The sequence below is a fragment of the Duganella hordei genome (assembly GCF_040369125.1).
In the GTDB taxonomy this organism is placed as follows: Bacteria; Pseudomonadota; Gammaproteobacteria; order Burkholderiales; family Burkholderiaceae_D; genus Rugamonas; species Rugamonas hordei.
Genome location: NZ_BPWI01000004.1, coordinates 1 through 57,671 on the forward strand (window position 1 = coordinate 1; position 57,671 = coordinate 57,671).

The window sequence follows — 57,671 nt, forward strand, 5'->3', positions numbered from 1 at the left end:
CTGGTCGGTGGTCAGCGCGGCGGTCTGCGCGGTGCTCAGCGCGGCGATGGCCGAGGTCTTCAACGCGCCGAGGTCGGCCGTTTCAATCGCGGCGATGGCGTCGGTGCCCAGCGCGGCGACCTGGCCGCTGGTCAGTGCGCCGACCTGGCTGCTGCTCAGGGCGACGATCTGGTCGGTGGTCAGGGCCTTGGTCTGGCTGCTGGTCAGCGCGGTGATGACGCCGGTTTTCAGTGCGGCCAGGTCGGCCGTTTCAATGGCGGCGATGTCGTTGGTGCTGAAGGCGCTCACCTGGGCCGAGCTCAGGGCGCCGAACTGGTTGGACGTCAGCGCGACAACCTGGTCGGTGCTCAGCGCCGCGATGTTGGCGGTGGTGATGGCGGCGACCTGGTTGGTGGTCAGGTTCGACAGTTGATCGGTGGTCAGCGCCGCCAGCTGCGCGGTCTTCAGCGAGGCGATGATCGCGGTTTTCAGGCCGACGATGTTGGCGGTGGAGATGGCGGCCACGTCGCCGGTCGTCAGTGCGCCGAATTGCGCGGTGCTCAGCACGCCCAGCTGGTTCGAGGTCAGGGCCACCATCTGGTCGGTGGTCAGGGCGGCAACGTTGGCAGTGGTGATGGCCGCCACTTGCGCGGTACCCAGTGCGCCGATCTGGTCGGTGGTCAGCGCGGCGGTCTGCGCGGTGCTCAGCGCGGCGATGGCGGCGCTCTTCAGCGAACCGATGTCGGCCGTTTCAATCGCGGCGATGGAGGCGGTACCCAGCGCGGCCACCTGGCCGGTGCTCAGCGCGCCGACCTGGCCGGCGCTCAGCGCCACTATCTGGTCGGTGGTCAGGGCCTTGGCCTGGGCGGTCGACAGGCCGGCGATGACGGCGGTCTTCAGCGCGGCCAGATCGGCCGTTTCAATCGCGGCGATGGCGTTGGTCGACAGCGCGCCGATTTGCTGCGACGTCAGCGCGGCAGCCTGGTTGGACGTCAGCGCGACGACCTGGTCGGTGCTCAGCGCGGTCATGCTGGCGGTGGTCAGCGCGGAAATCTGGGTGGTGGTCAGGTTCGACAGCTGGTCGGTGGTCAGGGCTGCCAGCTGCGACGACTTGATCGATGCGATCAGGCTGGTTTTCAGGGCGACCAGGTCGGCCGTTTCAATCGCGGCCACGGCACTGGTGCCCAGCGCGCCGAACTGGGCGGTGCTCAGCGTGCCCAACTGGTTGGAATTCATGGCGACGATCTGGTCGGTGGTCAGGCCCGACGCCAGGTTGGCGGTGCTCAGCGACGCGACTTGCGCGGTCGACAGGCTGGCTACCTGGTCGGTGGTCAGCGCGGCCATCTGGCTGGTGCTGAGGCTGGCGATGACGACGGTTTTCAGCGCCAGCACATCGGCCGTTTCCATGGCCACGATGTCGTTGGTGCTCAAGCCTGCGACCTGGGCGCTGCTCAGCGCGTTGGCCTGGCTGGTGGTCAGCGCGACGACCTGGTCGGTGGTCAGCGCGGCCAGCTGGCCGGTCGACAGGCCGGCGATCGAACCCGATTTCAGTGCGGCGAAGTCGGCCGTTTCGAGGGCGGCAATGTAGGCGGTCGCCATGGCGTTGACCTGAGCCGAGCTCAGCACACCTACCTGATTGGAACTCAGCGCGACGATCTGGTCGGTCGTCAAGCCGTTCGACATTTGCTTGGTGGTCAGTGCGGCGATCTGGGTGGTGGTCAGCGCCACCGCCTGATCGGTCGTCAATGCCCGAGTCTGGTCTGAATTGAGCGCTACGATATCGCTGGTAGCGAGGGCAGCAATGGTTTGGGTCGACAGAGCTGCGATCTGGTCGGTACTCATGCTTGTTACGAGGCTCATTTCCATTCTCCTTGGGGCACTGCACAGTTCTATACAGACAGATGATGGAGCCGACAGGTCTCGCCCGCGGCTCCATCTGAATTGGGTGCTACTGGAATTTCTTTGCGTTTTACATGCGCGTGATCACGAAATCGCGCACTTTAGTTCTTAACGTCAATATCGAAGGCAACTTTAGGATACGCCAGCCATGATTTTGCCTCCGGTTAACATTTTAATAGCGAGGGAACAGCGCATAGTTTCATTCAATCACGGCCCAAAAACCGGCGGGCCACCGCCCTGAACGTACAAAGCGACCCTTTTTTGCGCTGCATTAAGCTTTTTTGTTTACTCAGTGCAATGCAAAAACCGGGCCATGATTTCTCAAAAACAACTTTTTTGGGACAAACGGCAGGGCCTGAGCCCTGCCGCGTGGCACTACATCCGGCTTGCGCCGGGGTACTACTTTACTTGCCGGGCGCCGCCAGGAAGCCGTGGCCGCCCTGCGACTGCAACGCTTTCAGACGCAGCGCGCTGTCGGTGGCCGCCTGGCTCTCGGCGCCGAGGACCGGCTTGCCGTTGGCGTCGAACTGCTTGAGCGCGTCGGCCAGCTGGGCCAGGCTGCCGCCCACGCCGTTGCCCTGGACATCCAGCTTCGGCGCCGCGGCCGCCGGCGTGCTGCAGCCGGCGAAGGCCGACATCGCCTGCGCCAGGTTGCTGACGCTGCCGCTCAGGTTGCTGGCCGGCGTGGTGGCGAACCACACGTCGGCCGCCGCATGGGTGGCGCCGTCGGCCGTCTCGAAGGTCGAGGTCAGACCCAGGATGTTGCCGTTGTTGACTGCCCCGCCCACCTTGACGTCCAGGTTGAGCTTGGTGATGCCCAGGTCGGCCAGCGACTTCAGCTCGTCGGCCTGGCTGACGCCATCGGTGTTGCCGTCGACCCAGACACGCAGGTCGGCGAAGGCGCTGTCCTTGGCGTCGATGGTGCCGTCGCCGTTGGTGTCGAGTTCCGCCATCGCTTGGTAGCCGGTGGCCGCTTTCTGGCCGTTGGCCAGCGTGGTGCCGGAGCCGAACAGTTCGCTACCGTCGTTGATCACGCCGTCATGGTTGCGGTCCAGGGCCAGCAGGCCGTCGCCGCCGGCGGTCCAGCCGGTGTTGACTTTGTTGCCGTTGGCCAGCAGGTCGAACTGCACGCCCTTGCCCAGCGCCGTGGTTTGCACGCCGTCGCCGTTCAAGTCCAGCGCGATCGGGGTCAGGAACGACAGCGCCTGGGTCTGCGTGGTGGTCAGCGCATGGACCTGGTCGGTGGTCATCGCATGCAGTTGCGCCGAGGTCATCGCGTGCACCTGGTTGGTGGTGAGCGAGGCGATTTCAGCGGTGCGCAGCGTGACGAACTGCCTGGTGCTCAGCGCGGCGATCGCGGCGGTGCTCAGCGCGACCAGGTCGGCGGTGTCGAGCGCGGCCAGCGCCGCGGTCGACAGGCCGGCAGCCTGGGCGGTGGTCAGCGCGGCGACCTGGGTCGAGGTCAGCGCCACGCCCTGGCTGGAATTCAGCGCGCCCAGCTGGTTGGCGGTCAGCGCGCCGATTTCCTGGGTGGTGAAGGCCGCCAGCGCGGCGGTGGCCAGCGCGGCAAGATTGTTGGTCGACAGCGCGGCAACCTGGCTCACGCTCAGCGATGCGGCCTGGGCGGTGGTCAAGGCGGAGATCTGTGCAGTGCTCAGACCGCTGGCGAAGGCCGAGGTGGCCAGCGCGGCGACCTGGCCGGTCGACAGCGCTGCAACCTGGGCGGTGGCCAGACCGGCCAGCTGCGCGGTGCGCAGCGCGGCGACGTCGATCGTGCTCAGGCCCACCAGGTCGGCCGTCTCGATCGCGCCGATGCTGTTGGAGCTCAGGGCCACCACTTGTGCGGTGCCCAGCGAAGACAGTTGCGCCGAGGTCAGCGCGACGATCTGGCTGGTGGTCAGCGCGGCGATGCCGGCGGTGCTCAGCGCGGCCAGCGAGGCGGTGGCCAGCGTGTTGACCTGGGTGGTGGTCAGCGCGGCGACCTGCGCGGAACTCAAGACGGCGATGGCGGCCGTCTTGATGGCCGACAGATCGGCCGTTTCCAGCGCGGCTATCGAGTTGCTCGACAGTGCGGACACTTGCGCGGTGCTCAGCGCGGCCGCTTCGGAGGTGCTCAGGGCCACGACCTGGCTGGTGGTCAGCGCCTTGACCTGATTGGCGCTCAGCGCGGCAACCGCGTTGGTCGACAGCGCGGCAAGGTCGGCGGTTTCCAGCGCGGCGATGGCGTTGGTGCTCAGCGCGGCAACCTGCGCGGTGCCCAAGGTGCTCGCTTGCGCGGTGGTCAGCGCAACGATCTGGTTGGTGCTCAGACCGGAGACAGCGGCGGTGCTCAGCGCGGCGACCTGGTTGGTCGACAGCGCGGCGACCTGAGCCGTGGCCAGGCCCACCAGTTGCGCACTGCGCAGCGCGGCGACGTTGGCGGTGGTCAGGCCGACGATGTCGGCGGTTTCAATCGCGCCGATGGCGTTGCTCGACAGCGCGGCAACCTGCGCCGAGCTCATGCTGCTCAACTGAGCCGAGGTCAGTGCGACGACCTGGTCGGTGGTCAGCGCGGCGATGCCGGCGGTGCTCAGCGCGGCCAGCGAAGCGGTGGCCAAGGTGTTGACTTGCGTCGTGCCCAGCGCGGCAACCTGAGCGGAACTCAGGGCGGCGATGGCGGCCGTCTTGATGGCCGACAGATCGGCCGTTTCCAACGCGGCAACCGAGGCGGTGCTCAGCGCGGCAACTTGCGCGGTGCTCAGCGCGGCCGCTTCGGCCGTGGTCAGTGCAACGATCTGGCTGGTCGTCAGCGCTTTGACCTGATTGGCGCTCAGCGCGGCGATCGCGTCCGACTTCAGTGCTGCGAAGTCGGCCGTTTCCAGCGCGGCGATGGCGTTGGTGCTCAGGCCGGCCACTTGTGCGGTGCTCAGCGAGCTCGCTTGCGCGGTGGTCAGCGCCACGATCTGGTTGGTGGTCAAGCCGGACACGGCGGCGGTGCTCAGCGCGGCGATCTGGTTGGTCGACAGCGCGGCAACCTGTGCGGTCGCCAAGCCAGCCAGCTGCGCGCTGCGCAGCACGGCCACGTTGGCGGTGGTCAGGCCGACCAGATCGGCGGTTTCGATCGCGCCGATGGCGTTGCTGGTCAGAGCGTTGACTTGCACCGAACCCATGCTGCTCAGCTGAGCCGAGGTCAGCGCGACGACCTGGTTGGTGGTCAGCGCGGCGATGCCGACGGTGCTCAGCGCGGCCAGTGAGGCGGTGGCCAGGTTGTTGATCTGCGTGGTGGTCAGCGCGGCAACCTGGGCGGAGCTCAGGGCACCGATGGCGGCGGTCTTGATGGCCGACAGGTCGGCCGTTTCCAGCGCGGCGACGGCGTCGCTCGACAGCGCGGCCACTTGCGCGGTGCTCAGCGCGGCCGCTTCGGCCGTGGTCAGCGCAACCACTTGATTCGTGGTCAGCGCCTTGACCTGATTGGCGCTCAGGGCGGCAATCGCATCGGACTTCAGTGCTGCGAAGTCGGCCGTTTCCAGCGCGGCGATGGCGTTGGTGCTCAGGCCGGCCACTTGTGCGGTGCTCAGCGAGCTCGCTTGCGCGGTGGTCAGTGCGACGATCTGGTTGGTGGTCAGGCCGAATACAGCAGCGGTGCTCAGCGCGGCGACCTGGTTGGTTGACAGCGCGGCGACCTGCGCCGTGGCCAGGCCAACCAGTTGCGCGCTGCGCAGCGCGGCCACGTTGGCGGTGGTCAGGCCGACCAGATCGGCGGTTTCAATCGCGCCGATGGCGTTGCTCGACAGCGCGGCGACTTGTGCCGAGCTCATGCTACTCAGCTGGGCCGAGGTCAGCGCGACAACCTGGTTGGTGGTCAGCGCGGCGATGCCGGCGGTGCTCAGCGCGGCCAGCGAAGCGGTTACCAGGTTGTTGACCTGCGCGGTGGTCAGCGCAGCAACCTGGGCGGAGCTCAGGGCGGCGATGGCGGCCGTCTTGATGGCCGACAGATCGGCCGTTTCCAGTGCGGCGACGGCGTCGCTCGACAGGGCCGCCACTTGCGCGGTGCTCAGCGCGGCCGCTTCGGCCGTGGTCAGTGCAACCACCTGATTCGTGGTCAGCGCCTTGACCTGATTGACGCTCAGGGCGGCGATCGCGTCCGATTTCAGTGCTGCGAAGTCGGCCGTTTCCAGCGCGGCGATGGCGTTGGTGCTCAGGCCGGCCACTTGCGCGGTGCTCAGCGAGTTTGCTTGCGCGGTGGTCAGCGCAACGATCTGGTTGGTGGTCAGGCCGGACACGGCGGCGGTGCTCAGCGCGGCGATCTGATTGGTCGACAGCGCGGCGACCTGCGCGGTCGCCAGACCCACCAGCTGCGCACTGCGCAGCGCGGCGACGTTGGCGGTGGTCAGGCCGACGATGTCGGCGGTTTCAATCGCGCCGATGGCGTTGCTCGACAGCGCGGCGACCTGCGCCGAGCTCATGCTGCTCAGCTGGGCCGAGGTCAGCGCGACGACCTGGTCGGTGGTCAGCGCGGCGATGCCGGCGGTGCTCAGCGCGGCCAGCGAAGCGGTGGCCAAGGTGTTGACTTGCGTCGTGCCCAGCGCGGCAACCTGGGCGGAACTCAGGGCGGCGATGGCGGCCGTCTTGATGGCCGACAGATCGGCCGTTTCCAGCGCGGCAACCGAGGCGGTGCTCAGCGCGGCCACTTGCGCGGTGCTCAGCGCGGCCGCTTCGGCCGTGGTCAGTGCAACGATCTGGCTGGTCGTCAGCGCTTTGACCTGATTGGCGCTCAGCGCGGCGATCGCATCGGACTTCAGTGCTGCGAAGTCGGCCGTTTCCAGCGCGGCGATGGCGTTGGTGCTCAGGCCGGCCACTTGTGCGGTGCTCAGCGAGCTCGCTTGCGCGGTGGTCAGCGCGACGATCTGGTTGGTGGTCAGGCCGAACACAGCGGCGGTGCTCAGCGCGGCGATCTGGTTGGTCGACAGCGCGGCAACCTGCGCCGTGGCCAGGCCCACCAGCTGCGCGCTGCGCAGCGCGGCGACGTTGGCGGTGGTCAGGCCGACGATGTCGGCGGTTTCAATCGCGCCGATGGCGTTGCTCGACAGCGCGGCGACCTGTGCCGAGCTCATGCTGCTCAGTTGGGCCGAAGTCAGCGCGACGACCTGGTCGGTGGTCAGCGCGGCGATGCCGGCGGTGCTCAGCGCGGCCAGCGAGGCGGTGGCCAGCGTGTTGACCTGCGTGGTGGTCAGCGCGGCGACCTGGGCGGAGCTCAGGGCGGCGATGGCGGCCGTCTTGATGGCCGACAAGTCGGCCGTTTCCAGTGCGGCAACCGAGGCGGTGCTCAGCGCGGCAACTTGCGCGGTGCTCAGCGCGGCCGCTTCGGTCGTGGTCAGTGCAACCACTTGATTCGTGGTCAGCGCCTTGACCTGATTGGCGCTCAGGGCGGCGATCGCGTCCGACTTCAGTGCTGCGAAGTCGGCGGTTTCCAGCGCGGCGATGGCGTTGGTGCTCAGGCCGGCCACTTGCGCGGTGCTCAGCGAGCTCGCTTGGGCGGTGGTCAGCGCCACGATCTGGTTGGTGGTCAAGCCGGACACGGCGGCGGTGCTCAGCGCGGCGATCTGGTTGGTCGACAGCGCGGCGACCTGTGCGGTCGCCAGGCCCACCAGCTGCGCGCTGCGCAGCGCGGCGACGTTGGCGGTGGTCAGGCCGACGATGTCGGCGGTTTCAATCGCGCCGATGGCGTTGCTGGAGAAGGCGCCGATTTGCGCGGAACCCATGCTGCTCAGTTGAGCCGAGGTCAGTGCGACAACCTGGTCGGTGGTCAGCGCGGCGATGCCGGCGGTGCTCAGCGCGGCCAGCGAAGCGGTGGCCAAGGTGTTGACTTGCGTCGTGCCCAGCGCGGCAACCTGGGCGGAACTCAGGGCGGCGATGGCGGCCGTCTTGATGGCCGACAGATCGGCCGTTTCCAACGCGGCAACCGAGGCGGTGCTCAGCGCGGCAACTTGCGCGGTGCTCAGCGCGGCCGCTTCGGCCGTGGTCAGTGCAACGATCTGGCTGGTCGTCAGCGCTTTGACCTGATTGGCGCTCAGCGCGGCGATCGCGTCCGACTTCAGTGCTGCGAAGTCGGCCGTTTCCAGCGCGGCGATGGCGTTGGTGCTCAGGCCGGCCACTTGTGCGGTGCTCAGCGAGCTCGCTTGCGCGGTGGTCAGCGCCACGATCTGGTTGGTGGTCAGGCCGAACACGGCGGCGGTGCTCAGCGCGGCGATCTGGTTGGTCGACAGCGCGGCGACCTGCGCCGTGGCCAGGCCCACCAGCTGCGCGCTGCGCAGCGCGGCGACGTTGGCGGTGGTCAGGCCGACGATGTCGGCGGTTTCAATCGCGCCGATGGCGTTGCTCGACAGCGCGGCGACCTGTGCCGAGCTCATGCTGCTCAGTTGGGCCGAAGTCAGCGCGACGACCTGGTCGGTGGTCAGCGCGGCGATGCCGGCGGTGCTCAGCGCGGCCAGCGAGGCGGTGGCCAGCGTGTTGACTTGTTTGGTCGTCAGCGCGGCGACCTGGGCGGAGCTCAGGGCGGCGATGGCGGCTGTCTTGATGGCGGACAGGTCGGCCGTTTCCAGCGCGGCGATGGCATTGGACGACAGCGCCGCCACCTGCGCGGTGCTCAGCGCGGCGGCCTCAGTCGTGGTCAGCGCGACGACTTGATCGGTCGTCAGCGCCTTGACCTGATTGGCGCTCAGGACGGCGATCGCGTCGGACTTCAGTGCTGCGAAGTCCGCCGTTTCCAGCGCGGCGATGGCGTTGGTGCTCAGGCCGGCCACTTGTGCGGTGCTCAGCGAGCTCGCTTGCGCGGTGGTCAGCGCGACGATCTGGTTGGTGGTCAGGCCGAACACAGCAGCGGTGCTCAGCGCGGCGATCTGGTTGGTCGACAACGCGGCGACCTGCGCCGTGGCCAGGCCCACCAGCTGCGCGCTGCGCAGCGCGGCGACGTTGGCAGTGGTCAGACCGACGATGTCGGCGGTTTCAATCGCACCGATGGCGTTGCTCGACAGCGCGGCGACCTGCGCCGAGCTCATGCTGCTCAGTTGGGCCGAGGTCAGCGCGACGACCTGGTCGGTGGTCAGCGCGGCGATGCCGGCGGTGCTCAGCGCGGCCAGCGAGGCGGTGGCCAGCGTGTTGACTTGTTTGGTCGTCAGCGCGGCGACCTGGGCGGAGCTCAGGGCGGCGATGGCGGCTGTCTTGATGGCGGACAGGTCGGCCGTTTCCAGCGCGGCGATGGCATTGGACGACAGCGCCGCCACCTGCGCGGTGCTCAGCGCGGCGGCCTCAGTCGTGGTCAGCGCGACCACTTGATCGGTCGTCAGCGCCTTGACCTGATTGGCGCTCAGCGCGGCGATCGCATCGGACTTCAATGCTGCGAAGTCGGCCGTTTCCAGCGCGGCGATGGCGTTGGTGCTCAGGCCGGCCACTTGCGCGGTGCTCAGCGAGCTCGCTTGCGCGGTGGTCAGCGCGACGATCTGGTTGGTGGTCAGGCCGAACACGGCGGCGGTGCTCAGCGCGGCGATCTGGTTGGTCGACAGCGCGGCAACCTGTGCGGTTGCCAGACCCACCAGTTGCGCACTGCGCAGCGCGGCGACGTTGGCAGTGGTCAGGCCGACGATGTCGGCGGTTTCAATCGCGCCGATGGCGTTGCTCGACAGCGCGGCCACTTGGGCCGAGCTCATGCTGCTCAGTTGGGCCGAGGTCAGTGCGACAACCTGGTCGGTGGTCAGCGCGGCGATGCCGGCGGTGCTCAGCGCGGCCAGCGAAGCGGTGGCCAGCGTGTTGACTTGTTTGGTCGTCAGCGCGGCAATTTGAGCGGAACTCAGGACGGCGATGGCGGCGGTCTTGATGGCCGACAGGTCAGCCGTTTCCAGCGCGGCGATGGCGTTGCTCGACAACGCGGCCACTTGCGCGGTGCTCAGCGCGGCGGCCTCGGACGTGGTCAGCGCGACCACTTGATCGGTGGTCAGGGCCTTGACCTGCGCGGCGCTCAGCGCGGCAATGGCGTCGGATTTCAAGGCCGCGAAATCGGCCGTCTCCAGCGCGGCGATGGCCTTGGTGCTCAGGCCGGCCACTTGCGCGGTGCTCAGCGAGCTCGCTTGCGCGGTGGTCAGCGCGACGATCTGGTCGGTGGTCAGGCCGAACACGGCGGCGGTGCTCAGCGCGGCGATCTGGTTGGTCGACAGCGCGGCGACCTGCGCCGTGGCCAGGCCCACCAGCTGCGCGCTGCGCAGCGCGGCGACGTTGGCGGTGGTCAGGCCGACGATGTCGGCGGTTTCAATCGCGCCGATGGCGTTGCTCGACAGCGCGGCAACCTGTGCCGAGCTCATGCTGCTCAGCTGGGCCGAGGTCAGGGCAACGACCTGGTTGGTGGTCAGCGCGGCGATGCCGGCGGTGCTCAGCGCGGCCAATGAAGCGGTGGCCAGCGTGTTGACTTGGGCGGTGGTCAGCGCGGCGACCTGGGCGCTGCTCAGGGCGGCGATGGCGGCCGTCTTGATGGCCGACAGGTCGGCCGTTTCCAGCGCGGCGACGGCGTCGCTCGACAGCGCGGCCACTTGCGCGGTGCTCAGCGCGGCGGCTTCGGCCGTGGTCAGCGCGACCACTTGATTCGTGGTCAGCGCCTTGACTTGCGCGGCGCTCAGCGCGGCAATCGCGTCGGATTTCAATGCCGCGAAGTCGGCCGTTTCCAGCGCGGCGATGGCCTTGGTGCTCAGGCCGGCCACTTGCGCGGTGCTCAGCGAGCTCGCTTGGGCGGTGGTCAGCGCGACCACCTGGTCGGTGCTCAGGCCGGCAATGGCGGCGGCGCTCAACGCTGCAATCTGGTTGGTCGACAGCGCGGCAACTTGCGCGGTGGCCAGGCCGACCAGCTGCGAGGTACGCAGGGCGGCGATGTCGTTGGTGCTCAGGCCGGCGAGGTCGGCGGTTTCAATCGCGCCGAGGGCCTTGCTCGACAGCGCGACCACTTGCGTGGTGCTCATGGCGGCGATTTCCGCCGAGGTCAGCGCGACGGCCTGGTCGCTGCTCAGCGCGGCGATGCCGGCGGTGCTCAGCGCGGCCACCGAAGCGGTGCCCATCGTATTGACTTGCGCCGTGGTCAGCGCGGCCACCTGGGCGCTGGTCAGCACGGCGATGGAGGCGGTCTTGATCGCGGCCAGGTCGGCGGTTTCCAGGGCGCCGATGGCGTTGGTGCTCAGCGCAGCGACCTGGGTCGAACTCAGTTGCGCGGCCTGGTTGCTGGTCAGGGCGACCACTTGGTCGGTCGTCAGCGCCTTGACCTGGTTGGCGGTGATGCCGCCGATAGTGGCCGTGGCCAGCGCGGCGACGTCGTTGGTGGTCAGCGCGGCGATGGCGGCGGTTTGCAGCGCGGCGATCTGGGTCGAGGTCAGCGCGTTGGCCTGCTTGGTCGTCAGGAAGGCGATCTGGGTGGAGTTCAGGCCTCCGGCAATCTGGGCAGTCGTGAAGGCGGGGATTTGCGCAGTAGTGAACGCGGCCAGCTGGTCAGAATTAAACGCTGCAATGTCGGCAGTTGCCAGCGTGATGATCTGGGCTGTGCTGAAACTGGCAATCTGCTCAGTGGTAAAACTGGTCGCGAAACTCATACTATTTCTCCTGGAGGTACTTCTCTGGCTGCTCAGAAAGCAACTCGAGCGATCAGCTTTTGTCTGATGCTCGAGCCCTGTAGTGGATTTGTTACTTTTTTAACAAAATTTTTATGGTGCTGTCGGAAAAAACTACTCCGTACTGTATATAACGACGGAATTTGGACTTTCATTAAGTAAACTTTTCTTTTGGCCATTAAGTTGCGGGCCAACCAAGCTCGAACCAGATGAACGCCTCTTCCAGCAGGATTCCAAGGGCCGATTATATCTGAGTAGATTTCCCAAAAGAATTTATTTCAACCGCTGTCTCTCTCTCGCAACCTGCTATAGGAGAATGTTTATTTATTAAAAAAGTTACCTAAAAAAACAGTTCACCAGGAAACTTTCATGTCGATAGTGCCATTTTCCCAGCAGAAAAATATATCCATACGGACATTTTGCCCTTGCCGTGTGACAAGCAGATGACTGAACAGAGGGGTTAAGCAATGTCAATTTGATATATCCGGTGCATAATCCGGATCTCGCCTGCACAGCTAAGGCGGGGAAAACCGGTTCACCCACCTACGGAGACTTTCAAAATGAAACTGTTGCCTAGAAGCCGCACCCTTGGATTACTTTGCCTGAGCAGCACCATGGCCCTGTTACTGGCCGCCGGCCACGCCGGTGCCGCCGGCCAAGCGCCGCTGGCCGCCGCCGCCGTGGCCGATGCCGGCCGCCCGGACGCCGACAAGGCGCGCGACGCCGACCGCAAGCCGGCCGAGATGCTGGCCTTCGCCAAGGTCCAGCCGGGCCAGGTCGTGGTCGATTACTTTGCCGGCCGCGGCTACTTCACCCGCCTGTTCAGCACGGCGGTCGGCCCGAAGGGTTCGGTGTACGCGATCGCGCCGCAGGTGCTGGTGGACCGCCTGAAGGGCAAGCCGCTGCCGCCGCCCGTGTCGGCCGAACCGGGCCGCGCCAACGTGCATGAAGCGATCAGCGCCGCCTCGCTCAACGTGCCGGTCAAGGCCGACCTGGTGTGGACCTCGCAGAACTATCACGACATCCACATCTGGAGCGGCGCCGCCGGCACGGCCGAGCTGAACAAGGCCGTGTTCGAGGCGCTGAAACCGGGCGGCTACTATATAGTGCTGGACCATTCGGCCCAGCCCGGCCTGGACGACGCCGGCATGGCCAAGCTGCACCGCATCGACGAGGCGCTGGTCAAGAAGGAAGTGCTGGCCGCCGGCTTCGTGCTGGACGCCGAATCGCAGGTGCTGCGCAACCCGGCCGACGACCGCTCGGCCCAGGTGTTTGAAACCGGCATCCGCGCCCACACCGACCAGTTCATCCTGCGCTTCCGCAAGCCGAACTGATGATGGCCCCCATCCTGCAACGCATGCTGGGGGCCGGCATGTTGCTGGCCGCCGCCCAGGCCCACGCAGATTGCCGCTTTACCGAACTGGCCGCGCTCGACCTGAATATCTACGAGGCGGCCGGCACGCCCTTCATCGATGGCCAGATCAACGGCAAGACGGTGCACATGCTGATCGACACCGGCGCCCACAAAACGCAGCTGACGCGCGCCGAGATGGACCGCCAGCAGCAGCCGCTGACCCGCACGCTGAACCGCGTGCGCGGCATCGGCGGCGACACGGCGCAGTTCGCGGCGCAGCCGGAGGAAGTGATCATCGGCCCGGCGCGCGTGGCCAAGACCTGGTTCCCGGTGGTCGATGGCCTCGACTACCCCGGCTACGGCGGTCTGGTCGGCGCCGACTACCTGCTGCAGGCCGACCTGGAAATCGCGCTGGCCGGCAAGCAGCTCAAGTTCTTCCGCAACGACGGCTGCGGCGGCGACAGGTCGCTGGCCTACTGGGACACGCAGGCGCTGGACGTGCCGCTGGAGCTGGCCGACAAGCACTCCGCCGCCTATGTGCAGGTCCAACTCAACGGCCGCAAGATCCGCGCGCTGATCGACACCGGCGCCGCCCATTCGCTGGTCGACCTGCAGACGGCGGACAAACTGGGCATCAAGCCGGGCGGCGCCGGCGTGAGCGAAGGCGGCGCGGTAACCGGCATCAGCGGCAAGGACACGCCCAAGTGGAACGCCACCTTCGACAGCTTCGCGATCGGCGAAGAAAACATCGGCAAGCCGCGCCTGGCCATCGCCGACGTCAACAACCTGCAGCAGTTCGGCGTCAAGAACATCGAAATGATACTGGGTCGCGATTTCCTGCGCGCCCACCGCGTGCTGATCTCGACCAGCCAGGAACGCTTCTACTACAGCTACCTGGGCGGTCAGGTCTTCTCGACGACTTCCCGGTAGCGCCACACCAGCACGGCGGCGGTGGCCGCCAGCAGCGCCAAGGCCACCATGTTGACGATGAACACGCCGCCGTGGAAGCGCATCACCAGGCCGATGCTGACGCCGGCCTTGACCGCGAAGTGCCAGCCGCCGTCGAAGGGATAGTAGCTGAACAGCTGCAGCGCGTAATACGCCACGCCGGCCCACAGGCCCAGCTTCCAGCGCTTGAGCGACAGCACGGCCCCGAGGAAGCCCAGCATCGCCGCGCTGTACAGCAGCGGCAGCGCCGACGCCTCCTGCGACTCGCCCAGCAGGCCGAGGCTGACACCGAGCGCCAGCGCGCTGTTGAGCAGCAGCACGCGCGCCACCCATTTTTCAAATTCCCGCATTCGATCTTCCCGATTCAGCCAAAGCGCGCCTGGTATTCGCTGGGCACCACGCCCAGCTGCGCGGCAAACGCGCGCCGCAGATTGTACTCGCTGCCGAAGCCGCTCTGGCTGGCCGCGCGCTTGACCGTCATGCCGGGCCGCTCCAGCAAGCCGCACGCCGCCTCCATGCGCAAGCGCAGCAGCAGCTGCGCCGGCGAGACGCCAGCCTCGCGCTGCAGCCGGCGGTGCAGCGTGCGCACCGACAGCGCGAACGCCGCCGCCATCTGCTCGACGTCGACCTGCCGCTTCAGGCGCGGACGCAGCCAGCCGGTCAGCTGGCCATGCAAGCCTTGCGGATCGGCCTGCGCCAGCAGCTCGGAGCTGAACTGGCGCTGGCCGCCGGGCCGCTTGTAGAACACCACCAGCCGCTTGGCCGTGCCCAGCGCGGCGGCGCGGCCGCAGTCCTCCTCCACCAGGCTCAGCGCCAGGTCCATGCCGGCGGCGATGCCGGCCGACGTGTAGACCGGCCCGTCCTTGATGTAGATGGCGTCGTCCTGCACCTCGATGGCCGGGTATTGCGCCTGCAGCCGGGCCGCGTCGAGCCAATGGGTGACGGCGCGGCGGCCGTCCAGCAGGCCGGCCCGCGCCAGCACGAAGGCACCGGTGCACACCGAGCAGCAGCGCGCGACCTCGCCGGCGGCGCGCCGCACCCAGCTTATCGCGGCCGACGCCAGCACGGCGCCGTCGCCATCGAGGCCGCGGCCGCCGGCGACGATCAGGGTGGCGCCGGCCAGGCTGCGGCGCGGCAACGGCTCTGCCAGCACGCTGACGCCGGAAGACGACGCCACCGGCCCGCCGCCCGGCGCGGTCATGCGGATGCGATAGGGCTCCGGCTGACCGGCGTCGCGCGCCTCGTCGTTCGCGGTGGAGAACACTTGCGCGGGGCCGGTGGCGTCCAGCAGCAGAAAGCCGGGGAACACCAGCAGCCAGATGTCGATAGGCTTGGTCATGTGGCAGATATTCCACCATCGATGTCATTTATGTCAATGCGTTTGGCGGCAAGATGGTCTCATCGACAAAGGAGATCCACATGACACGCACCATAGGCATTTATGTCTTCAACGACGTTGAAGTACTCGATTTCGCCGGACCGTACGAAGTGTTCACCTGTGCCACGCGCGTGGCCGCCAAGCTGGCGCCGGGCACCCAGGCGCCGTTCCGCGTGCGCACCATCGGCCAGCGCTCCGCCATGCTGCGCGCGCGCGCCGGCCTCGCCGTGCAGCCCGAATCTGATTTCGACAGCGCCGGCAGGATCGACGTGCTGATCGTCCCCGGCGGCGTGGTGACGGCGGAGCAGGCCAAGCCCGAAGTCATCGCATGGATCGCCGGCATGGCGCACAACTGCGAACTGGTGGCCTCGGTCTGCACCGGCGCTTTCCTGCTGGCGCAGGCGGGGCTGCTGGACGGCCAGCAAGCCACCACACATTGGGAAGATATCGACGAGCTGCGCGCCGCCTTCCCGCGCGTGGAAATCCCGGCCGGCCGCCGCTGGATAGACAACGGCCGCATCGTCACCTCCGGCGGCATCTCGGCCGGCATGGACATGTCGCTGCACCTGGTCGAACGGCTGGCCGGCCGCGAACTGGCCGCGCGCACCGCGCTGCAGATGGAATACGACTGGAACGAAGCCTGAACTAGCCCAGCTTCTTCAACTGCTCCCTGACGTAGGCGGCGCTCGGGTGATTCGGCGCCAGTTCGAGGAAGCTGGCGTAGGCCTTCCTGGCCTTCTCGCCGTCGCCCATGCGCACGCGGGCGTCGCCGAGGTTGAGGTAGGCGATGGCGCGCGAGGTGTCGATCTGCAGCGTGTTCTCGAACCAGCGCGCAGCCTCGGCGTACTTTTCCTGCTTGTAGTAGACGAAGCCCAGGTTGTTGGCGGCCAGGCCGAAATCGGGCCGGTACTTGAGCGCCTCGGTGAACGCCGCTTCCGCCTGCGCGTACTGCTTTTCCTTGAACAGCTGCATGCCCTTGTCGTTGGCGCGCTGCGCCAGCTGGCGGCTGGAGGCGTCGACCGGCTTCGGCGCGGCGATCTTCTGTTCCTCGCCCTGCAGATTCTTCACCACCACGGTATTGCCGTCGGCCTTCTCGTCGCGGCCCTTATCCAGCTTGCTGTTGAGCGCAATCGCATCCGGCGCCAGCTGCGCCGACTGCGCGCTGAGGAATTCCGCCTCGGCCGGCAGCTGGAACACGAACTCGCCGCCCTCCGATCCCGGCAGGCTGCCGAAGGCCGGCGTCTGCTGCGACACGCTGGCCACCGCCGGCGCCACATAGGCCGCCAGTTCGGTCGCGGTGATCAGGCCGTCGCCGTTCAAATCCGCCTTGCCGTTCAAGGCCTGCAGCAGGGTCCACGTGAACACCGAGTGGCCGTTCGGACCGCCGTCGGCCACCATCTGGTCGGCGCCGCCGGCCGTCAGCATCTGCCGGCCCATGCGGCGAGCGTTATCGCGCAGGAAGGCAGTGCTGCCGCCGCCGCGCGTCAAACCGAGGCCGCTGTAGCAGGCGTCCATGACGAACAGCACGTGCTTGGCGTTCAGGCTCTCGGCGATGTTCTGCAGATCCGTCATCGGGATCGCGTCGAAGCTGACCTGCTGCGGATCCGAATCGACCGGGATGATGTAGCCGAGATTGCGGCCGGAACTGAGCTGGCGCGTGGCGCCGTGACCGGCGAAGAACACGAAGATGCGGTCGTCCTTCTTCAGCTGCGCGTCGGCCAGCTTGTCGTGGAACAGCGCCAGGATGTTGTTGCGCGTGGCCTCGCCGTTGGTCAGCGTGAACACCCGCTCGCCGGCAAAGCCGAAGCGGTTGACCAGCGTGTCGCGGATCGCCTTGGCATCCTGCACCGCGTACTGCAGCTTGGGCCACTTCTGATAGTCGTTAATGCCGATGACCACCGCATAGCTGTTGGCGTAGCCGGTGCTGACGGCGATCTTCTCCGGCTCCGGCCTGCCTCCCTTGGCCACCTTGAACTCGTGGCCGTCCCAGGCGGCAAAGCTGTAGCCGTCGGCGATCAGCTTGTCGAGCACCATCGGCAGCGCCTTGACGCTGCGCTCGTGGATGTCATGGAACAGGATGATGCCGCGCTGCTCCTTGCCCAGGGTGGTCAGCACGCGGTTGGCGATGGAGCTTGGCACCGGATCGGCCCAGTCCATCGAATCGATATTCCACATCACCGAGCGCAGTCCCAGCTTGGACAGGATCGCCAGGCCTTCGGCGTTGTGCGCGCCGTACGGGAAGCGGAACAGCTCCGAGCGGCGCGGATCGGCCGCCTTCAGCATCAGGTCGGCGTTGGCGATCTCGCCATACAACTGGTCGCCCTTTTCCTTGGACAGCAGCGCGTGGCTGAAGCTGTGGTTGCCGACCGTATGACCGGCGTCGATCAGGCGGCGGCTCTCCTCGGCGTTCTTGCCCAGGCTTTGCTTGCCCTGCGCATCCAGTTTGCCGAGGTTCTGCCCGACCTGGAAGAACACGCCCGGCACATTGTACTGCTTGAGGATCGCGGCCACTTCCTCGGTGTAGCTCTTGTGCGGACCGTCGTCGAAGGTCAGCACCACGGTCTTGGGCGGCAGCGTGTTGCCGAAGATTTCCTTGGCCTGCACCTCTTGCTCTACCGTCTTAGGCGGTTCAGGATACGGCACGATGACGCCGTAGTCCTTCATGATCTGTTCGCGGCCATACAGCTTGCGCAGGCGGGCGACGTAATCGTCCCAGCGCTCGCGCTTGGGCGTGATGGCGCGCGTGTCGAAGCGCGAGAAGATGTCGCTCAGTTCCTTGTCGTACTGCTTTTCGATATCCTCCAGCGCGGCCAGGTCCTCGCTGACGCGCTTGTGCAGCTTGATCGCCGGCAGCGTCTGATCCGCGGCCGCCAGCTTTTGCAGCGACAACAGCACTTCGCGGAAGGCCAGCCGGTCGGCGTCGAACAGGTCGCCGGCCGATTCGATATAGGACAGCAGCGTATCGTCGGCCGCGTCGCGCTGCTGCGGCGGCAACGCCTGGGTTTGCGCCAGCATGGCCTGCACCTTGGCCAGCCGTTCCAGGTTTTCATGGAACAGCGACTGGCCGACCTGGCCGGCGGCCTTGCGGTCGCTGTCGGACAGCGTTTTCTCGTCGGCCAGCAGTACGATGATCTTGCGGTAGGCGGCCAGCATATTGCGCAACTCCGGCATGATCTCCGGCGTGGGACCGGCCACCACCGGCGCGGCGGCAGGCGCCGCCGGCTGCTTGCCGCGCAGCGCCACGAAGGCCCCCGCGCCGGCAACGGCCACCACCACGGCCGCGACGGCCAACTGCTTCGAGTATTTCATGTGCGCCTATATCCTGTGAGCAACTGAGGCTTACATTCTATGACACATTTGCTAATTTTTCACTGCGGTTTGTAGCCGTCGGTCAGCGTTTTGAGGAAAACCACCACGTCGGCGATCTCCTGGTCGGTCAGCGCCGGCTTGCTGCCGGGCTTGCCGCCGAACGGGGCTTCGACGTTGACGTTGTCGTCCATGCCGCGCGGCTGGTCGTCGAACTTGTGGATGCTGCCGTCCGGATTGCGCGGATACCACTTCTGCGGCACCGTGTCGCGCTGCACGTAGAAGCGCACCACCTGCTCCAGGCTGTCGAAGCTGCCGTTGTGGAAGTAGACCTTGCGCAGGGCCACGTTGCGCAGCGACGGCGTCTTGAAGCGGCCGCAGTATTCGGGATGGTCGCGCAGGTCGGTGCGGTCCGGGCCGCACAGGCCGAGGTCGAAATACTTCGGATCGGCGTTGACCGCCAGCTTGCCGTTGCGCGGCACGCCGAGGTTGACCAGCCCGTAATCGGTGAACTGCGGGAAGGCGCCGCCCTGCGAGATGCGGCTGATGTGGCAGGATGCGCAATTGCCCTTGGCTTCATCGTTGAACAAGGCCAGCCCGCGCGCTTCCTGCGGCGTCAGCGTGACCTGCTTGCGCAGGAAGGCGTCGTACTTGCTGGTGTACGGATAGAAATCGGCCGGGCTTTCCTGGAACACTTCCAGCGCCATCAAGGCCGCGCGCATCGCCGCGTCGTCGTGGTCGAAGATGTCGTCGCCGAAGGTCTTGCGGAACTGCGCCGCCAGCGGACCGTTGCGCAGTTTGGCCACCACCGCCGCATCGTCCTTGTTGCCCATCTCGCGCGGCGACAGCAGCGGACCACGCGCCTGCTCGTGTGCCGATCCGGCGCGGCCATCCCAATCGTAGCCGCCGGTAGGACCTGCGTCGGTGCTGTCGTCGCCATCGTCGTCGTGATAGTGCTCGGTGAAAGGCGGCACCGTCTGCAGGTACTTCAGCGACGGCGCGGCGCGCGTGCCCTGCGTGGCGCCATCGCCGCCGCCCAGCTGCGCCGACAGCCGGTTGGCCGGGCTGTAGCCGTTGTCCGGGTTGTGGCAGCTGGCGCAGCTGATGCGGCCGGATGCCGACAGCGTCGGTTCGTGGAACATCGCACGGCCCATCGCCGTCAACTCCGGCACCGGTGGCTGGCGTTTCATCGGCGCGTAGGCGGCGGCCGGCTTGGCGGCCGGTTTGGCGACAGGAGCGGAGGCGGATGCGGGCGGCGTCTCGCCATGGCAGGCGCTGAGCAGCGCGGCGATCAGGGCAATATAAATCTGTTTCATGCCGCAAGCCTAGCAACATGAAATGACCGCTGAATGACACAAAGCCAAAGATACAAAACGATACACACCATTTCATCGTCCTGAAATATTTGATGCCTAGCATGACCCGCTTTGACACCCCACCCACAAGGCAAGAAGATGAAACTCAATCCGATGCGGCCCCTTCCCCTCATGCTCATGTCGATCGGCCTGGGCGCCGGCCTGATCGCCTGCGGCAGCTCGTCCGACAGCGTCCCGACGCTGAGCGGCCAGGTGGTCGGCAGCTACTATGAAAACGCCGTGGTCTGCCTGGAAAGCACCAGCGCCAAGCTGACCTGCGACAGCGGCTCCTCGTCCGTGCGCACCGGCGCCGACGGCAAGTTCGCCATCACCGGCGCCAGCACCGGCGCGCTGCTGGTCACCGTCGGCACCGACGCCATCCGCCACGACGCCGTCGGCGACGCCGGCACCAAGGTCACGCAGAAACTGGTGTTCCGCGCGCCGAACGGCCACACCGGCTTTGTCGACGCCATCACCACCGAACTGGTCGCCATGATGGACGCCAACGGCGGCGACTTCGCCGCCGCCAGCAGCAAGCTGGCCGCCAAGCTGGGCGTGTCCGAAGCGAACCTGGTGGCCGATATCAACGCCGTCAGCGGCGACGACCAGGCCAAGCTGAAGGCCGAGAACGCCAGCGTCACCAACGTCATCGCCGCCGCCAGCACGCTGAGCGCGCCGGCCGACATCGCCGCCACGCTGACCTCCGGCCTGGCGCTGAACAACATCAAGAACATCGTCGTCATCTACGCCGAGAACCGCGGCTTCGACAACCTGTACGGCCTGTTCCCTGGCGCCAACGGCGTGCCGGGCGTGAACCCGACCTCGACCAGCGCCTACGTGGCGCAGAAGGACTTCGACGGCAGCGCGCTGCCGGTGCTGCCGCCGACCTGGGGCGGCATGGCCGCCGCCGGCCAGAGCGTCGTGCTCACCCAGGCGCAATCGGCCAACCTGCCGAACAAGCCGTTCCAGATCGACGACGCCAACAGCCCACTGTACATGGCGCAATCGGTCATCACGCGCGACCTGGTGCACCGCTTCTACAACAACCAGATGCAGATCAACGGCGGCGCCAACGACAAGTTCGCGGCCTACTCCGACGCCGGCGGCCTCACCATGGGCTACTACGACGGCAGCAAGATGAAGATGTGGGACATCGCCAAGCAATACGCGCTGGCCGACAACATGTTCATCGGCGCCTTCGGCGGCTCCTTCCTGACCCACCAGTACCTGATCTGCGCCTGCGCGCCGCAATACCCGAACGCCGACACCTCGGTGGCCAAGGGATCGATCGCCAAGATCGACGTCGACTCCAACGGCAACTTCGTGCGCCTGACGCCGGCCGCCAACGCCCCGGCCAGCGTGTTGAACGGCGCACCGGCCTACGCCAACGACGGCGCCATCACGCCGGCCGACTCGACCGGCATGTTCTACGCGGTCAATACCATGCAGCCGCCGTACCAGCCAAGCAGCAACAGCTTCGCCGCCGACGACAGCACCCACCTGTACGCGGACACCAGCAAGTCCAACACGCTGCCGCCGCAGACGCAGAAGAACATCGGCGACCTGTTGACCGGAAAGAACGTCGACTGGGCCTGGTACGCCGGCGCCTGGAAGGACACGACGGCCGCCACCACCGGCACCACGCGCGGCGCGATCACCAATCCGCCCAACTTCCAATTCCACCACCAGCCGTTCAACTACTTCGCCAACATGGATCCGGTGAAGAACGCTGCCTACCGCGCGGCGCACCTGAAGGATTACGACACCCAGTTCGTGGCGGATGTGACCAACGGCACCTTGCCGCCGGTGGCGTTCTACAAGCCGCAGGGTAACCTGAACCAGCACGCCGGCTACGCTTCGGTGGCCGACGGCGATGCCCACATCGCCGACGTCATCGCCAAGCTGAAAAAGAGCCCGCAGTGGAAGAACATGCTGGTGATCGTCACCTACGACGAGAACGGCGGCTTCTACGACCACGCCAGTCCACCGAAGGGCGACAAGTGGGGCCCGGGCACCCGCGTGCCGACGATCATCGTGTCGCCGTACGTGAAGAAGGGCGTCGACCATACGCAATATGACTCGGCCTCGATCCTGCGCGCCATCACCCGCCGCTTCGGCCTGCCGGTACTGGACGGCCTGGTCACGCGTGACAAGGCGCTGGCCGCCAACGGCGCCAAGCCGATGGGCGACTTCAGCGCCGCCCTGGCGCTGACTCCGCAAGAGTAAAACCCGGGGTCAGATCTGACATTCGGACACGAGCTCTGCCGTAACGGCCTTTACGGCAGAGCTCGTGTCCGAATGTCAGATCTGACCCCGGATTTCGAAGTCGACGGTGACGGTGAGTCCTTTGCCGTCATCGCCGGCGGCGAGCGTGATGGTGCCTTCGTTGCGCTCCGCCGCCCGCTCGGCGATCGCCAGTCCAAGGCCGCTGCCGGATTGCTCCTGTCCCGGCACGCGGTAGAAACGTTCAAACACTTTCCGATGCAGGGCCTGCGCAATGCCTGGCCCCTGGTCGGCGATGGTCAGGCGGTAGCCCTGCTCCAGCGCCGCCAGCCGCACATGGATCTTGCCCGACTCCGGCGAATATTTGATCGCGTTGCTGATCAAATTGTCCAGCAGCGCCGCCATGCTCTCGACATGCATCGCCATGGCGCACGACGCTTCCGACTGAAACTCGATATCGATGCCGCGCTGCACAGCCAGCGGCGCCGCCGACGCCAGCCGGCTGCGCACGAAGCCGCACAAATCCGTCTGCGGCAGGGGCTCGGCGCCCGGCTCGGCGCGCGCCCGTTCGAACGCGAGCAACTGGTGCACCATGTGCGTGGCCCGCGCCACGCCGTCGCGCAAGCCCTGGCCCGCCTCGGCGCTGCGCTCCGGGCTCTCGGCCGCGCTGCGGCTCAGCAGCAGATGGGCGTTGATCTGGATCGCCGCCAGCGGCGTCTTCAACTCGTGCGCGGCGTCGGTCAGGAATTCGTGTTCGCGCTCGATGCGCTGGCTCAGCCGCGTCATCAGCCGGTTGATCGCCATCACCAGCGGCGACAGCTCGCGGTAGTCGGAATCCGGCAGCGCCGTCAGGTCCGACACCGAACGCGCCTCGATCTCGTCGGCGATCGAGCGCAAGGGCCTCAGTCCAATGCCGACGATCAGCCATGCCGGCAGCAGCAGCAAGGGCAGGCTGAAGATCGTCGACGACAGCAGGAAGCTGACGCCGGAAAAACTCAGCATCCATTCATCGTCCACCTCATGGCTGCGCTCGACCACCAGCCCATGCGTCGCATCGCGCTCGACCGCGCTGACCCAGGCGTTGGCGTGGCGGGCAGCGGCACTGCCTGGCGCCGGCAGCACCTCAGGCAGATCCGGCAGCGAGTTGTAGAGCAGTGCGCCGTCCTTCCACACCTTCAGCCGCACGCGCGAGTGGTAATCCAGCTCGCGGAACATCTCCTTGCGCACCGACTCCAGCATGGCCGCCGCGCGCCGCATGCGCTCCGGCTGGTCGGCGATCTCCATCAGATGCAGCAGCAGCTCGCGCGTGTGCGCGGCGTTCTCGCTGGCGGTGCGGTTGCGCTGCGTGGCCTTGGCCTCGAACGCCACATAGGTGAACCCGGCCAGCGCCACCAGCGCGATCACGCCGGAAAAACCCAGCATCAATCGCCGGAACAGCGACGACTGCTTATCCACGCTGCACCATGTAGCCGACGCCGCGCACCGTGCGGATCACGCGGTCGCCGACCTTCTTGCGCAGATTGGAGATGTGCACATCCAGCGTCTGCCCCACGCTGTACGGCAAGCCCTGTTCCAGCTCGGCGCGCGTCAAAACGCGGCCGGACTGCTTCATCAAGGTCAGCAGCAGCGCGAACTCGGTGCGTGACAACGACACCGCCGCGCCGGCGCACGTGACCAGCATGCGGCTCTCGTCGAGCACCAACTCGCCCAAGGTCCACAGCGATTCGCCGCCGTCGACGTTGCCGTTCGCGCGGCGCACGATGGCGCGCAACCGTACCAGCAGCTCGGGAATCTCGAACGGTTTGATCAGGTAATCGTCGGCGCCGGTGTTGAAGCCGTTGAGCCGGTCCTCCAGGCTGTCGCGCGCCGTCATGATCAGCACCGGCAGCGACAGGCCCTGCGCCCGCATGTCGCGCAGCAGCGCGTTGCCGTCGCCGTCGGGCAGGCCGAGGTCGAGCAGCACGGCGTCGAACGGCTCGGACTGCAGCCGGGCGATCGCGCCCTCCGCCATCCGCACCCAGATTACCGCGTGTCCCTCGTCCTGGAACACCGACAGCAGCGCCCGGCCTATGGCCAGGTCGTCTTCGATCATTAATATTTTCATGCTGAAAGTGTAGCGTGCTTTGTAGCTAAATTACGTGCAGCGTAGACAAAACACCACATCAGGCCCCGACAAGGCAATGCGCGACAAATCAGGCACTTGGCGGCCAATCTTCAGGCTTCCTTTATTTTCCGGACAGCGCGTGATTGACCCTATTTTCCTTCCGCTACAACATCCGTCCTGCAACCACAATAATTTTTAGGGACACTTTTATGACCACCAAAACAGTACAGGGGCGCTTCCGGCTGCACCCGATGGCGGCGGCCTGCGCCTTGATGATGTTCGGCCTGGCCCATGCGCAGCAGGCCGACACCACCTCCGACGACGCCAAGGCCAAGGCGGAAGCGAAGAAGAAGACCGACGCCGAGATGACCGTCGTCACCGTGGCCGGCATCCGCCGCGGCATCGAGGAAGCGATCTCGATCAAGAAAAACTCCAGCTCCATCGTCGAGGCGATTTCCGCCGAGGACATCGGCAAGCTGCCCGATAACACCGTGGCCGAGTCGATCTCGCGCCTGAGCGGCGTGACCACGCAGCGCAACAAGGTCAATGGCAAGGCCACCGACGTCAGCGTGCGCGGCCTGTCGCCAAGCTTCAACGGCTCGCTGCTGAACGGCCGCGAGCAGGCGTCCACCAGCGATGCCCGCAGCCCGGAATTCGACCTGTTCCCGTCCGAGCTGACCGGCTCCGTGCTGGTGTACAAGACCCCGGACGCCAGCCTGATGGGCCAGGGCCTGGCCTCGACCATCGACCTGCGCACCCTGCGTCCGCTGGACTTCGGCAAGCGCGTGCTGGCCGCCAGCGCGAAAAAGGAACGCATCGGCGTCGATTCCGGCTCGGACCTGGGCTCGGGCCACCGCGCCACCCTCACCTATGTCGACCAGTTCGCCAACCGCACCATCGGCCTGTCGCTGGGCCTGACCAAGTTCAAGGAAGACAACGGCGGCGAACTGAAATTCGACAGCTGGGGCGGCTGGGCGCCGACATTGGACTACAACGGCGCGCAGGTGGCGGTGCCGGGCGGCTTCCTGGCCGAGACCTCGCGCCGCAAGAGCGACCGCGACGGCGCCTCGCTGACCTTGCAGTACAAACCTAACCAGAACTTCAAATCCACCGTCGACGTGTTTTATTCGCGCGGCGACGAAAGCACCAAGAAGACCGGCATCGAAGGCGCGGTGGCATTCGGCACCGGTCCCTACGATCCGAACGGCGTGCTGACCAACGCCGTGGTCTCGAACGGCATCGCCAGCAGCGGCACCATCAGCAACTACAAGGCCGACGTCCGCAACCACCTGTATTCGAACGAGGACAGGCTGGCGTCCTTCGGCTGGAACAATGAGCTGAAGCTGGACGACAAGTGGCGCGTAGAGACCGATCTGTCGCACTCGCACGGCGTGAAGAACATCTCGAACTACGAAACCACGGCCGGCCAGCCGGGCAACACGCCGGCCAGCCAGCTCGGTTCGATCTCGTTCAGCGGCTTCAACGGCACCAACTTCGCCGACGTCAAATACAAGACCAGCCTCGATTACTCGGACCGCAAGGTCGCGCTTCTGACCGACGTGGACGGCTGGGGCGGCGGACCGAACTCGCCGCAGGCCGGCTACGTCAGCCTGCCGAACATCGACGACACCGTCAACAGCGTGCGCCTGACCGCGCACCGCGAGCTGGAATGGGGTCCGCTGGCGTCGGCCACCTTCGGCATCAACTACACCAAGCGCGACAAGTCGCGCACCGGCCAGGAAGGCCGCCTGTCGATCAAGGGCGGCGACGGCTACGCCAGCGCAGCCATGCCGGGCACCGATGTGGCGCCGGCCGGCGCCTCGGGCCTGATGGTCGCGTCCTTCGACCCGACCGGCACGCTGGGCACCATCTATGACCTGAACCGCTGGGTCGACGCCACCGTGCTGTCACGCGACTGGTCGGTCGGCGAGAAGGTGGCCACCGCGTATGCGATGGCGGACCTGGACGGCACGCTGATGTCGCTGCCGTACACCGGCAACTTCGGCCTGCAGGTGGTCAACACCAAGCAGCAGGCCTCGGGCAACCAGGTGGATCTGGCGCGCTGCACCGGCATCACCTTCGACACCTGTCCGTACAGCGTGCGCACCGGTGGCGCCAGCTACACCAACGTCCTGCCGAGCATGAACGTGGCGTTCGACCTTGGCAGCGAACAGAAGCTGCGCCTTGGCGCCGGCAAGCAGATCTCGCGCGCCAACCTGGACAACATGAAGGCCAGTCTGGACTTCGCGGTGCAGAACGCCACCTCGGTGGCGCCGGCGCTGACCGGCTTTGCCGGCAATCCGGAGTTGAAGCCCTACCAGGCCCGGTCGCTGGACCTGTCTTACGAGAAGTACTTCGGCAAGAAGGGCTACATCAGCGTGGCGAGCTTCTTCAAGAAGCTGGACAACTACATCATCAACGCGCCGGAGCTGTTCGACTTCAAGCCCTACACCAGCGCCAACACGCCGCTGCCGACGACCGGTCCGTACGCGGGTTCGACCGTGGGCTTCCTGACCAAGCCGCAGAACGGTTCGGGCGGCAATATGCACGGCTATGAAGTGGCGGTCAACGTGCCGTTCTCGCTGGTCACGCCGTGGCTGGACGGCTTCGGCGTGGCCGCCAACTACTCGTTCACCGACAGCTCGGTGAAGCTGCCGACCAGCGGCTTCGTCTCGCCGCAGAACGGCCCGGTGTTCAAGGACAGCGTGTCCGAGATCGGCCTGCCGGGCCTGTCGAAGAACGTCAGCAGCCTGCGGCTCTACTACGAAAACAACGGCGTGCAGCTGGCATGGGCGGCGCACCGCCGCTCCAGCTTCGTCGGGCAGATCCTCGACTATCGCAGCGATTCGCAGTTCACCTTCATCAAGGGCGAAACCATCGTCGACCTGCAAGCCTCGTACGAGTTCCAGAGCGGCTGGTTGAAGGGCGTATCGGTCTTCCTGCAGGGCCATAACTGGACCAACACGCCGTTCCGCGAGTACACGTCCGATCCGAACCTGATCACCAACACGGTGGTCTACGGCCGGACCTACACGGCAGGCGTCAACGTCAAGTTCTAAGCTCCGTTTTGCGCCGGATTCCGATCCCTCACCGGAATCCGGCTTTTTTTGCTTCATCTACCGGCATCACCAATGACCAAATTCCTCATGGCCCTGCTGTTGGCCACCGTCGGCATCGCCCACGCAGCCGATCCGTATCAACCCAAGCCCTACGTCCACTTCCAGCACGCGGAATGGACCAAGAACGCCAGCATCTACCAGATCAACACCCGCCAGTTCACACCGCAAGGCACCTTCCTCGCTGCGGAACAGCAGCTGCCGCGCCTGAAGGAGCTGGGCGTCGACATCCTGTGGCTAATGCCCATCCACCCGATCGGCCAGGCCAAGCGCAAGGGCGCGCTGGGCAGCCCGTACGCGGTGCGCGACTACATGGCCGTCAATCCAGAATTCGGCACGCTGGACGACTTCAGGCACTTCGTCACCGCCGCCCACGGCCTCGGCCTGCACGTGATCCTCGACTGGGTCGGCAACCACACCTCGTGGGACAACGTGCTGCGCACCAGCCATCCCGAATGGTACGAGAAGGACTACAAAGGCAACGCCCATCCGACGCCGTGGTACGACTGGGACGACATCATCGACCTTGATTACACCCAGCCCGGCCTGCGCCGCTACATGACCCAGGCAATGACCTACTGGGTGCGCGAAGCCGGTGTGGACGGCTACCGCGCAGACGCCGCCGGCCTGATACCGCAGGACTTCTGGGACAACGCCAGCCGCGAGCTGCGCGCCATCAAGCCGGTATTCATGCTGGCCGAATGGGAAAGCCGCGACATGCACGCCTACGCCTTCGACGCCAGCTACGCCTGGAGCTGGTGGGACGGCCTGCGCGCCGTCGCCGAGGGCAAGGCCGATGCCACCTCGCTGTACACCTACTACGCATGGAACCAGAAGTTCTATCCGAAGCAGGCCTACCGCATGCTGTACACCACCAATCACGACAAGAACGCATGGGACGGCACCGAGTTCGAGATCTTCGGTCCGGCGGTGGATGCGGCCATCGCGTTTTCCTTCGTCAGCGAAGGCATGCCGATGATCTACAACGGGCAGGAGGCCGGCAACCACAAGCGGCTGGCCTTCTTCGAGCGGGATGCGATACAGTGGCAGCCATCGCCTTACGAAGCGCTGTACAAAAACCTGCTGTCGCTGAAAAAGCGCAACACGGCCCTGTGGAACGGAGAATGGGGCGCGACCATGCTGCAGGTGCCGAACGACGCGCCCAAGCAGGTGTTCAGCTTTGTGCGGCAGAATGCGAAGGACAAGGTATTCGCGGTGTTTAACCTGAGTGGCAAGGTAGTGCAGGCCGGATTTAGCGGCGACCTGCACGCCGGCGCTTACCGCGATTTCGGCACCGGGGAGACGGTGCGCGTGGACAGCGGCAGCCGCTTCGACATGGCGCCGTGGAGCTACAGGATACTAATAAAGGCGGAGTAAATGGAGAACGTCAAAAACGTGGTGATCGTCGGTGGCGGCACCGCCGGCTGGATGTCGGCGGCGGCGTTGTCGCGGGTGCTGGGCGAAAAGGTGAAGATCACACTGATCGAGTCGGACGAGATTTCGACGGTCGGTGTCGGCGAATCGACGATCCCGATGATCAAGTTGTTCAACACCGTGCTGGGCATCGACGAAGATGAGTTCATGCGCGAGACCAGGGCCACGTTCAAACTGGGCATCGAGTTCCGCGACTGGGGCCGGATAGGCGACAGCTACATGCACGGCTTCGGCATCTTCGGCCAGGACCTGGCGACGCTGCCGTTCTACCAGTACTGGCTGCGCATGCACCAGGCGGGCAAGGCGCCGGACATCGAACGGTATTCGATCAACCGCATGGCGGCCAAGGCCAACAAGTTCATGCGCGCCGATCGCTCGCACGGCAATTCGCCGCTGGGCGACATCGTCCACGCCTTCCACATCGATGCCGGCCTGTATGCGCGCTATCTGCGCAAGTACAGCGAGGCCAAGGGCGTGCGCCGCATCGAGGGCAAGGTGGTCGACACGCTGATGCGCGCCTCGGACGGGCATGTGGACGCGGTGCGCATGGAAAACGGCGAATTGATCGGCGGCGAATTGTTCATCGACTGCTCCGGCTTTCGCGGCCTGCTGATCGAACAGGCGCTGCATACCGGCTTCGAGGACTGGACGCACTGGCTGCCCTGCGACCGCGCCTACGCGGTGCCGTGCGAGCTGGCATCCACCGAGCTGGCGCCTTACACCCGCGCCACCGCGCGGCCGGCGGGTTGGCAATGGCGTATCGGCCTGCAGCACCGCACCGGCAATGGCCATGTCTTCTCGAGCCGGCACATGAGCGACGACGAGGCGGCCGGCATCCTGATGGCCAACCTGGACGGGCGTCCGCTGGCCGATCCCAAGCTGCTGCGTTTCACCACCGGCAAGCGCAAGCAGGTGTGGAACAAGAACGTGGTGGCGGTGGGCCTGTCGTCCGGCTTCATGGAGCCGCTGGAATCGACCAGCATCCATCTTATCCAGTCGACGATTGCGAAGCTGATCACCTTCTTCCCGGACAAAGGCTTCCAGGCCGCCGACATCGCCGAGTTCAATCGGCAGTGCGACTTCGAGGTCGAGCGCATCCGCGATTTCCTGATCCTGCACTACCACGCCACGGAGCGCGACGACACGCCGTTCTGGGACTACTGCCGCACCATGGATATCCCGGACACCTTGCGCGCCAAGATGGAGCTGTATCGCTCGCGCGGGCGCATCGTCCGCGTCGACAACGAGCTGTTCGCCGAAGTGGGCTGGCTGCAGGTGCTGCACGGCCAGGGCATCAAGGCCGACGGCTACCATCCGCTGGCCGACCTGCTGGAAGAAAAAGAAGTAGCCGAGTACCTGGACAATATCGCCTCCGTCATCGGGCTATGCGTCAACCAGATGCCGTCGCAAGCCGCCTACATCGCGGCGCACTGCGCATCGTCATAACAAGGAACAGCACGTGCATACAACTCCCGTCAAAATCCGCTGGATCTCCGCGTGCAGCATGATGCTGGGCGTGTACGCCAGCACCGGCAGCGCGCTGGCCGACGACATACTGGCGACCGTGTCGTCGCCGGACAAGGTGCTGAGCGTGGCCGTTCAGCTGGGCGGCGACGGCCGCCTGGCATACGAGGTACAGCGGCACGGCAAGCAACTGATCGCGCCGTCGCGGCTGGGTTTCCTGCTGGCCAACGCCCCGGAGCTCGACGGCGGTTTCTCGCTCGACAAGCAGGCCGTCACCGAGCATGACGACACATGGGAACAACCATGGGGCGAGCGTCGCTACGTACGCAATCACTACAAGGAGCTGCGTCTGGAGCTGGTGCAGAAGGAGCAGCAGAACCGTCGCATGGCGCTGGTGTTCCGCGTGTTCGACGACGGCGTCGGCTTCCGCTACGAGATACCGGACCAGCCGCAGTTGAAGGAAACGAAGATCGCCGACGAGCTGACCGAGTTCATCGTCGCGGCGCCGGCCACCGCGTGGTGGCAGCAGGCCGGCGAGATGGCGGCGCTGGAATACGCGATCCGCAAGACGCCGCTGAGCGAAGTCGGCATGGCCAATACGCCGATGACGATACGCACCAGGGACGGCACGCACATCGCCTTCCACGAGGCGGCGCTGGTCGACTACGCGTCGATGTGGCTGCGCAAGGTGGACGGCCAGAAGCTGCGCGCGCATCTAACGCCGTCGGCCATCGGCGCGCCGGTCGAGCGGCAGGGCGCTTTCACGACGCCATGGCGCACCATGCAGATCGCCGACAACGCGGCGGGGCTGTATATGTCGGACCTGATCCTGAACCTGAATGAACCGAACAAATTGGGGGATGTATCGTGGATACATCCGTCGAAATTCGTAGGCGTCTGGTGGGAGATGCACCTTGAGAAAAGCACATGGGGTTCCGGTGCGAAGCACGGCGCCACCACGGAGAACACCAAGCGCTATATCGACTTCGCCGCGAAGAACGGATTCCGCGGCGTACTGGTGGAAGGCTGGAACATCGGCTGGGATGGAAAATGGTACGGCGACGGTTCGGAATTCAGCTTCACGCAATCGTATCCGGACTTCGACCTTGCCGCCACCAGCGCCTACGCCATCAAAAAGGGCGTGCGCCTGATCGGGCACCACGAAACCGGCGGGAACGTGGCGCGCTATGAAGACCAGATGGATGCCGCCTACCAGCTGTATGCGAAGCACGGCGTGGACAGCATCAAGTCCGGCTACGTGACCGACGCCGGCACGGCGCAATTCCACAGCGCCGGCGGCGGCACGCACTATGGCTACACCGATTCGCAGGAAGGCTCGCGGCACTACCTGAAGGCGGTGACGGAGGCGGCGCGCTACAAGCTGGCGATCGACACGCATGAACCGATCAAGGATACGGGCCTGCGCCGCACCTATCCGAACTGGGTCTCGCGCGAAGGGGCGCGCGGCATGGAATACAACGCCTGGGGCAATCCGATCAACAGCGTCGATCATGAAGTGAACCTGGTCTTCACGCGCATGCTGAGCGGACCGATGGACTACACGCCGGGCATATTGAGCCTGGAAGGCGTGAAGGGCAAGCCGATCAACTCGACGCAGGCCAAGCAGCTGGCCAGCTTCGTGGTGATCTACTCGCCGGTGGTGATGGCGGCGGACCTGATCGAGAACTATGAGAAGTATCCGGGGCCGTTCAAGTTCATCAAGGACGTGCCGACCGACTGGGCCGAGACGCGCGTGATCCATGGCAGCATGGGCGAATATGCGACCATCGCCCGCAAGGACCGCCACTCGGACAACTGGTACGTCGGCTCGGTGACGGACGGCGAGGCGCGCACGCTGTCGCTGCCGCTGGACTTCCTCGACGCCGGCAAGCGCTACACCGCCGAAATCTACCGCGACGGCGACCAGGCCGACTACCGCACCAGCCACCGCTTCGACATCGTCATCGAGAAGAAGATCGTCACAGCGAAGACAGCGCTTCAACTCAAACTGGCTCCCGGCGGCGGCCAAGCCATCCGCTTGACGCCCATGTAAGATGGGCCAGGCGGTAGAGCAAGGGGAGCACCAGCAGTGTCAGGGCGGTGGAGGAGAGGATGCCGCCGATGACCACCGTCGCCAGCGGACGCTGGACTTCGGCGCCCGTGCCGGTGGCGATGGCCATCGGGATGAAACCCAGCGACGCGACCAGGGCCGTCATCAGTACTGGTCGCAGCCGCCCCAGCGAGCCTTCGCGGATCGCCTGCTCCACCGTGCGCCCTTCCTCGCGCAGGCTGCGGATGAAGGAGATCAGTACCAGCCCGTTCAACACCGCCACGCCGGACAGCGCGATAAAGCCCACCGCTGCCGATATCGATAGCGGTATGCCCCGCAACGCCAGCGCGGCGATACCGCCCGTCAGCGCGAACGGTATGCCGCTGAATACCAGCAGGCCGTCTTTCAGATTGCCGAACATCGCGAACAGCAGCACCATCACCAGCAGCAGCGCCGCCGGCACCACGATCTGCAAGCGCCGCGACGCAGATTGCAGCTGCTCGAACTGTCCGCCCCAACTGGTCCAGTAACCCGCCGGCACCGCCACCTGGCGCAGGCGTTCCTCCGCCTCCGCAACGAAGGAACCGATATCCCGCCCGCGCACATTGGCGCTGATGACGACTCGCCGCTTGCCGTCCTCCCGGCTGACCTGGTTCGGTCCCGGTGCGATACTGAACGTCGCCACTTCGCCCAGCGGGATGAAATGCGTGACGCCGTCTCCTTTCGGCAGCGGTACCGGCAGCCGCCGTACTACATCCAGGTCGCTGCGCAGCGCATCCGGCAGCCGCACCACGATGTCGAAGCGCCGGTCGCCCTCGAACATGGTGCCCGCCTCGGTGCCGCCTATGGCCGTGGCGATGGTCTGCTGGACGTCGCCCACGTTCAGGCCATAGCGCGCGGTCTTGCCGCGGTCTGTTTCCACGGTCAGCACCGGCAGGCCGCTGGTCTGCTCTACCTTGACCTCGGCCGCGCCGTCCACCTTGCCCAGCGCGGCGGCGATGCGCGCGGCGGTTTCGTTCAGGACCGCCATGTCGTCGCCGAACAGCTTGACCGCGACGTCGCTGCGCACGCCGGATATCAGCTCGTTGAAGCGCAGCTGTATCGGCTGCGAGAATTCGAAGGCGTTGCCCGGAATTTGAGCGGCGGCGTTCTGGATCGCCGCCAGCAGTTCATCGCGGGATTTCTTCGGCGCCGGCCATTGCGATTCCGGCTTCAGCATGATGTAGCCGTCGGAGACGTTGGGCGGCATCGGATCGGAAGCGATTTCCGCCGTGCCGGTGCGCGCGAAGATACGCTCGATCTCGGGAAACTTCTGCTTCAGCGTCAGTTCGACCTGCTTTTGCATCTCCACCGATTGCGTCAGGCTGGTGCCGGGTATGCGCAATGCCTGGATCGCAAAGTCTCCTTCGTTCAGGCTCGGAACGAATTCGCTGCCCATGCGGGTGGCCAGCAGCACCGACAACAGCACCGCGATGCCGGAGAACGCCAGCACCACTGGCGTGTTGGCCAGCACGCACTCCAGCACCCCGGCATACCACGCGGACAGCTTGCGGTGCTCCTTCTCGACCACGCTGTCGCCTATGAACAGCGCGACGGCGGCGGGAATAAATGTGATCGACAGCAGCATCGCCCCCAGCAGCGCCATCACCACGGTCAGCGCCATCGGATGGAACATGCGCCCTTCGACACCGGTCAGCGCGAAGATCGGCAGGTAGACCACCATGATGATCAACTGCCCGAACAGCAGCGGGCGTCGTGCTTCGCGCGCGGCGGCGAAGACCTCGTCAAAGCGCTCGGCGCGCGTCAGGCTCCTGCCGTGGCGAGCCTGCGCGTGGGCGAGCCGCCGCACGCAGTTCTCGACGATGACCACCGCGCCGTCGACGATGATGCCGAAGTCCAGTGCACCGAGGCTGAGCAGGTTGGCGCTGACCTTGAAGGAGACCATGCCGGTGAAAGTGAACAGCATCGCCAGCGGGATCACCATCGCCGTGATGAGCGCCGCGCGGATGTTGCCGAGGAAGACAAACAGCACGGCGATCACCAGCACCGCGCCTTCGAGCAGATTCTTCTTCACGGTGGCGATGGCCTTGTCGACCAGCGTGGTGCGGTCGTACACGGTCACCGCCTGCACGCCGGCAGGCAGGCTGCGGTTGATGTCGGCCATCTTGCGGTCCACCGCCTGCGAAACGGCACGGCTGTTCTGGCCGATGAGCATGAAGACCGTTCCCAGCACCACTTCGCGCCCGTTCTCCGTCGCGGCGCCGGTGCGCAGCTCGCGGCCGATGTCGACGTCGGCCACGTCGCGCACGTGCACCGGCACGCCGTCGACGTTGGTGAGGATGATATTGCGGATATCGTCCAGCGATTTGACCTGGCCCGGCGCGCGCACCAGCAGCTGTTCGCCGCGCTTTTCGATGTAGCCGGCGCTGGCGTTGCCGTTGTTGCGGTCGATCGCCGTCACCACGTCCTGCAGGGTCAGCCCGTAGGATGCGAGGCGCTGCGGATTCGGCGCCACCTGGTACTCCTTCGCGAATCCTCCGATGGAGTTAATCTCCGTCACGCCGGCCACGTTGCGCAGCTGGGGCTTGATGATCCAGTCCTGGATCTCGCGCAGGTCGGTCGGCGTGTAGGGCGTGCCATCGGCCTTCCTCGCCCCCGGCTTGGCCTCCACCGTCCACAGGTAGATTTCGCCCAGCCCCGTGGATACAGGTCCCATGGCCGGCGTTACACCGGCGGGCAATTGCGCGCGCGCTTCCTGTATGCGTTCGCTGACCATCTGCCTGGCGAAGAAGATGTCGGTGCCGTCCTTGAAGATGACGGTGATCTGCGATAGCCCATAACGCGACAGCGAACGCGTTTGCTCCAGCTTCGGCAGGCCGGACATCAGCGTTTCGATCGGATAGGTCACGCGCTGCTCGGTCTCCAGCGGCGAGTAGCCCGGCGCAGCGGTGTTGATCTGCACCTGCACGTTGGTGATGTCGGGGACGGCGTCGATGGGCAGCTTTTGATAGCTGTAGACGCCGACCGTTGCCATCACGGCGACAAGCAGCAATACCAGCCAGCGCTGGTCGATGGCGAATCTTATAATTCGTTCAAACATGATGTGCTCCCGTCTCAGTGCGCATGCTCGGCGCTGTCCTTGCCCAGTTCCGCCTTGAGCACGAAGCTGCCGGCGGAGGCGTACTGCGCACCGGCCTGCAGGCCTTGCAGCACCTCGGTCAGCTTGCCGTCGCTGCGGCCGACGACCACCGGCTGCGCACGGAAGCCGCCCGCCACCTTGACGAACACCACCGGCTTGTCTTCCACCGTCTGGATAGCCTCGGTGGACACAACGACGGCGGCATCGGCCTGCCCGGACAGCACCTCGACGTTGACGAACAGGCCAGGTCGCCATGAGCGGTCGGGGTTGGCCAGCGCCACGCGCGCCTTGGCGGTACGGGTCTGCTCGCCCAGCAGGGAACCGACGTAGGTGATCTTGCCGCTGGCCTGCGCCTCGAAGGCCGACGCCTTTACCATCACCGTCTCGCCGACACGAACGCGGCTCAAGTCCTTCGGCGGCACGGCCAACTCGGCCCACACAGACGACAGGTCGGAGATCGTGAAGACGTTGGCGTCTTCCTTGACCGCTTCGCCCAGCGCCAGATGCTTTTCCATTACCACTCCGTCGAACGGCGCCCGTAGTTCCAGGCGGTTCAGGTTTCCGCTTGCGTCGGCGGCCGCACCAGTACCAAGTGCATCTATCTTCTGGCGCGCATTGCGTACCGCGATTTCGGCTTCATGCATGGTCTGTTTGGCTTGCAGGTAGTCCTGCTCGGCGGAGATCTTGTCCTGCCACAGCCGCTGTTCGCGCTCGAACGTGGTGCTGGCCAGCGCCAGCCGCCGTTGCGCCGACAGCAGTTCGCTGCGCTGTTCGGACAAGCCGCTGCTGGCGATCACCGCCAGTACCTGCCCTTGCTTCACGTTCTGTCCCAGCTCGGCATGCACGCTGGTGACGACGCCCGCCAGCTTGGGTACGACATGCGCGGTACGGTCTTCGTTGAAGCGGATCTCGCCCGGCAACGTGATGGCCACTTTGATCGCCGCAGGCGCGGCCGCGGCCAGCGTCACGCCGGCGGCCTTGAGCTGCGCCTCGCTCAGTGCGATCATCTCCTCCTTCGCAGGGTCGCCGTGCTCCACCTCCTCGCGTCCGGCCGGGCGCTTCGGCATCATGATCCACGCGGCCAGCAACAGGCCGATGAGCGCCATGACGGCGATGATGATTTTCTGCTTTTTATTCATGTTCTTCTCCGAGAATGCGGCTGATGGCGGCCATCGCGCGGTGCGCGTCCGCCAGCGCGTTCAGGTATTGGGATTTCGCCTGCAGCAAGGTGCGCTGGGCGTCGAGGACGTCGAGGAAGCCGAATTTTCCGTATTCGAAGCCGGTGCTGGCCGCGTCATACGCGCTTTGAGCGCCCGGCAGGATGTCGCCGCGCAGCGCCAACGCTTGCTGACGGGCGACGTCGAAATCCTCATATGCCTGCGACAGCTCGGTATCCAGCCGCAGCGTGGCTGCCTCCAGCTCATCGCGCGCCTTGTCGACGCGGCGCGCCGACTCCAGCACGTTGCCCTGGTTGCGGTCAAAGAATGGCAAGGGAACGGAAAGGCCGAACACCGCCTGCGTGCGACCCAGTTCCTCCGAGCGTTTGCTGCCGACGTTGAACGTCAGGTCGGGCATGCGCCTGGTCACCTCGACTTGCGCCAGCGCCTGGCGCCGCGCCAGCTCCGAGCGCGCCAACGCCATCGCCGGCGAGCGCTCCAGCCGCTGCCGCAACGTCGCCTGGTCCGGCAGCGGCGGCAGCACGTCGATGACGCCGTCGGCTCGCTCGAAACGCGGCGCCGGATTGCCCCACATCGCGGCGAGCCGCTTGCGTGCGCCGGCCAGCGTGCCGCGCGCGCGCATCAGCTCCAGCTGCACGCTGGAAGCCGCCACCCGGGCACGCGTTTCCTCCACCGGCGATACCTTTCCAGCCACCACGCGCCGGCCCGTTGCGGCGGCGGCGCGTTGCGCCAGATCGCCGGCTTCCTGCGCCAGCCGCACGTGCTCCTGCGCGGCCAGCACGGAAAAATATGCATCGATCGCGTCGGCGCGTAAGGCCGCATGCCGCAGCGCCAGCTCGGCCGATGCGCTGTCGCGCCCGCGCTGCGCCGCCGTCACGCGGGCTGCACGCTTACCGCCCAGTTCCAGCGGCTGGCTCAGTTGAATCGTGGTTTCGCGCGTGTCGCGCCGCGTATCGGTACGCTCGAGCGATAAGGTGGGATTGGGCGGCAGGCCGGCCTGCCGCACCGTTCCGTCGGCCGCCTGCAGCTCATGGCGCGCGGCCGACAGTTCGGCATTGGCGCCGACGACCAGCGCCAGCGCCGCACGCAGCGTCAGTGGTGCGGACGGCTCGATTTCGGCCCGCGCACAGGCAGGCCATGCCGCTAGCCATAGCGGCAAAAGATATTTGTACATCGAATTCTCCAGACAATAGGAAAGGAATTCGACGAGACTTGAACAGGGAAGGTAGTTGCAGGCCTCGCCGCGCTAGGCGACGAGCAGCCAATTGGGCCGCTGGGGCCCTTCGGAGATATGAGACAGGTAACGCCGCGCGGCAGTCGGGGCATGGCCGATGGCCTCGACGGCGACGTCAACGCCGCCGCCGGCCGGCACCGAAGCCTGCACCGCGTGGTGACAGACTTCGCAGTCGGAATGCACCTTGACCGGTTTGCTCTTGTCGGCACCATCGTCGGACTGCGCCTGGTGCTGGTGTCCATGATGGCCAAAGTGCGTGACCGTGGCCGGCTCGTGCTGGCAATAGACGGCCGCCATCGACCAGGCGTGCTGGATGGGCAGAATGGTCAGCAGCAGGATGAGCAGGAGCTTTTTCACCGCTCCATTGTATCAGCCTGCCGCCAACGCAGCTGCACGACTACACTACGCCTTCTTCAGCAGATCCGGATTGATCGGCATCTCGCGCACGCGCTGGCCGGTCGCGGCAAACACCGCGTTGGTCAGCGCGGCGCCGACGCCGGCGGTGCCCGGTTCGCCGATACCGCCCGGCGCCTCGCCGCTCTTGACGATTTCCACCTCGATCTTCGGCGCCTCGGCCATGCGCAGGATGCGGTAGTCGTGGAAATTACTCTGCTCCACGCGGCCGTCCTTGACCGTGATGGCGCCGAACAGCGCCGCCGTCAGGCCGTAGTTGATGCCGCTCTGGACCTGCGCGGCGACGGTGTCCGGATTGACCACCTGGCCGCAGTCGACCGCGCACACCACGCGCTTGACCGTGACGTCGCCGGCGTCGTTGACGCTGACATCGACCACCTGCGCCATGTAGGTGCCCCAGGCGCGCATCAGCGCGATGCCGCGTCCGGAACGGGCCGGCAGCTTCTCGCCCCAGCCGGCCTTCTGCGCCGCGATCTTCAGCACGTTGGCCGCGCGCGGCTCCTTGCCCAGCAACGACAGGCGATAGGCCAACGGATCCTGGCCGGTCTTGAGCGCCAGCTCGTCCATGAAGCTCTCCAGCACCGTCATGTTGCGGGTCGGGCCGACGCCGCGCCAGAACGCCGTCGGCACCGGGCCGTCCTCCTGCGTGTACTCGCTGCGCATGTTCGGGATATCGTAGGAGAAGATGTCCGAGCCCTCGACGTTGTCGATATCGAGGCCGTCCTTGAGCCAGCCCGGCGCGAACGCGGCCAGGTTGGAAGGGCCGGCGATCTTGTGCGAGAACGCCACCGGCTTGCCGCCGGCGTCCAGCGAGGCCGATACCGAGTGCGCATACAGGCCGCGGAACAGGCCGTGCTGGATGTCTTCCTCGCGGCTCCACACCAGCTTGACCGGGCCCTTGACCTGTTTGGCGACCAGCGCGGCCTGCACCACGTAGTCGGTGTACAGGCGGCGTCCGAAGCCGCCGCCGATCAGGTGATTGTGCAGCGTGACTTTTTCCGGCGCCAGGCCCAGCGCCTTGGCCGCGTCGTCGCGCGCGCGGGCCGGCACCTGCGAGCCGGTCCAGATCTCGGCTGTGCCGTCGGCCTTGACGTGAACCGTGCAGTTCATCGGCTCCATCGTCGCGTGGGCCAGCATCGGGTTGACGTACACCGCTTCGACGCGGTTGCCGTCAGCGGCGATGGCCTTCAGCGCGTCGCCGTCGTTGCGGGCGACCTTGCCCGGCTTCTTCAGCGCGTCGAGCATGATCTGGCGCACGTCGCCGGTGGCCAGCTTGGCGTAGCGGCCTTCGTCCCACACGATGTCCAGCGCGGCCAGCGCCTGCTTGGCGTACCAGTAGTTGTCGGCCACCACGGCCACCGCGTTATCGAGCTTGACGACGGCGCGCACGCCGCGCATCTTGCGCGCCTTGGCGTCGTTGACGGATTTGAGCTTGCCGCCGATGACGGGACTGGCCGCCACCACGGCCACCTTCATGCCCGGCACTTGCGCATCGATGCCGTATTGCGCCGTGCCGTCGGTCTTGCCCTTGGCGTCGAGGCGCTTCAGCGGCTTGCCGATCAGTTTGAAATCCTTGGGCTCCTTCAGCGCGATCTTGGCCGGCGGCTGCAGCTTGCCGGCCGCCGCCACCAGCTTGCCGTACTTGATGCGGCGGCCGCTGGCCGCGTGCACCACTTCGCCGTGCTCGGCGCGGCAGCTGTCCGGCGCCACCTTCCATTCGTCGGCGGCGGCCTGGATCAGCACCATGCGCGCGGCGGCGCCGGTCTGGCGCATCGGTTCATACATGGTGCGCATCGACAGCGAGCCGCCGGTGAACTGGTCGCCGAACGGCGCGCCGTAGACCTTGGCGTCCGGCGGCGCGTGGCGCAGCAGGATCTTGTCCATGTCCACTTCCAGTTCCTCGGCGATCAGCATCGGAATCGAGGTGTAGGTGCCCTGGCCCATTTCCACCTTGGGCATGGTCAGCGTGATGGAGTCGTCGGCGCCGATGGCGATGAAGGCGTTCAGGTCGGCCGGGGCCATGCCAGGCGCCTTGGCGGCGGCGGCGAGCGCCTCGCCGGGCAGGGTCCAGAAGCCGACCATCAGGCTGCCGCCCGCCGCGGCGGCCACTTTCAGGAAACCGCGGCGGCCGAAGGAATTGTCGGGTGCGTTCATGCTCAGGCTCCTTTCAGCAGCGGCGATTTGGCGGCATCCTTGATCGCCTCGCGGATGCGGGGATAGGTGCCGCAGCGGCAGATGTTGCCGGACATGGCGTCGTCGATGTCGGCGTCGCTCGGCTTCTTATTCTTGTGCAGCAGCGCGGCGGCCGACATGATCTGGCCGGACTGGCAGTAACCGCATTGCACCACCTCGGCCGCCAGCCATGCCTGCTGGGTGGCCTTGCCGGCCGGCGTGGCGCCTATGCCTTCGATGGTGGTGATCTTCTTGCCGGCGACCGCCGACACCGGCAGCACACAGGAGCGGGTCGCCTCGCCGTCCACATGCACGGTGCAGGCGCCGCACAGCGCCATGCCGCAGCCGAACTTGGTGCCGGTCATGTGCGCTTCGTCGCGCAGCACCCACAGCAGGGGCATGTCGCCCGGCACATCGAATTCCCGCGTTTTTCCATTGATTTGCAACTTGACCATGAGGCGCTCCTTATCAGACTGCACAGTTCGCCCATTGTGGGCAGTACGTGCACTATAGCCAAAAATGTCGGGTTGTTAATACTAGCCGTTGGGGATACTCAAACAACCAACAGTTGTAAATCGGCAAGCGGCGACGGTCATCCCTGCGCCTTGGCGGTGGCGGCGGCGCTCCACAGCGAACCGGGATTGGCGCGCTCCGGATACAGCTCCAGCATGCGGTCGTACAGCTCGCGCGCGCTGCCGGTGGCGTCGTTCAGGCGGATGAAGTCCTGCAGGTACTGGCGGGTTTCAACCACGCAGCGCGGATCGTCGCCGTTGCCCGGCAGTTTGTGGCCGGCCACCACCGCCGACGGCTGCAGCGCGGCGATGCGGTCGAGCGCCGCCAGCCAGCCCTGCCGGTTTTGCCGGGTCGATTCGTTGAGGAAGGGATGGATGCCGTTGTAGACCGCGTCGCCCGCCACCACCAGGCCGATCGCCGGCACGTGCAGCACGGTGGTGTCGTCGGTGTCGGTATGGCCGACATCGACCACCCGCAGCGTCTGCCCCTCGAGCTCGATGCGGTCGCCGCTCAGCGGCGCGGCGGCGGCCAGCACCTCCGGGATCTGGTTGGGGAACAGCTTGCGCCAGCGGGCGTCCAGCTGGGCCGGCACGATCTGCTGGCGCATGCGCTCGACCACCGCCGGCGTCGCCAGCCCCTGGGCCTGCGGGAAGCGCCGCAGCAGCATTGCCAGGCCGAAGAAATGGTCGGCGTGCGCGTGGGTGGCGTAGATGGCCTTCAGCTTCTTGCCGGTCGCGGCGATCTGGTCGGCCAGCTTGTTGGTCTGCTCGATGGTGAGGAAGGTGTCGATCAGCACGGCGTCGCGCTCGCCGTAAATCAGCGTGGCCGAGTTGGCCACCCACATCAGCGACTCCTTGCCCGCCGGGATGTCGCGGGTCAGGCCCGGGCGGGTGGCGGTAAATACCTGGTAGCGCAGCGGCGCTGCCAGGGCGGCGCCCGGCAGCGCGGGCAGGATGGCGGCTGCGGCCAGTTTCAGCAGGTCACGACGGTGCACGGAATTCCCCTTATTGATTGCGAATACAATCAATAAAGTATGCGGCAAGCCCCATGCGCTGTCAACAAGGCTTTATCATGGCTGATGGACACGCTTTTCATATACTTGACGGCAACCTGGCTGGGCTTGGCGGCAGCCGTTCCGGCCCTGGCCCAGCAGATGGCGGCGCCGGCCCGCATCGACTTCGCCAGCCTGCCGCTGCAACGCGCCATCAAGGTCGTGCACGGCAACGGCGCGCGCCGGCTGGCCGTGTTCTCCGATCCCGATTGTCCCTATTGCCAGCTGCTCGAGCGCGACACCTTGGAGCGGCTCGACAACGTCACCATCTACACCTTCCTGTTCCCGCTGGCGCGGCACGGCGACGCGGCGCGCAAGTCGCAGCTGATCTGGTGTGCGCCGGACCCGGCGCTGGCCTGGCAGGAATGGATGCGCTACCGCAAGCTGCCGGCCGCGCGCGCCTGCGTGCCGCCGCTGCGGGCCAACCTGACGCTGGCCAACAAGCTGGGCATCCGCGTGACGCCGACTTTGATACTGCCGCAGGGCGAGGCGGTGCTGGGCGCCATCGACGCCGAGACGCTGGAAGGCAAGCTCGGCGAGTCGCCCTGACGCCGGCTGTGTGCCTGACTAATTAATTGCCGGACGCGCCGTACTTGCGCAGGATGCGGGCCACCGTGCCGTCGGCGCGCATGGCTTCCATTTCGGCGCGCCACCTGCGGCCATCCTCCTCGCTGAAGTCCATCGATCCCGCCAGCCACACCTCGCCGCTGCGGAACATGGCGCTGAAGTCGTATTCGCTTTCCTTGTTGCCGTCCAGGGTGGCGGCATAGCGGTGGATGTCCTCGCCGCCGTAGGTGGCGTCGGCGATGCCTTTCTTTACCATGCGCATGCACTCCCTGACGGTAGAGCATTCGGACACCTCGAGGAAGCCGGCGTCCACCAGCGCGCGCTTGTGCGGTGAGCCGCGCAGCACCACCAGCCGCTTGTGCGCCAGCGCCTGCGGATCGTGCACGTCGACGCCGCCGTGCGCGCCGACGAAGATAAAGCGCTGGCGGTAGAGCCTGACCATCCAGCGGTATTGCGGCTCGCGCTCGGGCGTGCGGGTCAGCGGCAACACCAGCATGCGCGGCAGATGCTTGACCATCGTCAGCGCGCGCTGCCATGGATAAAACTCCACGGTGACCGGCGTATCCAGCCGCCGCAACAGCTCCTGCGTCATTTCGACCAGCGAGCCGGGACCGGCCTCGGACTGCGACATCGCGTACGGCGGCAGCTCGGCCACCGCCAGCCGCAGCGGTGACGGCTCGGCGGCCACCAGCAGGCCCGGCAGCAAGGCCAGCGGCGCGGCCAGCAGACAGCAGCGCCTCCATCTCATGAACCCGTGCGTTATCCGGCGGACGCGCAGCGTTTGCAGCAGCGTCTCCGCCTGGCTTACTTCGTCCCGGGTTTCAGATGCCGGCATCGTTATCTCCGCAGCGATCAGTCGCTGCGGAGCAGTATCCCACGAAGTAGTTGCAGTTGAACAGGCCGCACGGCACCTGTTGCAAATCGGCAGCGGTGCTAGCCCTTGCGCCGCTGCGACGCCAGTCCCCTGACCACGGCGACCAGGCGGTCGATTTCATCGAAGGTGTTGTAGAACGCCAGCGATGGCCGCACCGTCGTTTCCAGCGCGCCTCGTCCCGCGACAGGGCGTGACGGATATGGCGATACTTCTTGTAAGAGGTCAGGCCGTTCGACGGCGGTCGTCCGCGCGGGAGAAATAGGTGTAGACCAGCAGATCGAGCAAATCCAGGTTGTGCGCGCACCAGGCCGAAAAGGTTCGCCATGCCCGCCACGGCGCGCACGGTAAATGCCCCGCGCGAAAAGCCGAACAGGAAGATTTCGTCGCCGTCTCGGTATTCCTGCACCAGGAATTTATAGGCGTTCGCGATGTTTTCGTAGATGCCCCGTCCCGACGCCAACCCTTCGATGCGCGTCAGCGTCCTCCGCAAAGCCTGTCCCACGCCGACGCCCGGGTCGTAGTACAGCTTCTGATCGTGCGTTGCCGGCGTCAGTATGTTGAGCAGCTTGACGACGTTGGTGTCGTTGACCCCGGCGGTCAAGGTGTTGTTGGTACCGTCGCAGCAGACGATCAACTGCCGCGCGTGCTTCTGGTTTGTGTAATCCATGGCTGCCCCGCTCATCCCCGCACCTGTAAATTTGACCGGCGGGCAGTCCGAAAGTGCGCGCGCCTTTACAATAGGGTTCCGTTCATCCGCCTGCGCCGACACCGATGCCCGACCACGACAGCACCACGCAACGCGAGTTCTTCGACAAGCTGCACGACAAGATCGATGCCTATACGATGGAAGTTGACCGCTTCCATGACGACGCCAGCCACTTCTCGCGGCGCGTCGCCGAATGCGATCGCCTGGTACGGCTGGCCCAGACCAGCCTGACACAGATCGATGTCAAGGTGGCCGAAGCGGTCCAGATCGAATCGCGGGCGACCACCATCGCCGGCGCCGCCGGCCGTGAAGCCGGCCGCGTGGCGGCGGAGGCGGCAGGCCAGGCGGTCGATCAGCTGATGCAAACCGTTGCCGACCTGACCGCCGACGCCGACCGGGTGCGCCGTGCGCTCCACCGCAGCGTCGGAAAAACCGGTCTGTGGATCGCGTTCTACGTCGTCTGCACGCTGGGACTGTGCGTGCTGACCGCCTGCGCCACCTACTGGATCGCGCAAAAGAACGCCGTGACGCCGGAGATCGCCCACTACGCCGAACTGGGCAAGATGCACGAGAGCTTGCTGAACAAGGCCAGCGAACGGGAAGTGAAAACCATCAACGCCATCCTGGCCCGGCCCGCCAAACAGAAATAGGCCGCTCGGCCGGGGCGGCCTCAGCGCGACATGCCGGGGTCGCGCGACGGCGTTGGCCGATGCTCGGGCGCATCCCTATGCATGGCACGCGACTGCTCATGCTCGCGCAAATACTGCGGATCGTAATGGATCGTCAGTTTCATCAGGTGGGTGAAATTGTCGAACCGCAGCGACTGGAAAGGCTGCGGCGCGCCCGGCACATACACCGTGACCACGCCCTGGAAGCCCGCCAGCCCGCTGGCCCCATCCGTGCCGACCAGCTCGTACAACTCGGTCAGATAGCGCTTGAAGCGCTGGATATTGCTGCCGGTCGTGCGGCGCTCGATGAAGGCATCGATGAATTCGGCGGCGCGCCACTCGCGCGCCACCGCCTTCGGCAACCCGCGCCCCAGCACGGCGCCAACCTTGGCGACATAGCGCGCCACGACGATTTCTTCCATGGTCTGCCGCCCCAGCCCGGGCAGGTCGAGCTGGACCGGCCGGCCCCAAGCGGCATGGTGCATCGTTTGCGCACGCGCCAGCCGGGCGCTGTCGGCGGCACAGGAATCGAGCAGCCGCAGCCGCTGCTCCTTCGTGCCCTCGCTCTTCAAGCGCTCCTCGCTGGCCTTGAACTCGATCAGCGCAAACTGGCCGCGGGCGGCGAACAGGTAGTCGGCCAGCGCCTGGTCCTGTCCGCACAACGCGCTGCCGACCACATACGGGTGACGCGCGCCGGCCTCGTGCGACGAACGCACCCTGGCGTCTATCATTTTGGAAAACTCGACGATCAGCGCCTGCTCCATGTCGCGGAACAGGGCGGCGTCTGCTTTGTGTGTTGCGCTCATGGGTTTAGCATACCGGATCCTCGCGTCCGGCGGCTGGGACGCGCTTGCACTACCATGTGGTTTTCCGCCGCAGAGGTATGCCATGCAAAAATTGTTGATCGCCGCCATGTTCTCGCTTGCCAGCCTGCACGCGCCGGCTGCCGAAACGCCGCTGGTCACCATCGCCGCGCTGGACGTGCCGCGCTACATGGGCACCTGGTACGAAATCGCCAAGTTCCCCAATTGGTTCCAGCGCAAGTGCGTCGCCGCCACCACCGCCAACTACACGCTGCAGAAAGACGGCAAGGTGGCGGTGCTGAACCGCTGCCAGACCGCCGGCGGCGAAATGATACAGGCCACGGCCGAGGCACGCCAGGTCGGCGGCACGACCTCGCCTAAACTGCAGGTGCGCTTCGCGCCTGCCTGGCTGTCGTTGCTGCCGATGGTGTGGGCCGACTACTGGGTGCTCGACATCGATGAGGACTACCAGCTGGCCGCCGTCGGCGAGCCGCGCCGCGAATATCTGTGGATACTGTCGCGCACGCCGTCCGTGACGCCGCAAGCCTACGAGGCGCTGGTCGACCGGCTGACGCGCCAGGGCTTCGATACCAGCCAGCTGGTCAAGACGCCCGCCATCAAGACCACGCCCTAGGGAGCGATCTCGCCGAGCAGTTGCTCAAGCGCCAGTGCGGCGCGGCTCTTGGACCGCTGACGGTGATGCAGCAAGGAAAACGGCCGGGGTGGCAGCGCGAAATGCGCCGCGCGCAGCAGGCCCGCCTGCAGGTCGGACGCGACCACCAGCTCCGACACCACCGCCGCGTACGGACCGGCCATGACGGCCGAGCGCACAGCCTCGTTGGATGGCAGCGCCAGCACGACGTCGAGCTTGGCTGCATCGATGCCCATGCCGCGCAGCCGCGTCTCGAACGCCGAACGCGTGCCCGACCCCTGCTCGCGCATGATCCACTGCGTCGCCAGCAGCGCCTGCGCGCTGACCGGCTTGCCGTCGGCCCATGGGTGGGCGGGGCCGACTACCGCCACGATGCGGTCCTCGGCGATCGCGCTGACGCTCAGCTCGATTTCGTCGATGCTGTCTTCGACGAAGCCCAGGTCGGCCCGCCCCTCCAGCACCGCCTGCGCGACGCTGCGGGTATTGCCGACGGTGAGGCTCAACTCTATTTGCGGGTAGCGCTGGCGGAAACGCAACAGGCGCGGCGGCAGCCAGTAGTTGGCCAGCGTCTGGCTGGCATGCAGCGTCAGCGCGCCGCGCTTCAGGCCGGCCAGTTCGGCCAGCGTCAGCTCGGCGTTGCGCGCGGCGCCCAGCGTGGCGCGCGCTTCGATCAGAAACAAGCGCCCCGCCTCGTTGACTTCGATGCCGCGGCCGATGCGGTTGAACAGCGGTGTGCCGTAGCGCTCTTCCAGCGCGCGGATCGAAGCGCTGACGGCGGACGGCGTCAGCGCCAGCGCGTCGGCCGCCTGCGTCAGGTGCGCGCGTTCGGCCACCGCGATGAAGATGCGCAGCTGCTCCAGCGTCATGGCGCGTCCTTCAGCTGCTGCTCCAGCAACACTGCGGCGCGATGGTTATCGGTGGTTTGCATGGTCAGGCGATGCCCAGTAATTTAATCAACGCGATGCTGATTGCCGACAGCGCCAGCAACGACAGCACAACCACCATGGTAACCCGGCCGCCGGCCCGCAGCACAGCGCGGGCATCGACGCCCAGTCCGAGCGCGGCCATCGACATGATGGTCAGCACATCGGCCGCGTGGTGCGCCGGCGGCAGCAGCATGGCAGGAATCAGGCTCAGCGAACGCAGCGCCATCAGCAGCAGGAAGCCGACGATGAACCACGGCAGCAGATGCGACAGCTGCGGCGCGGTCCGTTGCTGCCGCTGCCGGGGCCCCCACAGCGACAGCGACAGCACGACCGGCCCCAGCATCAGCACCCGCACCAGCTTGACCAGGGTACCGATGTGGGCGCTGGTCAGCGAGACGGCATTGGTGGCGGCCAGCACCTGTGGCACGGCGTACACGGTCAGCCCGGCAAACACGCCGTACTGGACCGCCGACAGCGACAGCAGCGGCATCGCCAGCGGCAACGTCAGCACGACGATCACACCCAGCACGGCGGTAAACGAGATCGACGCGGCCACGTCCTGGCCGTCGGCGTCGATGACGGGCGCGACGGCGGCGATGGCGGAATTGCCGCAAATGGAATTGCCGCAGGCGATCAGGATGGCCATCTTGGCCGGCAAGCCGCTCAGGCGGCCGATCGCGTAGCTGCAGGCGATGGCCAGCACGACCACGGCGGCGATGCCGGCGATCAGCATCCAGCCTTTTTCCAGGATGGCGGCGGCGCTGACGGACGCGCCCAGCAGCATGACGGCGATCTCCAGCAGCGTCTTGGCGCCTGCGTGGATGCCGGCGTCGTAACGGCTGTGCAGGCGGCAGAAGGTGCGCAGTGCGCTGCCCAGCAGGATGGCCAGTACCAGGCTTTCCAGCCAGGCCCGGCCGAACAGCCAAGCTTCCAGTCGTTCCAGCCCCAGCGCGGCGGCAGTTACCGCGCCGCATAGCAGCAACCCAGGCACCAGGGCCCGCAACACCGTGTTCGATATACGCATTTCATTCTTCCTTATTACCTTTTCTAATAAGGGAAGTATGGGATCGTCAATCCATGCAGTCTATTGATATGTTTTTGACGAATCGTTCATATAAATCGAACAATCGCGACGAGGCACGGCGCTGGTATGATAGTGATCCTTTCGCTAACATTCAAAGTAGGCGGGACCATGGAACTACTGGACGCATATTGCGCGCGCATAGGCTATACCGGTCCGCGCGCGCCCACCTTGGAGACGCTGCGCGCCCTGCACCAGCTGCACCCGGCCGCCATTCCTTTCGAAGCCATCGACGTGCTGCTGGACCGGCCGGTGCTGCTGGCGCCGGAAGCGGTGGACGCCAAGCTGATCCATGCCGGGCGCGGCGGCTATTGCTTCGAGCAGAACAGCCTGTTCCAGCGGGTGCTCAGCGCACTGGGCTTCCAGGTGGAGCCCTTGATCGCCCAGGTGCGATGGATGGCGGGCGCCGAAGCCTTGCACCGGCCGCGCACGCACATGGTGCTGCGCGTGACGATCGACGGCCAGCCCTGGCTGTGCGACGTGGGCTTCGGCAGCAGCGTGCTGACCTCGCCCATCCGCTTCGACCTGCAGACGCCGCAGTCCACGCCGCACGAGCAGTTCCGCCTGACGCCCCAGGGCAACGAGCATCTGCTGGAACTGCTGCTGGGCGACGACTGGATGCCGGTCTACCTGATCGCCCCGTCGCCATGCCGCGACGGCGACTATGAGATGGCCAACTATTACACGTCGACCTACCCGCAATCGCACTTCCGCCGCGACCTGATCGTGGCGCGCACCACGCCCGAGGCGCGCCACGCACTGCTGCGCAACCGCCTGACGATACGCCGCGCGGACGGCGGCAGCGAACGCCGCTTCCTGTCGGCCGACGAAATCGAACTGGCGCTGGCCGAAGTGTTCCGTCTGCCGGTGGCGCCGGACTGGCGCCCCGTGATCGAACGCGCGGCGGCTGCGGTGTGGGATGAACATCATGGCGCCGGATCGGCCTCGTAGTCCGCCGCGCCTACCAGCCGCGCATTCCTTCTTGCCGCTAGCGCAACTGGAACCGGACCGTCGACGCGGACAAGCCGTTCGACCTCGCCACCAAGGCTGCCTCTCCGGCTTCGCCGGTCGATTGCACGATCACTTGCGCCCAGCCGTTGAACACGCGCCGACGCCATGGCGCGGCTGGCGAGATGACCCGCAACACGCCCCATTTGCTGGTCCCCGCGGATCGGTCGAGCATCCCCTGGACGCCGCCTTCCGGCGTTGCCACCACATAAGCCAGGCTGTTTTCCTGCTTCAACTGCGCCGCCTCCAGTGCGACCATCAGCCCCCCCTCGACCTGCGTCGCGCTGACCGCGCGACCATTCACATACACCGCTTGATCGGCCCCCAGCTGGTCGATGAACAAGGCGGCGCGATCGTTCGGCGCCATTGCGGGGCCGGCGAATTGGCCGCGCAGCACCACATGGCTGGTCGCCGCCGGTTGGTTTTCCGGCGCCAACCAGACACCCGGGTCGCGCCAACCCGAGGTATCCACCGTCTCGGCATGCGCCGCTGGATGATCCGGGCCGTCGACAGCAAGAGTGCGCCAGCCAGAAAGAGGATGGAACGCATGCCGGTCGGCCGGATGGTCCGGCTCGTGCGAACCCGGATCGCCATTGCCAACACCGATGATGCGAATCGGGCCGGATGCTTCGAAATCGATCTGGTCGCCGGCTGTCGGCACAATCCTTCCTGCCGCATCGGCAACATTCACCCACACCACCGCGATATCGGTTCCGTCAGCCTTCAGGGCAGCCTTGTCGGCGCTGAGCAAGATCCGCGAAACCGTGCCGGTGGTGGTGACCTCGTCCCTAGCCACTGACTTGCCGCTGCGATATGCCGTCGCCGTCACTTTTCCCGCTTTATACGGCACCGTCCACTCCAGATGCCCATCCTTGGGCATCGCCTTGAGGCCAAGAGAGCGCCCGTTCAGGAACAACTCGACCGCTTCGGCATTGCTGTACACGTGCACCTTGATCGGCTGGCCTTCCCTCCCATCCCAATTCCAATGCGGCAGGATATGCACCATAGGTTCACGCGTCCACACGGACTTGAGGTAATACGCCGTATCCTTGAATACGCCGGTCGTGTCCACCATGCCAAACTGCGACGAGATGGCGGGCCAGCCGAAGGGAGTGGTCTCGCCGCGATAGTCAAAACCAGTCCAGACGAACATCCCGGCCATCCAGTCACGCGCCTGTACGCGGTGCCAGCCTTCTTCGATACTGAGACTGTTGCCCGGCCTGCCTTGGCGATCATATGCGTTCAGATGGGAGCGTGTCGGTTCATCGAAGTAGACGCCGCGCGTGGCGAAGGTGGAGCCCTCCTCCGACATCAACGCCGGCTTGGCGGGATGATCGCGATGAAACTGGTCGACATCGTGCTGGGCGCCATAGTTAAAGCCGATGACGTCCGCGCCCAGCGACACACCCTTGCCCGATCCGCTGGTTGCCACCATCGTACGCCGCGTCGGATCCAGGCGTTCGACCTGCTCGTGCATCTCGCGCGCCAGATGGGCGCCCAGTGCGTTCCATTCCAGCGCCCATTCCTCGTTGCCCACCGACCAGATGATGACACTCGGATGGTTGCGGTCGCGCCGAATCTGCCGTTCGAGCTGTCCGCGTATTTCCGGCGCCGTGCCCATCATGCGGTGCTCATCGATGACCAGCATGCCCAGCCGGTCCGCCTCGTCCAGCAATTCCGGTGTCGGCGGGTGGTGCGAGGCGCGGTAGGCATTCACGCCAAACGACTTAAGCTGCTTCAGACGCCAGGTCTGCAAACCGTCCGGCAGGGCCACGCCGACGCCGGCGTGATCCTGGTGATTGTTGGTGCCCTGCAGTTTGAGCGGTTTGCCATTCAGGAAAAAGCCCTGATTCTGATCGAACACCACCGCGCGGATACCGAAACGGGTGTCATAACTGTCAACGACCTTGTTCTCTTGCAGCAGGCTGGTTTTCAGCGTATACAGGCTCGGATCGTCGAGCGACCACAGGCGAGGATTGGGCACGGTCAGCGATGAACTGAATTCGCCATCGCGCGCGGTCCCCACACTCAGGCTGGCCTGCTCCGTCTGCGCCACCAGCCTGCCATCGGGCGCGAATACCTGTTGGCGCAGCGTAAACGATTGCGCGCTTTTGCCGTCGTTGGTCACCACAACGTCCATCCCGACGCGCGCCAACTCGCCTTCCACCTTCGGTTTGACGAACGTCCCCCACTGTGCAATGTGCAGCGGCGCCGTCTTGGTCAACCAGACATGGCGATAGATGCCGGCGCCTTCATAGAACCAGCCTTCCTCCATCGTGGCATCAGCGCGTACCGCGATGACGTTGGCGCCGCCGAAATTCAGGTAATCGGTGATGTCGTAGCGAAAACCCGAATAGCCGCTGGGTTCGGTGCCTATGTAGTGGCCGTTAACCCAGACCACACTGTTGCGATAGACACCATCGAATTCCAGCGCAATGCGGCGGCCTCTGTCTGCAGCCGGAATATGCAAGACCTTGCGATACCAGCCAACGCTGTTTTCCGGGAAGTTGCGGCCGATGGCGAGCGAGCCGTGGTTGGCGTCCGCGCGCGCGTCAAACGGCAGTTCCACCGCCCAGTCGTGCGGTAGATCCACCTTGCGCCATGCGCTATCGCTGAAGTCGGCGCTGGCCGGACCGTCGCCATAGCCTGCCTTGGCGAAGAAAAAAGGACGCGTGCCATAGCGAAAGTCCTTTTGCGCATCGTACGCGTGGCCGTAAGCGAAGCGCCAGTCCTTGTCGATGTTGATGCGTTCGCGGCCGACATCGGCCCGCGCCGCGGTCAATGGCAATGCCTCGGTCGCAGCGCCGGTGACGCATGCGCCGCATGCAAGAATGATGGCGATTAGTGCACTGCCCCGTCGACTACGCATTCGGTCTCCTTAATTTTTTCGGACGCAGATTTATTCGCCCTGCAAAAAACCCCATAACTTCAAAGAGTTATGGGGTTTTGTTTACTTCTCTACAGCAGGTACGCTCTAAAAAGGTTGTACCCCCAAAAAACTGTTGGTACAAGGCCGCAAGCAAGCGGAGGAGCGGATGCCCGTGTTCACTCGATGACTGAGATGTGGGTAAGCGCGAACAACCAAGGCTTTTTCGTCGAAAATTCTCTCCAACATCCCGTTGTGTGGGTAGCTCCCCAGTAAGTCCACCGCGTGCTTTCCGATTTCCATCTAAGACCCGCTCCCCCTTACGTTTCGATAACTTACACGTCGCGCGTCGTGAAATCAGGTATACCTCGCAGCGAGGCTTTGTCGCCCACCATGAAGCCAGCACATGTCGGGCCGAAGGGCAGACTGCGACCAGTCTCCTCGTCTAGCAAGAATATTGCGGTGTCCGTCTTGAACCCATGGATTCTTCCGTTGCTAGCTGGGCGAGAGCATTGTGTGCCTGGTTCTACGAAGTCGATTCGGATTGGAATCCAAGACATGTTTCCTCTTATATTTTCCATGTGGAAACATGATTGTAATACGGATAGTTAGCGTTGCCGCAGCGATTTTAAGTTGCGGACCAGAGGGATCACTACATTCCGGCTTCTGCGGCAATACCTTCCACCGTCACCCCCAGTTCAGTCGCGAGCCTGACTAAGGTCAACCACGCCGGGTTACTCTGCCCACGCTCGATCATACCGATGTAGCTTATGTTCACACCCGACGCATGAGCCAAATCCTCCTGTGTCATATTTCGGTCCTTGCGCAGCTTGCGGACTGCTTGTCCTAAGGCGACAAGTTCGGGTTGGTTAGCATGTGGAGAAAAATTGGTCACCGACCCATGATGTCGCTATACTGTCAGCGTTGCCAACGGACATGTCCGTTATTTTTGGGATGATCCGTGACGCAAGACTAATTTTTCCGGAGTGCAACTGGGTTGATGGTCGAGCAGTTGCGCAGCGACGGCTCTTCACCCCAATCACGTTAACAGTTGCGCTTAACTAGACGTTATAAAGTTCTTTGGGCTAGACATGTCACTCTCCTCTATGCACGCTCGGCTCCAGTGCCCAGATAGTTCTCTCTTGCTACCTTCAAACCTCCCAATTGACGAGCTAATTTTTTTGACACGGAAAATCGCCCTGTGTTTGGATGGCGGCATGGACCTACCTGAACGGTCAGAGCTCAAGATGTTCTTAACCGACTACTTGGGATTGCTTGTCCGAATGCAGTCGGTCAAGAACTACAGCCAATTTCTCACTCAAGTGGACACGATGGTGCCTGAACTCATGATTACCTTGGACTTGGCTCTCCGAGATGAACTCGTATCTCGCTTGATAGGCTGTTCTATCCATCGTTCGAGCTTGCCTATAGCAATTAACGGATATTTCGATGAGATCAACGTATCTGCTGAAACCTCAAACGCACCGAGTGAGTCGGAAAAACGGACCCACGATGACGCAGGTTTAGATACATGAACAATATGTGCTGAGCCAGATCAGCCCCTTTATCGAGGTATCGGCCGACGCAGTGAATACTGGCAGATACGTGGAAATCTATAGATGGACAACATGCTAAATGTACCCCCTTCGCGTTCGAGCTTATGCCTCGTGTACCTCGACTTTGATGGAGTGCTTCACCCTGATGACGTGTACTGGTCTCGCAAACGCGGCATCCACATGCGAGCCTCCGGTCATAGCCTCTTCGAATGGGCTTACATTTTAGAAGACCTGCTGGCGCCGTACCCAGAAGTGGGGATAGTGTTAGCCACCAGCTGGGTTCGGTTGAAGAGCTTCCAATACGCCAAAAAGCAGTTGAGCCTAGGCCTACAGGCCAAGATTATAGGCGCTACATTTCACCGTCGAGAAATGAACAAATTCGTATTCGAGAACACTTCAAGGGGCGCACAAATCTACGCCGATGTACTGCGCCGGCAGCCAACGACCTGGCTCGCGATTGACAACGACGATGTCGGATGGCCAAGCCAATGTCGCGGTAATTTGATCAAAACCGATGACCATCAAGGGATAAGCGATTTTGACGTTCAAACAGCAATCCGAACTCGCCTTATGACGCTTGTTGCGGTCGATCTTCCTAACTGAAAGCTAGCGTGATGTCCGACCCAATCGATCCTATTAGCGCACCGGATGACTTTCCTTGGCTACATAAGCTTGGCGCTGTTTCTGGCGCCGCCCCGAAGCTTCTTCTAGTTCGCACGCCGGGCGGCGGATTCGCAGCACCAACACAATCAGCAGAAGAGAGAAATCTTCGGTGGAAAAAATGCGAGGTGCTCGCTGGTAAAGTTGCACGGGCCGCAGCCCGCAGCAAGGCCGAGAATTGCTCGCATATGTCAGAAGATGCTATTTTGGAGCTTTATCTGCCGACTATGCAGACAAAATACTTCGCAAGTGAAGGCGAAGCGTTTTGGATAGTACGAAAAGCTGCTTCAATTTTGGGCTGGCCTTCGCCGAACCACTTGTAATCAGGAGCCTCTAACGGGCTATAGGCCGGCACACTCGTCAATGGTGCATTATTAGTATAAACAATATGTATTGTTTATTTATTTTTCCGAGATGCTTTTGGGGCGGGCGCGCAAGCTTCAGCTCTTAACTTCATCGCGACTGTTGGATACCTGCCGAACTCATTTCCAAGATGGTCGACATGCTTTTTTCGATGACGCTGACGTGCTTACGATGCAGGACGACGGCCGTGTGTTTATTCAGAGCGGCATGCTCGTCCAAGGCAAGATCAATGGGGAGCGCAAGATGACGGTTGTGACAGTTACATCCAGAGGCCGAATTACTCTTCCGAAGGCGATGCGCACAGCTATGGGGCTACTGCCAGGGGCTCGGCTGACCTTCACGCAACTTCAAGATGGCACGGTGATCATGACGGTGCGGCATCGAAAGACTGAGGAGCTTGGCGGGACTATGGGCACGCCGTCGCAGCCGTAATGTGTAAGGGCGGTTCAAACGCCGCACACTTGGGGTCGCAACTTAATCCGTAGGACTCTAGTACAGAAATCTTCCTAACAGGTGCAGGGCTCCATAACGCGTCAACCCACTCCTTCCGGTAGGTTCAACGCCTGTTTGGTGCGGTCCCGCGCAAACTTGACTTCATCCGGAAAGAACTCCGTTTCACTTCCCAACTTACCGTTCGGGACCACCACATTGAGATGCTGACCTAGATTATCTGCCGAGATGTGGTCCGCTTCCTTGGACGGCTTTTGCAAGTCCAGCGTCAGATCGCTTAGTATTTTTCGGTACAGCACGTTACGCACCTGGCGCTTGTCTAACGTCCCATCCAAATAGGGAAACTGTACAGCCAACCGCGGCATAGGTGCCGTCGACATAGTATGCGCCAAAAGCCGGCGCGACAGCAGTCCACCCAGGCGGTCCACTCGCCCGATCCGCTGCTCTAGGTCACCTGCCGTCCACGCTATGCCATAGTGGACCACCGCATCACAGAACAGGTGCAGGTCAACTCCTTGCTTTAGCACGTCGGTGCAAACCATGATGTTCGGGAAACCTGGGAATTTGAATTGTTGGACCGCATGCTTGTTATCCAGCCTACCTGAGCGCCCTGTCACCGGCTCCAGCTGCTGAAAAGCCAGCTTGATGTGCTTGTCATAGGTATCCTTCCAGCCCTGTTCCACTTTATCACTGTCACGCAGGCACTTGTCGACAATCAGGTCGAAGTGCATCACCCAGTTGCGAATCGTGTCGCGCTGGCGGCGCACCACTGCGGCGATATGCGGGTAGCCGGACGCTTCCCCATCTTGCAATAGCCACAGAAGGCGCTCTGGCAATTCATAACGGACGCGTTGGGCCGACTTGTCGTAGAAGTGCATGATGTGCAGGTCTACCAAAAAATCGCTTTCGCGCATACTGCGCAAAATGCAAAGCTGCAGGCATGCCAGCCGATAGGCTTGGTCCGATTCGCCTACCGTCCAGCCGGCTAGCCACGGCTGTGCCTTGAGCAGTTGCTCCAGCTCCGAGGTGCTAAATACGGCTTGCAGCAACTTGTGCCAGCGCAGGTGATTAGCCTCGGCCGTTCGGTTGCCGGCCTCACCCACCGGCTTGAGCAGGAATCCACGCATTGGCCCGCTGCGCTGTTCTTCTTCCTTACGCAACAAGTAGGTACGAAAGCGCGCCAATGGTGGTAAGGCACGGTTCTCGCCCGTGGTCTGCTGCCGCCGCGCGACAAAGAACGGTAACTCTTCACCCTGCCGATAGTGGCTGCCCTGGGCACCTTCCGCCTCCATCTCCAACAGATCGTTATCGGATGCCCCCGACGCATGCCCGTCTTCCGGTATCGCGGTCCAGAAACCATCACGCGCCCAAAGAGAACCCGCGCCCTGCGCGCGCAGCCACCGGCGCCATTCGATGACACGTGCATCAATGTCTCGTTGAAAGCGCGAGTGCAGCATGTCGCGTATTTCTTCAACCGAGTCCAGCCTGCGCACAAACACCAGCGTCTTATCGGTACTGCCATGGGCCAGGCTGCGCTCATACAGCGCATCAACTACGTGCAACAGCTTGGCATGCGGCAGGCTGTCCCTGGTGTCCATGGCGCGCTGGAAGCCAAGGTTCAGCCGGTCGATTGCGTTACGGTCGCGCGCATGCCCCCCCTCGCTCTCATGGCGGCCATCTTGGACCGGCTCAAGGTCGAGCTGTTCATCTGCTGCTGTGGCGGTCTGCCTGCGCTTCCGCTGTAAGGAAACAGATGCTGATTCGAAAGATACCAGCGCACCGTTCTTCACCTGCCCAGGGCGTCCCTGCAGTGCGGCCACAATGCGCTTTTGCACCAGCGCCATCGTCAACGACAGAAACGGATCACTCCCCGCTGCAATCGGCCGCTCTTGGTAATGCCGGTAGGAGCGCTTGCCATGACGGTTACCGGCACCATCGAGGTAGGCTCGCGGGCGGCGGATCATCATGTCGCTCAAAACCAGTACCACGTCTTCCCGTTCCAGCCGTGCCGTAACCCTGCTGCAGCGATTCTTCGCGCCGCAGCTTTGGCACTGGCTGGGATATGGTAGCTCCTTCTTGCTGAAATCCTGCCTACACAAATAGTAATCCAGGGATGCCAGGTCTCCGACGCCGGAGTGCAGCGGGGTCGCACTCATGAACAGCCATTGCTTCGCGCGTTGGCGGAAGATATCGCCGATACGTTGGTTGCGTTCATTGTCCAGGCGACGCAGGTATTGCGCCTCGTCGCAAACCAGCAGGTCAACCTCACCTTCCCGATTCAGCAAATCACCCAGGCGCCGACAAAATTGTTCGGCCAGGACGCGTGACATCTCCGTGCCCCATCCTTCCTGCTGATGCGCCCATTGCTTCGCCAACTGCCGCTCCTGCTTTCCAAGGTTTTCCACCGCCAAATTGAAGCATTTTGCGTAGGACTCCAGCATCGCCTCCGGCGACTTTCCGCCTTTGGCGTAGGGCCAGCTGAACGAGGAATAACGCAGCACATGGATTGCCGGCTCATTAGGAGAAGACAATGCACAAGCCAAGCTCGCCAAGTTCTCAT

General features: G+C 64.8%; 37 protein-coding genes and 3 pseudogenes (1 of these 40 running past the window's edge). 16 read left to right on the forward strand and 24 right to left on the reverse strand.

Annotation, left to right across the window (positions count from 1 at the left end):
* Both ABWW33_RS10745 and ABWW33_RS10750 read right to left on the reverse strand, forming a co-directional pair.
* Window positions 1–1,839: pseudogene (locus ABWW33_RS10745) on the reverse strand (heme utilization protein); the annotation flags it as partial.
* Between the two features lie 443 nt (window positions 1,840–2,282).
* Complete coding sequence (locus tag ABWW33_RS10750) at window positions 2,283–11,480, reverse strand: SPM autocatalytic domain-containing protein (RefSeq protein WP_353401439.1); 9,198 nt, start codon at window positions 11,478–11,480, stop codon at window positions 2,283–2,285.
* 632 nt (window positions 11,481–12,112) lie between these two features.
* On the opposite strand from ABWW33_RS10750, the gene ABWW33_RS10755 reads away from it, so the two are divergent.
* Together ABWW33_RS10755 and ABWW33_RS10760 are read left to right on the forward strand one after the other, a co-directional pair.
* Window positions 12,113–12,832, forward strand: coding sequence for a class I SAM-dependent methyltransferase (locus ABWW33_RS10755; protein WP_176653457.1), 720 nt, complete (start codon window positions 12,113–12,115; stop codon window positions 12,830–12,832).
* Window positions 12,832–13,782 (forward strand): retroviral-like aspartic protease family protein, encoded by a 951-nt coding sequence (locus ABWW33_RS10760; protein ID WP_353401441.1) that lies wholly within the window; start codon window positions 12,832–12,834, stop codon window positions 13,780–13,782. Before ABWW33_RS10755 ends, ABWW33_RS10760 begins: the two co-directional genes overlap by 1 nt.
* Here ABWW33_RS10760 and ABWW33_RS10765 read toward each other — a convergent pair.
* On the reverse strand, window positions 13,755–14,150 hold the full coding sequence (locus tag ABWW33_RS10765; RefSeq protein WP_353401443.1) for a hypothetical protein: 396 nt from the start codon (window positions 14,148–14,150) through the stop codon (window positions 13,755–13,757). The two genes, ABWW33_RS10760 and ABWW33_RS10765, sit on opposite strands and share 28 nt — an antisense overlap.
* A gap of 14 nt (window positions 14,151–14,164) precedes the next feature.
* Window positions 14,165–15,139: a GlxA family transcriptional regulator gene (locus ABWW33_RS10770; RefSeq protein ID WP_353401445.1), complete on the reverse strand. Its 975-nt coding sequence runs from the start codon at window positions 15,137–15,139 to the stop codon at window positions 14,165–14,167.
* An 80-nt stretch (window positions 15,140–15,219) separates the two neighbouring features.
* Between ABWW33_RS10770 and ABWW33_RS10775 the strand changes: the two genes are divergently transcribed.
* The gene (locus ABWW33_RS10775) at window positions 15,220–15,822 is read left to right on the forward strand and encodes a DJ-1/PfpI family protein (protein ID WP_353401447.1); all 603 of its coding nucleotides are present in this window, start codon (window positions 15,220–15,222) and stop codon (window positions 15,820–15,822) included.
* Window position 15,823: 1 nt separating this feature from the next.
* Here ABWW33_RS10775 and ABWW33_RS10780 read toward each other — a convergent pair whose 3' ends face one another.
* Window positions 15,824–18,487 (reverse strand): polysaccharide deacetylase family protein, encoded by a 2,664-nt coding sequence (locus tag ABWW33_RS10780; RefSeq protein ID WP_353401449.1) that lies wholly within the window; start codon window positions 18,485–18,487, stop codon window positions 15,824–15,826.
* A 59-nt stretch (window positions 18,488–18,546) separates the two neighbouring features.
* On the reverse strand, window positions 18,547–19,800 hold the full coding sequence (locus tag ABWW33_RS10785) for a cytochrome-c peroxidase (RefSeq protein ID WP_353401451.1): 1,254 nt from the start codon (window positions 19,798–19,800) through the stop codon (window positions 18,547–18,549).
* A 138-nt stretch (window positions 19,801–19,938) separates the two neighbouring features.
* On the opposite strand from ABWW33_RS10785, the gene acpA reads away from it, so the two are divergent.
* The gene (gene acpA, locus ABWW33_RS10790; RefSeq protein ID WP_353401453.1) at window positions 19,939–22,065 is read left to right on the forward strand and encodes an acid phosphatase; all 2,127 of its coding nucleotides are present in this window, start codon (window positions 19,939–19,941) and stop codon (window positions 22,063–22,065) included.
* 75 nt (window positions 22,066–22,140) lie between these two features.
* On the opposite strand, the gene ABWW33_RS10795 is transcribed toward acpA, so the two are convergent.
* A complete protein-coding gene (locus tag ABWW33_RS10795) occupies window positions 22,141–23,517 on the reverse strand; it encodes a sensor histidine kinase (RefSeq protein ID WP_353401455.1) in 1,377 nt (458 codons plus the stop codon).
* Entirely contained in the window at window positions 23,510–24,166 is a 657-nt protein-coding gene (locus ABWW33_RS10800) for a response regulator (protein ID WP_444550991.1), read from the reverse strand. The genes ABWW33_RS10795 and ABWW33_RS10800 overlap by 8 nt, the downstream gene beginning before the upstream one ends.
* Window positions 24,167–24,375: 209 nt before the next feature.
* Between ABWW33_RS10800 and ABWW33_RS10805 the strand changes: the two genes are divergently transcribed.
* From ABWW33_RS10805 to ABWW33_RS10820, 4 genes are all read left to right on the forward strand, one after another.
* Window positions 24,376–27,225, forward strand: a complete 2,850-nt coding sequence (locus tag ABWW33_RS10805) for a TonB-dependent receptor (RefSeq protein WP_176653447.1) — start codon at window positions 24,376–24,378, stop codon at window positions 27,223–27,225.
* 72 nt (window positions 27,226–27,297) lie between these two features.
* Window positions 27,298–28,659, forward strand: a complete 1,362-nt coding sequence (locus ABWW33_RS10810) for an alpha-amylase family glycosyl hydrolase (protein ID WP_353401458.1) — start codon at window positions 27,298–27,300, stop codon at window positions 28,657–28,659.
* Complete coding sequence (locus ABWW33_RS10815) at window positions 28,660–30,162, forward strand: tryptophan halogenase family protein (protein ID WP_353401460.1); 1,503 nt, start codon at window positions 28,660–28,662, stop codon at window positions 30,160–30,162.
* A 13-nt stretch (window positions 30,163–30,175) separates the two neighbouring features.
* Window positions 30,176–32,233, forward strand: coding sequence for a glycoside hydrolase family 97 protein (locus ABWW33_RS10820; protein ID WP_353401462.1), 2,058 nt, complete (start codon window positions 30,176–30,178; stop codon window positions 32,231–32,233).
* Here the strand turns inward: ABWW33_RS10820 and ABWW33_RS10825 are convergent.
* From ABWW33_RS10825 to ABWW33_RS10855, 7 genes are all read right to left on the reverse strand, one after another.
* Window positions 32,184–35,330, reverse strand: a complete 3,147-nt coding sequence (locus ABWW33_RS10825; RefSeq protein ID WP_353401464.1) for a CusA/CzcA family heavy metal efflux RND transporter — start codon at window positions 35,328–35,330, stop codon at window positions 32,184–32,186. The two genes, ABWW33_RS10820 and ABWW33_RS10825, sit on opposite strands and share 50 nt — an antisense overlap.
* Window positions 35,331–35,344: 14 nt before the next feature.
* Window positions 35,345–36,508: an efflux RND transporter periplasmic adaptor subunit gene (locus ABWW33_RS10830; RefSeq protein WP_353401466.1), complete on the reverse strand. Its 1,164-nt coding sequence runs from the start codon at window positions 36,506–36,508 to the stop codon at window positions 35,345–35,347.
* Window positions 36,501–37,721, reverse strand: a complete 1,221-nt coding sequence (locus ABWW33_RS10835) for a TolC family protein (RefSeq protein WP_353401468.1) — start codon at window positions 37,719–37,721, stop codon at window positions 36,501–36,503. The genes ABWW33_RS10830 and ABWW33_RS10835 overlap by 8 nt, the downstream gene beginning before the upstream one ends.
* Before the next feature lie 72 nt (window positions 37,722–37,793).
* On the reverse strand, window positions 37,794–38,138 hold the full coding sequence (locus ABWW33_RS10840) for a hypothetical protein (RefSeq protein ID WP_176653442.1): 345 nt from the start codon (window positions 38,136–38,138) through the stop codon (window positions 37,794–37,796).
* A gap of 45 nt (window positions 38,139–38,183) precedes the next feature.
* Window positions 38,184–40,349, reverse strand: coding sequence for a xanthine dehydrogenase family protein molybdopterin-binding subunit (locus tag ABWW33_RS10845; protein ID WP_353401470.1), 2,166 nt, complete (start codon window positions 40,347–40,349; stop codon window positions 38,184–38,186).
* A 2-nt stretch (window positions 40,350–40,351) separates the two neighbouring features.
* A complete protein-coding gene (locus tag ABWW33_RS10850) occupies window positions 40,352–40,822 on the reverse strand; it encodes a (2Fe-2S)-binding protein (RefSeq protein WP_353401472.1) in 471 nt (156 codons plus the stop codon).
* A 137-nt stretch (window positions 40,823–40,959) separates the two neighbouring features.
* The gene (locus tag ABWW33_RS10855; RefSeq protein ID WP_353401474.1) at window positions 40,960–41,874 is read right to left on the reverse strand and encodes an MBL fold metallo-hydrolase; all 915 of its coding nucleotides are present in this window, start codon (window positions 41,872–41,874) and stop codon (window positions 40,960–40,962) included.
* Between the two features lie 105 nt (window positions 41,875–41,979).
* On the opposite strand from ABWW33_RS10855, the gene ABWW33_RS10860 reads away from it, so the two are divergent.
* On the forward strand, window positions 41,980–42,480 hold the full coding sequence (locus ABWW33_RS10860; RefSeq protein ID WP_353401476.1) for a DsbC family protein: 501 nt from the start codon (window positions 41,980–41,982) through the stop codon (window positions 42,478–42,480).
* A 22-nt stretch (window positions 42,481–42,502) separates the two neighbouring features.
* Here ABWW33_RS10860 and ABWW33_RS10865 read toward each other — a convergent pair whose 3' ends face one another.
* The 3 genes and pseudogenes from ABWW33_RS10865 to ABWW33_RS10870 all read right to left on the reverse strand — a co-directional run.
* Entirely contained in the window at window positions 42,503–43,333 is an 831-nt protein-coding gene (locus ABWW33_RS10865) for a substrate-binding periplasmic protein (RefSeq protein ID WP_353401478.1), read from the reverse strand.
* Window positions 43,334–43,431: 98 nt separating this feature from the next.
* Window positions 43,432–43,542, reverse strand: a pseudogene (locus ABWW33_RS33115) (aminotransferase class V-fold PLP-dependent enzyme); the annotation flags it as partial.
* 137 nt (window positions 43,543–43,679) lie between these two features.
* A pseudogene (locus tag ABWW33_RS10870) lies at window positions 43,680–44,054 on the reverse strand (phospholipase effector Tle1 domain-containing protein); the annotation flags it as partial.
* An 89-nt stretch (window positions 44,055–44,143) separates the two neighbouring features.
* On the opposite strand from ABWW33_RS10870, the gene ABWW33_RS10875 reads away from it, so the two are divergent.
* Entirely contained in the window at window positions 44,144–44,728 is a 585-nt protein-coding gene (locus ABWW33_RS10875; RefSeq protein WP_353401480.1) for a hypothetical protein, read from the forward strand.
* A 20-nt stretch (window positions 44,729–44,748) separates the two neighbouring features.
* Here ABWW33_RS10875 and ABWW33_RS10880 read toward each other — a convergent pair whose 3' ends face one another.
* Window positions 44,749–45,552, reverse strand: a complete 804-nt coding sequence (locus ABWW33_RS10880) for a hypothetical protein (RefSeq protein ID WP_353401482.1) — start codon at window positions 45,550–45,552, stop codon at window positions 44,749–44,751.
* Between the two features lie 82 nt (window positions 45,553–45,634).
* Between ABWW33_RS10880 and ABWW33_RS10885 the strand changes: the two genes are divergently transcribed.
* Entirely contained in the window at window positions 45,635–46,183 is a 549-nt protein-coding gene (locus ABWW33_RS10885) for a lipocalin family protein (RefSeq protein WP_176653434.1), read from the forward strand.
* On the opposite strand, the gene ABWW33_RS10890 is transcribed toward ABWW33_RS10885, so the two are convergent.
* Together ABWW33_RS10890 and ABWW33_RS10895 are read right to left on the reverse strand one after the other, a co-directional pair.
* A complete protein-coding gene (locus tag ABWW33_RS10890) occupies window positions 46,180–47,067 on the reverse strand; it encodes a LysR family transcriptional regulator (RefSeq protein ID WP_353401484.1) in 888 nt (295 codons plus the stop codon). The genes ABWW33_RS10885 and ABWW33_RS10890 overlap by 4 nt on opposite strands.
* Before the next feature lie 64 nt (window positions 47,068–47,131).
* Complete coding sequence (locus ABWW33_RS10895; protein WP_353401486.1) at window positions 47,132–48,151, reverse strand: YeiH family protein; 1,020 nt, start codon at window positions 48,149–48,151, stop codon at window positions 47,132–47,134.
* Window positions 48,152–48,319: 168 nt separating this feature from the next.
* On the opposite strand from ABWW33_RS10895, the gene ABWW33_RS10900 reads away from it, so the two are divergent.
* Window positions 48,320–49,159: an arylamine N-acetyltransferase family protein gene (locus tag ABWW33_RS10900; protein WP_353401487.1), complete on the forward strand. Its 840-nt coding sequence runs from the start codon at window positions 48,320–48,322 to the stop codon at window positions 49,157–49,159.
* Between the two features lie 37 nt (window positions 49,160–49,196).
* On the opposite strand, the gene galA is transcribed toward ABWW33_RS10900, so the two are convergent.
* Together galA and ABWW33_RS10910 are read right to left on the reverse strand one after the other, a co-directional pair.
* A complete protein-coding gene (gene galA / locus ABWW33_RS10905) occupies window positions 49,197–52,085 on the reverse strand; it encodes a beta-galactosidase GalA (RefSeq protein ID WP_353401489.1) in 2,889 nt (962 codons plus the stop codon).
* 649 nt (window positions 52,086–52,734) lie between these two features.
* On the reverse strand, window positions 52,735–52,977 hold the full coding sequence (locus ABWW33_RS10910) for a helix-turn-helix domain-containing protein (protein WP_353401491.1): 243 nt from the start codon (window positions 52,975–52,977) through the stop codon (window positions 52,735–52,737).
* Window positions 52,978–53,299: 322 nt separating this feature from the next.
* Between ABWW33_RS10910 and ABWW33_RS10915 the strand changes: the two genes are divergently transcribed.
* The 4 genes from ABWW33_RS10915 (at window position 53,300) to ABWW33_RS10930 (ending at window position 55,093) form a co-directional block, all read left to right on the forward strand.
* Complete coding sequence (locus tag ABWW33_RS10915) at window positions 53,300–53,617, forward strand: hypothetical protein (protein ID WP_353401493.1); 318 nt, start codon at window positions 53,300–53,302, stop codon at window positions 53,615–53,617.
* 84 nt (window positions 53,618–53,701) lie between these two features.
* Window positions 53,702–54,241 (forward strand): HAD domain-containing protein, encoded by a 540-nt coding sequence (locus tag ABWW33_RS10920; RefSeq protein WP_353401495.1) that lies wholly within the window; start codon window positions 53,702–53,704, stop codon window positions 54,239–54,241.
* Window positions 54,242–54,252: 11 nt separating this feature from the next.
* Window positions 54,253–54,621 carry a hypothetical protein gene (locus tag ABWW33_RS10925; RefSeq protein ID WP_353401497.1) on the forward strand — a complete coding sequence of 123 codons (369 nt, stop codon included), beginning with the start codon at window positions 54,253–54,255 and terminating at the stop codon, window positions 54,619–54,621.
* A 70-nt stretch (window positions 54,622–54,691) separates the two neighbouring features.
* The gene (locus tag ABWW33_RS10930) at window positions 54,692–55,093 is read left to right on the forward strand and encodes an AbrB/MazE/SpoVT family DNA-binding domain-containing protein (RefSeq protein WP_353401499.1); all 402 of its coding nucleotides are present in this window, start codon (window positions 54,692–54,694) and stop codon (window positions 55,091–55,093) included.
* Between the two features lie 101 nt (window positions 55,094–55,194).
* Here ABWW33_RS10930 and ABWW33_RS10935 read toward each other — a convergent pair whose 3' ends face one another.
* On the reverse strand, window positions 55,195–57,671 hold the 3' portion of the coding sequence (locus tag ABWW33_RS10935; protein WP_353401501.1) for a DEAD/DEAH box helicase. Its footprint extends 385 nt past the window's final position; the window shows 2,477 of its 2,862 coding nt (coding positions 386–2,862); the start codon falls outside the window, past its right edge; the stop codon is at window positions 55,195–55,197.

What these genes read in the sequence shown, in the direction of transcription:
- ABWW33_RS10770 (WP_353401445.1), bottom strand. Translation starts at nt 15,139, where the DNA reads ATGACCAAGCCTATCGACATCTGGCTGCTGGTGTTCCCCGGCTTTCTG.
- ABWW33_RS10850 (WP_353401472.1), bottom strand. Translation starts at nt 40,822, where the DNA reads ATGGTCAAGTTGCAAATCAATGGAAAAACGCGGGAATTCGATGTGCCG.
- ABWW33_RS10880 (WP_353401482.1), bottom strand. Translation starts at nt 45,552, where the DNA reads ATGAGCGCAACACACAAAGCAGACGCCGCCCTGTTCCGCGACATGGAG.
- ABWW33_RS10780 (WP_353401449.1), bottom strand. Translation starts at nt 18,487, where the DNA reads ATGAAATACTCGAAGCAGTTGGCCGTCGCGGCCGTGGTGGTGGCCGTT.
- ABWW33_RS10925 (WP_353401497.1), top strand. Translation starts at nt 54,253, where the DNA reads ATGTCCGACCCAATCGATCCTATTAGCGCACCGGATGACTTTCCTTGG.
- ABWW33_RS10920 (WP_353401495.1), top strand. Translation starts at nt 53,702, where the DNA reads ATGGACAACATGCTAAATGTACCCCCTTCGCGTTCGAGCTTATGCCTC.
- ABWW33_RS10760 (WP_353401441.1), top strand. Translation starts at nt 12,832, where the DNA reads ATGATGGCCCCCATCCTGCAACGCATGCTGGGGGCCGGCATGTTGCTG.
- ABWW33_RS10835 (WP_353401468.1), bottom strand. Translation starts at nt 37,721, where the DNA reads ATGTACAAATATCTTTTGCCGCTATGGCTAGCGGCATGGCCTGCCTGT.
- ABWW33_RS10810 (WP_353401458.1), top strand. Translation starts at nt 27,298, where the DNA reads ATGACCAAATTCCTCATGGCCCTGCTGTTGGCCACCGTCGGCATCGCC.
- ABWW33_RS10865 (WP_353401478.1), bottom strand. Translation starts at nt 43,333, where the DNA reads ATGCCGGCATCTGAAACCCGGGACGAAGTAAGCCAGGCGGAGACGCTG.
- ABWW33_RS10895 (WP_353401486.1), bottom strand. Translation starts at nt 48,151, where the DNA reads ATGCGTATATCGAACACGGTGTTGCGGGCCCTGGTGCCTGGGTTGCTG.
- galA (WP_353401489.1), bottom strand. Translation starts at nt 52,085, where the DNA reads ATGCGTAGTCGACGGGGCAGTGCACTAATCGCCATCATTCTTGCATGC.
- ABWW33_RS10915 (WP_353401493.1), top strand. Translation starts at nt 53,300, where the DNA reads ATGGACCTACCTGAACGGTCAGAGCTCAAGATGTTCTTAACCGACTAC.
- ABWW33_RS10885 (WP_176653434.1), top strand. Translation starts at nt 45,635, where the DNA reads ATGCAAAAATTGTTGATCGCCGCCATGTTCTCGCTTGCCAGCCTGCAC.
- ABWW33_RS10765 (WP_353401443.1), bottom strand. Translation starts at nt 14,150, where the DNA reads ATGCGGGAATTTGAAAAATGGGTGGCGCGCGTGCTGCTGCTCAACAGC.
- ABWW33_RS10845 (WP_353401470.1), bottom strand. Translation starts at nt 40,349, where the DNA reads ATGAACGCACCCGACAATTCCTTCGGCCGCCGCGGTTTCCTGAAAGTG.
- ABWW33_RS10825 (WP_353401464.1), bottom strand. Translation starts at nt 35,330, where the DNA reads ATGTTTGAACGAATTATAAGATTCGCCATCGACCAGCGCTGGCTGGTA.
- ABWW33_RS10815 (WP_353401460.1), top strand. Translation starts at nt 28,660, where the DNA reads ATGGAGAACGTCAAAAACGTGGTGATCGTCGGTGGCGGCACCGCCGGC.
- acpA (WP_353401453.1), top strand. Translation starts at nt 19,939, where the DNA reads ATGAAACTCAATCCGATGCGGCCCCTTCCCCTCATGCTCATGTCGATC.
- ABWW33_RS10830 (WP_353401466.1), bottom strand. Translation starts at nt 36,508, where the DNA reads ATGAATAAAAAGCAGAAAATCATCATCGCCGTCATGGCGCTCATCGGC.
- ABWW33_RS10750 (WP_353401439.1), bottom strand. Translation starts at nt 11,480, where the DNA reads ATGAGTTTCGCGACCAGTTTTACCACTGAGCAGATTGCCAGTTTCAGC.
- ABWW33_RS10755 (WP_176653457.1), top strand. Translation starts at nt 12,113, where the DNA reads ATGGCCCTGTTACTGGCCGCCGGCCACGCCGGTGCCGCCGGCCAAGCG.
- ABWW33_RS10890 (WP_353401484.1), bottom strand. Translation starts at nt 47,067, where the DNA reads ATGACGCTGGAGCAGCTGCGCATCTTCATCGCGGTGGCCGAACGCGCG.
- ABWW33_RS10800 (WP_444550991.1), bottom strand. Translation starts at nt 24,166, where the DNA reads ATGAAAATATTAATGATCGAAGACGACCTGGCCATAGGCCGGGCGCTG.
- ABWW33_RS10900 (WP_353401487.1), top strand. Translation starts at nt 48,320, where the DNA reads ATGGAACTACTGGACGCATATTGCGCGCGCATAGGCTATACCGGTCCG.
- ABWW33_RS10805 (WP_176653447.1), top strand. Translation starts at nt 24,376, where the DNA reads ATGACCACCAAAACAGTACAGGGGCGCTTCCGGCTGCACCCGATGGCG.
- ABWW33_RS10775 (WP_353401447.1), top strand. Translation starts at nt 15,220, where the DNA reads ATGACACGCACCATAGGCATTTATGTCTTCAACGACGTTGAAGTACTC.
- ABWW33_RS10785 (WP_353401451.1), bottom strand. Translation starts at nt 19,800, where the DNA reads ATGAAACAGATTTATATTGCCCTGATCGCCGCGCTGCTCAGCGCCTGC.
- ABWW33_RS10875 (WP_353401480.1), top strand. Translation starts at nt 44,144, where the DNA reads ATGCCCGACCACGACAGCACCACGCAACGCGAGTTCTTCGACAAGCTG.